The sequence below is a fragment of the Ensifer adhaerens genome, assembly GCF_001270265.1.
In the GTDB taxonomy this organism is placed as follows: Bacteria; Pseudomonadota; Alphaproteobacteria; order Rhizobiales; family Rhizobiaceae; genus Ensifer; species Ensifer adhaerens_B.
In genome coordinates this window covers 168613-226283 of the sequence record NZ_LGAP01000006.1, presented here as the reverse complement: position 1 = coordinate 226283, position 57671 = coordinate 168613, and the positions used below count along the sequence as shown (strand labels likewise).

Genomic DNA, 57671 nt, shown 5'->3' with positions numbered 1-57671 from the left:
TCTTCTACCCCGTGTTCCTGATGAAGCTCTTGTGCTTCGCGCTGTTTGCCTGCGCCTTCAACCTGCTGCTCGGTTACACCGGCCTCTTGTCCTTCGGACATGCGGCCTTCTTCGGCGGAGCCGCCTATTTCACCGCGCATGCGGTGAAGGAATGGGGGCTGCCGCCGGAACTCGGCATTCTGGTCGGCGTCGCCGGGGCTGCGTTCCTCGGCGCAATCATCGGTTATCTCGCCATCCGCAGGCAGGGCATCTATTTCGCCATGATCACGCTGGCGCTGGCGCAGATGTTCTATTTCTTCTGCCTGCAGGCCGAGTTCACCCAGGGCGAGGACGGCATCCAGTCCGTGCCGCGCGGCCATCTCTTCGGCTTCATCGATCTCAGCCAGTCGACGAACATGTATTACTTCGTGCTCGGCGTCTTCATCATCGGCGTCGCGATCATCTGGCGGATCATTCATTCGCCCTTCGGCATGATCCTGAAATCGATCCGTGAGAACGAGACGCGCGCCGTGTCGCTCGGCTACTCCGTGCGCAACTACAAGCTTGCCGCCTTCGTCATGTCGGCGGCGCTGACCGGCCTTGCCGGCGGCGTCAAGGCGCTGGTGTTCCAGTTCGCAACGCTGACCGACGTCAGCTGGCAGATGTCGGGCGAGGTCATCCTGATGACGCTGCTCGGCGGCATCGGCACGCTGATCGGTCCACTGTTCGGCGCCGGTCTCGTCGTGACCTTGCAGAATTACCTCGCGACCTCCGAATTCCCGGTCACCATCATCACCGGCCTGGTGTTCATGGTCTGCGTGCTGCTTTTCCGGCGCGGAATCGTCGGCGAGTTCTACAATTCGCGCCTCGGCCGCAAGCTCGGTTTCGAACATCGACACTAGACCGCTACCTCTCGGGCATCCCCTGGAGAAAGAGCATAGCCCGGTCCCGCTTTCGGCCGGACCGGGTATCGACAAGAAGAGAAAGCCTATGGACACGTTCGACTACATTGTCGTCGGAGCGGGTAGCGCCGGCTGCGTTCTGGCCAACCGCCTTTCCGAAAACCCGGATCACCGCGTTCTGCTGCTCGAAGCCGGCGGCAGCGACAATTATCACTGGATCCACATTCCGGTCGGCTATCTCTATTGCATCAACAACCCCCGCACCGACTGGTGTTTCACCACCGCCACTGAGGAGGGTCTGAACGGCCGCGCGCTCGGCTATCCCCGCGGCAAGGTGCTCGGCGGCTGCTCGTCGATCAACGGCATGATCTACATGCGCGGCCAGGCGCGAGACTACGATCATTGGCGCCAGTTGGGGTGCACTGGCTGGGGCTGGGATGACGTCCTGCCGCTTTTCCGCAAGTCGGAAGACCACTATCGCGGCGCCGACGACATGCATGGCGCAGGCGGCGAGTGGCGGGTGGAGAAGGCACGTGTTCGCTGGGCGGTGCTTGATGCCTTTCAGAAGGCAGCGACCGAGGCCGGCATTCCGGAAACGCCCGATTTCAACCGCGGCAACAATGAAGGGTCGGGCTATTTCGACGTCAACCAACGCTCCGGCATCAGGTGGAACACGGCAAAGGCGTTTCTGCGACCCGCGCGCAGCCGGCGTAATCTCACCATTCTGACCAAGGCGCATGTCCGGCGGCTGGTGATTGAGGAAGGTCGTATCGCCGGCGTCGAATTCCAGCACGACGGCACAGCCAAGCGTGCGCGCTGTCGCCGCGAAACCATTCTTTCTGCCGGCGCCATCGGCTCGCCGCAGATATTGGAGCTTTCCGGTATCGGTCGTGGTGATGTGCTGAGGGACAATGGTATCGAGGTCCGGCACGAGGTCGCGGGTGTCGGCGAAAATCTGCAGGATCATCTGCAATTGCGCCTCGCCTACAAGGTCACCGGGGTGCCGACACTGAACGAGAAGGCGAGCACGCTCCTTGGCAAGGCGGCGATCGGTCTCGAATATCTGGCAAGACGCTCTGGCCCAATGGCCATGGCGCCGAGCCAGCTCGGCATCTTCACCCGTTCCGGCCCCGAGAAGGAGACGCCGGATCTGCAGTATCACGTCCAGCCCGTGACGCTCGAAAAGTTCGGCGAGCCGGTCCATCCCTTCCCGGCGATTACCGCCAGCGTCTGCAATCTGCGGCCGGAAAGCCGGGGTTCGGTGCATCTCAAGGGGCCGGATTTCGCCGCAGCACCCGACATTCGCCCGCGCTATCTGACGGCTGAGGCAGACCGCGATGTCGCGGTCCGCTCCATCCGCCTGACCCGCCGCATCGTCAACCAGCCATCCTTCGCCCGCTTCAACCCGACCGAGTTCAAGCCGGGGCCGTCCTATGAGAGTGACGAGGATCTGCGCCGCGCCGCCGGTGATATCGGCACGACGATCTTCCATCCGGTCGGTACGTGCCGCATGGGCGCCGACCCCGAAAGCGTCGTCGATCCTGAATTGCGATTGCGCGGGCTGCAGGGCTTGAGGGTTGCCGATGCCTCGATCATGCCGACGATCACCTCAGGCAACACCAATTCGCCGACGATCATGATCGCCGAGAAAGCGGCGGCGATGATCCTCTCGGCCAACCGCTGATCGCCGAATCACATCGTTTCGCCGCCGGGATTACGGTAAACTGACCAAAATGCGACGCCGAAACCTTAAAATCCGAGACTGAAACCTCTATATGCAGCCATGAAGGCCCTTCGCGGGTCCAAGCACATAAAGGGGTTTGAATGGCAATGCAGCGTTTTGGACGAGCTTTGGCGATGATGGCGATCGGTCTCACCGTCGCGCTCTCGGTTGTGGATGTCGCCGAGGCCCGGCGCTCCGGCGGCGGCTTCGGTAGCCGCGGCACGCGCACCTTTTCGCAGCCGCCCGTCACCCGCACCGCGCCGACAAACGCGGCACCGATCGACCGCACGATGACGCCGCGCCAGGACGCCGGCCCGACGACGACCAATCCAGGCGCAGCCCAAACGCGCCCCAACGGCGCCAACACGCCCAATGCACGACCCGGCTTCTTCAGCGGCTTCGGCGGCTCGCTTCTCGGCGGCCTCATGGTCGGCGGCCTGATCGGCATGCTGATGGGTGGCGGCTTCGGCGGCGCTGCCGGCTTCCTCGGCCTGATCGTGCAGATGCTGCTGATCGGTGGTGTGATCATGCTGGCGATGCGCTTCTTCGGCCGCAACCGCCAGCCGGCCTATGCGCCATCGGGCATGTCGCCGCGTTCGTCGGCTCAGTCGCCGTCGGCCGGCGCTCCGTCGTTCAAGATCCCGAGCATCGGCGGTGGCCAAGCGAATGCGCGCCCGACCGTCGCGCCGACATCGGCCCCCGTCACCGATGGCCCGGCCGACGAAATCGGCGTTGGCCAGCCGGACCTCGAACAGTTCGAGAAGATGCTGAAGGACGTTCAGGCAGCCTATGCGGCCGAGGATTACGGCACCCTGCGTCGCCTGACGACACCGGAAGCCATGTCCTATCTCGCCGAAGAACTCAGCGACAACGCCACCAGCGGCGTCAAGAACGACGTCACCGACGTCCACCTCGTCCAGGGTGATGTCGCCGAAGCCTGGTCGGAAGACGGTACGGACTACGCGACCGTCGCCATGCGCTACGAGAGCATCGACGTGATGCGCGATCGGTCGACCGGCCGCGTCGTCAGCGGCGATCCGGACAATCTGACCGAGGCCGTCGAGCTCTGGACGTTCGTACGCAAGGCTGGCGGCGAGTGGCAGGTCTCGGCGATCCAGGGCGTCGGGCACGCCTGATAGCGCCAGAAAGCTAAACCTTTGAGACCCGGCCGGCCCATCCGACCGGGTCTTTTTTTGCGCTTCCGCCACCACCCGATTACACCGGCCCGACAGGGTGAAGCGCAGGTTCATTTGGCTCGCACAACGACGGAGGCGAGTGCCGCTGCGTCATCAGGCCCCAGAGCATTTCCAGGAAAAGTGCGAAGCGGTTTTCCGTCAGGGAATGCGTAAAAACAAGGAGATAGAGCGTTTCCGCGACTCCGTCTAAACCGGAAGCGCTCTAGCCGGTTCCTGATCGTTGAGAAGGCACGCGATGAGCGCCCGAAGCCAGCGATGACCCGGATCGCCTTCGCGGCGCCGGTGCCAGATCTGCTCGAAGTCGAACAGCGGAATGACAAAGGGCGGCTCGAAGACGACGAGCCCGTCGCCATCTGCCTGCGGAAGGATGCGACGCGCCACGGTCAGGACGAGATCCGTGCCGCGCACCAGGCCGGGCGCGACGCTCCAGTGCGGAACCGCAAGGCAGATGCGGCGCGTGTTTCCAGTCGCTGCCAGCGCCAGATCGATTTCGTTGCTGACATCGCCGCGCAACGACACCAGCACATGCGGCCGGGCGAGATATTCGGCAAGATCCAGGGCCGGCGATCCGCCAAGCTGCGACGCGTCTGCAAGGCAGGCAAAGCTTTCCCTGAAGAGCAGCGATGATCGGATGCCTTCGCCGTGCGTCGGGAACACGCCCAGCGCCAGATCGATCTCTCCGTCGGTCACCTGCGACGCCATGACTTCACGGCTCGCCTGGTTGACGATCAGATCGACATGCGGCGCCTCGACCCGCAGGGTCGCCATCAGCGTCGGCAGCAGCACCGCCGCACCATAGTCCGACATCGCCACTCGGAACACATGTCGCTCCGTTGCAGGGTCGAAACCTACCGGCGTTAGCAGCGACCGCATCCGACCCATTGCTTCGGCAAGCCGCGGCGCGATTTCGAGTGCCCGTATGGTCGGCTCCAACCGTCCGCCATGCCGCACCAGCAGGGGATCATTGAAGAGATCGCGCAAGCGGGCCAGCGCATGGCTGACCGCAGGCTGGCTCTTGTTCAGACGCACTGCAGCGCGCGAGACATGGCGCTCGGCCAACAGCGCATCGAGCACGACAAGCAGGTTCAGATCGATTCCAGCGAGATTATTCATCTTGCGAATATAGGTCGTGCAAACTGCGAATTTCCATTCTTGATTTGAATGATTGACCATAAGGCCGTCAAACAGATCGGAATATCGTCATGCCAAATGCTGGATCACTCCTCCTCATCCTCGCCGCGGTCTTCGCCGGGGCGTTGGTGCCGCTCCAGGCCGGCGCCAACGCCATGCTTGGCCGTCTGATCGGTCATCCCTTGTGGGCGACCGTCGCTTCGCTCGGCGTCAGCCTCGCCCTCATCATCCCCATCATGATCGCCTTTCGCGTGCCGATGCCGAGCCCCGGCGAGACACTGAAGGGTCCGTGGTGGATCTGGATCGGCGGCGCAGCCGGCGTCATCTACATCACTGCTGCCCTGCTTCTCGCCCCAAAACTCGGCGCCGCCAGTTTCATTGTTGCGGTGATCGCCGGACAGATGGCGGTCTCGATGGTCATCGATCACTTCGGCCTGATGGGCTTCGCGGAAAAGCCGGTGAGCGTCGCCCGCCTCGTCGGCGTCGCGCTGATCGTCTGCGGCATGGTGATCACCCAGATCGCAAGCACCATGCCGGCACTGGCAAGCCAGGGCCAGTGACCATGCGCACCTCCCCACCACAATTCTTGTCCCTGGTGCCGCAGGCATGGTAACAAGCATCCATGTCGACCGAACCACACCTGATGGCGTGACGAGCCCCGCAAGGCGGGGCTTGCAGCAGCGAGCCCAAAGTCGCCCGTGGTTCACGGGCTGGTCTCCATTGATTCGATTGACCTCTTTCTCCTAGGTTCGTGGCACGGCCCAATCGCAGGCCGGTGCGATGGTGGGGAACGCGAGGCAATCGACTGCCATTCGGTCTCGTCATGAAATCGCCATCCCTTTGGAAATCGGCCGCCTTCCGGCGCGTCGGATTCGCTCTTACCTTTTATTCCTTCTGCTCGTGGATGCTGGTCGCAGCACTGCCGCTTCTCGTCGCGCAGCGGTTCGGCACCGGCGCGGAACTTGTCGGCAGCCTCGCGCTGCGGCTCGCGCCGCGCATCCTGTTTGCCCCCGTGGCCGCCGGCCTGATCCGGCGCTTTGGCCCTCGGCTCCCCGTTTGCGCCGGGCTGATCGTGACGACGTTGTGCCTCGGCACGCTCCAGGTCGTGGTCCTGGCGATCGGCCTTGCAGACACCCTTGTTGTCTCGGGCCTGTTGGCGCTGCGCGCCGCCGCGGTGCCCGCTGGCCGCAACATAGAAGCCAACACGACGTTTCAGACGATCGATCGGCTTGCCAAGATCTTCGGCCCGCCGGCGGCCGGGCTGTTGCTGACCGTCACATCGGCTCCTGCTGCCTTCCTTGCGCTTGCCAGCGGCCATCTCGTGGCGGCGATCGTCCTTGGCCACGGTGTTGGGGAACCGGGGCAAACGCGGCCCAGACCGGGGCCAGCCACTAAATCCGGCCTCCTCCGCGAAACCGCAGCGACCATGCGAGAGAACCCGCTGCTGTGGGCGCTCGTCCTGCCCGCTCTCGGCTACATGATTTCGCTCGGCGCGCTGCAGCCCTTCCTGTTCTGGCTCAACCACGACCAGTTCGGGCTTGGCGCCGCGATGTGGACCATGCTGCTCGCAGCGCAAGGAACGGGCGCCGTCATCGGCGCGCTCGTGTCGAACCGCCTGGCGAAAATTTTGGTCGACGCACAGCCGCTGCTGACCGCCTATCTCGTCGCAAGCCTTTTGGAAGGCGTGACGACGCTCGCGCTGGTCTTTGCCCCGACCCACACATTGGCAACGGTGATGCTGATCATCGGCGGCATACCGGAGATGGTCGCCTTTGCCGCCTATTTCACGCTTATCCAGCAAAGGCTGAGCCTTGAACGTCAGGCTATTTTCTATGCGCTGAGCCTGCCCTTGATGGATCTGTTCATGGTGGCGGGCGTCCTGACCGGCACGCTGCACAGCGGCGGCTGGATGACGCTTCGACAGTTCTGGTTCGTTGCCAGTGCCGGCGCGATCCTTCCCGTTCTTCCGTTCCTCGCGTGGAGGCCTCTGAGCCGAAGAACGTAAGGGCCTCAGCGAAAAGCGAGATGGCCCAGAAAAAGTATGGCCGGCGGCTGGCGCGACCGCCATCGCTGGGGCCATACTCTCCCGGGCTGAAATGAGGGGACAGGCATGCGGGATAAGTTATTCATTGACGGCAAATGGGAAAACCCCCGCCGCGGCGGAACGCTCGACGTGATCGATCCGGCGACGGAGGAGGTCATCCACCGCGCACCGGCAGCCACCTATGACGATATCGATCGCGCCGTCAAAGCCGCCCGCATTGCGTTTGACAGTGGCCCGTGGCCGAAGCTCTCCGGCACCGAACGGGCCGTCTATCTCCGGGCGATTGCCGAGAAGATCGAGGAAAGGCGGCACTCGCTGGCGCGTCTCGAAGTCACCGACAACGGCAAGCCGCTGCCGGAAGCACTTTGGGATATCGACGATGCCGCCGGATGCTTTCGCTACTATGCCGGGCTTGCCGAGGAACTCGACGCCAAGCCCGAGGAAACGATCGCCGTCGGCGACAACCGCTTCACCGCCCGCGCCATTCGCGAACCGCTCGGTGTCGTCGGCGCAATCACGCCGTGGAACTATCCGCTGCTGATGGTCTCCTGGAAGGTCGCACCGGCGCTTGCCGCCGGCTGCACCATGGTGCTGAAACCGTCCGAGCTGACGCCGCTGACCGCCCTGGAACTCGGCGCAATCGCCGAGGAGATCGAGCTCCCGCCCGGCGTGCTCAACATAGTCACCGGCACCGGCCAGGATGCCGGCCAGCCATTGACCGAGCACCCGCTGGTCGACAAGCTCGCCTTTACCGGGTCGGTGCCAACCGGGCGAAAGGTGATGATGGCCGGCGCCCAGGACATCAAGAATGTCAGCCTCGAACTCGGCGGCAAGTCACCCTTCGTGGTCTTCGCCGACAGTGATATCGACAAAGCCGTCGAATGGATCATGTTCGGCATCTTCTGGAACCAGGGGCAGGTCTGCTCGGCAACCTCGCGCGTGCTCATCGAGGAGCCGATCTACGATGCCGTCGTCAAAAGGCTCTGCGAAGAAGCGGCCAAGATTACCATCGGCAACGGCCTCGACGAGGGCACGCTGCTCGGGCCGATCGTCTCCAAGGGACAATATGACAAGATCCAGACCGCGATCGACCGTGCCCGCCAGGACGGCGCGACCATCGCGGCGGGCGGCGGCAGGCCGGCCGGTTTCAACAGCGGCTATTTCATCGAGCCGACCGTGCTGACCGACATGAGCGAAGACAGCTATGTCTGGCGCGAGGAGATTTTTGGCCCCGTCGTCTGCGTCAAGCCGTTCGTGGACGAGGTCGATGCGGTGCGCATGGCCAACGACAGCCGCTTCGGGCTTGCCGCGGCGGTCATGTCCGCCGACAAGCAGCGCTGCGAGCGCGTCGCCCGCGCCTTGCGCGCCGGCATCGTCTGGGTCAACTGCTCGCAACCGACCTTCCCCGAAGCGCCCTGGGGCGGCTACAAGCAGTCGGGCATCGGCCGCGAGCTCGGTCGCTGGGGCCTTTCCAACTATCTCGAGACGAAGCAGATCACCAGCTTCGATGCCGACGAGCCTTGGGGCTGGTACATCAAGGCGTAGAGGCAGCCCAGCAAAGGCGCCGGCCGCAAAGGACGGCGTCAAATTCCTTTCATGCGGCTATGGAATAAGCCAGGTGACGGTAGCATCATGCCGCGGGGCTGCCGCATAGCGCGCTTGTGCGCTGGAGGGATGCGATGAACAGATCAAATGGCGACTTCGACGGGCAGGACTGGCTGGAGGCGGAACTCGCCGACACGCTCGACGAAGACTACGAGCTTGAGCTTTCCGAGCCGGCGCTTTCGGAAGAGATCCGCAAGATCTACCGCAAGAGCCACCCGCCGTCGCTTCCGCGCATCGACTATTTTCGCGCCCTGATCGCGCTGCAGTCCGAGTTGATCAAGCTTCAGGACTGGGTCGTCCACCACAAGGAAAAGGTCGTGGTGATCTTCGAGGGGCGCGATTCGGCCGGCAAGGGCGGCGTGATCAAACGCATCACCCAGCGTCTCAATCCGCGTGTCGTCAGGGTCGCGGCTCTGCCCGCCCCGTCGGACCGTGAAAAGACCCAATGGTATTTCCAGCGCTACGTGCCGCATCTGCCGGCCGGCGGCGAGATCGTGCTGTTCGACCGCTCCTGGTACAATCGCTCCGGCGTCGAGCGCGTCATGGGTTTTGCCAGCGAGGACCAGGTCGAGCAGTTCTTCAATGACGTGCCGGAATTCGAGCGCATGCTCGTGCGCTCCGGCATCCGGCTGGTCAAGTACTGGTTCTCGATCACCGACGAGGAACAGCAGATGCGCTTCCTGGTGCGCATCCACGATCCGCTGAAGCAGTGGAAGCTGTCGCCGATGGACCTGCAATCGCGCGTGCGCTGGGAGGCCTATACCAAGGCCAAGGAAGAGACCTTCGCCAGAACCAACATCCCCGAAGCGCCGTGGCACATCGTCGAGGGCAACGACAAGAAGCGGGCGCGGCTGAACTGTATGGATCACCTGCTGCAACAGATCCCTTATGAGGACGTGCCGCACGAGGAGATCACCCTTCCGGAACGGGTCTTCAACCCCGATTACGAGCGCAAGGTCCTGCCCCCCGAGCTCTACGTACCATCAAAGTATTGACCACGACCCTGGCACAACGGGGCGCAAGGCCGGCGCTTTCGGGCCCTGCGCTCTTGCCAAGGTGACGCGGAAATCGGACAGTCCGTGAAACGACAGTTTCATGGAATTGGCAATGAGTCCCAAAGAGCGATCCTTCCTCACCCGCGTTCGTCAGGTCCTGCCGGAGCTCCATCCGGCAGAGCGGCGCCTTGGCGACTTTCTCTGCGACTTCCCCGGCGAAGTCGCCAGCTATTCCGCCCAGGAACTGGCAGCTCTGGCGCATGTGTCGAAGGCCACCGTGTCGCGTTTTATCCAGCGGCTTGGCTATGAGAATTACGAGGAGGCGCGCCGCCATGCGCGCGCCGACAAGCAGACGGGATCGCGCCTCTTCCTGGCAACAAGCGCCGATACGGCGGGCGAGCAGTCCGTCACCGCCCATGTGGCGCAAGGGGTCGCCAATATCGAAGCGACGTTTCTTGCCATATCGGAAACCCAGATCAACACCGCGTCTGCAGCCCTGTTGAAGGCGCGCAAGGTCTGGGTCATCGGCTTTCGCGCCAGCCATTCCTTCGCCACCTATCTGCAATGGCAGTTGACCCAGGTGATCGAGAACATCTCGGCCATTCCCGGTGGCGGCCAGACGCTCGGCGAACATCTCGTCAGCTTCACGCCCGACGACGTGGTCATCGTTTTCGGTCTGCGCCGCCGCATCGCGCTGATGGACGCGCTCCTCAACCAGGTGGAAAAATCCGGCGCCCGCCTGCTCTACATCACCGACGAAGGCGTGCCTTTCCTCAGCCAGGCGGAATGGCATTTCCGGTGCCAGACGCTGGCGCCGGGGCCGCTCTTCAACCACGTCTCCGTCATGGCCCTCTGCCATCTCTTGACGACGCGTTGCATCGAAACCGCCGGTGTGAGCGGCCGCAACCGCCTGCGCGGCATCGAAGCGTTGAACGACGCGCTCGAAGAACTGTGACCGTTGTTTGGGCATCTGCCTGAAACGGCAGTGCATTATTCGATCACAAGAAATCACAGTTTCAAGCGGCGGTTACAGACCGACCTTGGCCCATATATCTGATTACAAAAGAGAAAATATGGTTTCTCTTACCTTGGCATGAAACCTGCATTCCTCAATGGCGTTGTTTCGAAGATGAATTGTACTGGGCGGCAACAGTGCCCGTCAGGCGCAAAACATTCGGTTCGCCCGGTTCAAAGCAAAATTTCAGTATGAAACTGTGATTTCTTGATGTAGCATCATGAAACTAAGTTTTCACGCCAGTTAAGCCATAAAGGGGAACAAACCATGGCAGCGGAAAATATGGTGCCGTCCGGCAAATCTTCGCCGGTCATTCGACAGTTGGAATCAGCCTTCACCAAGATCGGCGTCACCGGCGCCCACAAGCAGATCATCGCGCTCGTTCTGATCGGCTGCCTGTTCGACAGTTTCGAGCAGAACACCATCGGCGTCGCCGGCCCCATCCTGAAGGAACATTGGGGCCTGACCGGCACCGACATCGGCTTCCTCAACACCATCACCTTCGGCAGCGCCGCCATCGGCCGGTTGCTGTCGGGCATTCTCGGCGATCGCTACGGCCGCCGCGTCATGCTGACGATCAACCTTCTGCTTTTCACCATCGGTTCGGCCGCCTGCGCGCTCGCGCCGAATTTCGCGGCGCTGTGCTTTGCCCGCGCCATTGTCGGCTTCGGCGTCGGCGGTGAAATCTCCACAGCGGTGACGATGCTGTCGGAATTCTGCTCGCCGAAATTCCGCGGCACGGCGGCCGGCCTCGTCAATGTCGGCGCCGGCGGTTTCGGCAACTTCCTCGCCCCCGCCTTCGGCCTTTTGATCTTCACGCTGTTCCCGGGAGAAAACAGCTGGCGCTGGTTGTTTGCCGCATTGGCCCTGCCCGCGCTGCTCGTGGTCTTCTATCGCCGTTTCGTGCCGGAGACGCCACGATTCCTTGCCTCGCAGGGAAAGATCGATGAGGCCAACAAGGTGCTGTCGATCCTCGCGTCCGGTTCGCTGCGGCCGCGCAACCTGAAGGTCGAGGAATACCTGACCAAGGACCATCTCCAGGACGAAGCGCCTGCGAAGAGTGACTGGAAAGAGCTTTTCCGGGCACCGTTCATCGGCCGGACCATTCCCGTCGCGATCGCCATCCTGATGAGCTACGGCGCGCAGCTGTCGGTGCTGACCCTGATGCCGATCATCTTCGTGTCGATGGGCTACACGCTGCAGGGCAGCCTGCTCTACAGCATGATCATCCAGAGCGGCAGCGTGCTCGGCGCCATCGCCGCCTCGATGTTCGGTTATTATTTCCCGCGCAAGAAGGTGCTGACGCTCGGTGCGGTCTTCGCCTGCCTAGCGGCGGTTTCGATCGCCTATCTCGGCACCAACATCTACCTCGTCTTGATGTTCGGAGCGATCTTCCAGTTTTTCGTGCTCTTGCTCAACACCTCGATCTGGATCTACGCACCGGAGCTCTTCCCGACACGCATTCGTGCCTTCGGCGTCGCACTCATCCTGGCGACGGGATCGGCAGCGGGCTCCTTCGTGCCGACGATCTCCGGCATGCTGTTCGATACCTACGGCATGGTCGGCGTCTTTGGTCTCGCAGCCGGCATGTACGCGGTCTTCGCATTCTGCATCCAGCTCGGGCCTGAGACCTATGGCATGTCGATGGAAGATCTGGACCAGCCGGCGGACGCCGACCTCGCCAAGGCTGAACCGAACAAGATCAATGTCGGCGTGGAAGTCAGAACGTGACCGCACATATCCTGTTGATCAACCCGAACAGCTCGCATGCAACAAGCAGCATGATGCTCGCCATCGCTGAGCGGGCTGTAACCGGACGCTTGGCCGTGGCAATCGCCACGGCCAAGCGGAACCCGCCGATGATCGTCACGCCGGAGCAACTGACGGCTGCGGCTGACGAAGTTATCGAGATCGGCACGGCTCACGACGACGGTTGCCTCGGCATCATCGTCAGCGCCTTCGGCGACCCGGGCCTTGCCGCCCTTAAGGCGCGGGTCGACATCCCCGTCGTCGGCATCTGCGAGGCATCGATGATCGAAGCCGCACGAAACGGTCGCAAGTTCGGCGTCGCAACCACGACGCCGGATCTGATCGAGGCAATCGACGAGCGCGCCCACGACCTCGGCCTTGCCGGCCAATACACCGGCATCCGTTGCACGCCCGGTGATCCGCTCGCGCTTGCCGGCGATGAAAAGCGGCTGCGGGAACAGCTCGGCGAAGCGGTGCGGCACTGCATCGAGCTGGATGGCGCTGAAGCCGTCATCATCGGCGGCGGCCCGCTCGGCCAGGCGGCCGAACAATTGCAGCCGCATTTCACCACGCCGATTATCGCCCCCATCCCCTGCGCGGTGGAGCGCGTGCTCGACCTGATGCGGGTCAACGCCTGACCCGCAATTTCTGCGCGCTGCATCTGCCTGCAGCATCAGGCAACGCCCCCGCCGCGCCTGGGCCGTATTGACCTTGTTGACGGCAAGGACTCTGTGATATTTTCGAATGTCCTTACATGCAGAGCCGAAGCTGGGGCGGAGGTGGCGCGATGAACTGTCTTTGTGCTTCGGTCGCTGGGCTGGCGTTTTTCACCTCGGCGGCATTTGCGGGTCCCTTGCATGACGCAGCAAGAGACGGCGACATCAAGCGCGTCACACAGTTGCTGGATCAGGGAACCGACATCACCGAGCCGGATACGGCCGGCGAGCCGGCGTTGTTGGTCGCATCGCTTGCCGGACGGCCCGATGTGGTCGCCCTGCTGCTCGATCGCGGCTGCGACATCGAGATCCGCAACAAAGGCGGGCTGACCGCCCTGCACGCCGCCGCCTATGGCGGCAATCTCGACATCGTCAAGCTGCTCGTCGCCAAGGGCGCCGACGTCAACGACACCAAGAACTTCTACCATATGTCGCCTCTGCATGCCGCCGCCGAGGAGGGCCATGCCGATGTCGTGGCTCTACTGCTTACTCAAAAAGCCGAGATCGAGGCGAAGGAACGCAATGGCTACACGCCGCTGACGCAGGCAGGCTGGCGCTCGCACTGGGACGCAGCCGAGCTTCTGCTGAAGGCGGGCGCCACCTGCCAGAAGGCCGACCTTGTCGGCGACTGGCTCTATGCCGAATGCACGAAGCGGAAGTGACGCCAGAGGGCGCGCCTCCCGCATCCGGAAATCGGAGAAAAGGAATGTCCTACCATCGATACGCATGCGCCGTCGGCGTCGCGGCGACCGCCTTTCTGGCACTGTCCGCGCCGGCAATGGCCGAGGACCTCGTCAACACGGGCTATTTCGGCGATGTCGCGATCAAGGGCTACGACCCGGTCGCCTATTTCACCGAAAGCAAGGCTCTCGAAGGCTCGCCGCAATATTCCTACCGCTGGCTCGGGGCGAACTGGCAGTTTGCCAGCGCCGAGAACCGTGAGCTTTTCATCCGCGAACCCACCCGCTATGCGCCGCAATATGGCGGTTACTGCGCCGACGGCGTCTCTTTCGGAACGGTGACCACCAACATCGACCCGAAGGCCTGGCGCATCATCGAGGGCAAGTTGTTCCTGAGCTATGATCCGGGAGCCGCGGAAGGTTTTGAGAAGAACCCGAACAAGTTGGTCGATTCCAAGAAGCACTGGTCCGAAGTGGAGAACACGCTCATTTCGGAAAAGCTCGGCACCACCTGGCAGAAGGCGCGCTAAAGCATTTCCAGGAAAAGTGCGAAGCGGTTTTCCGTCAGGGAATGCGTCAAAACAAAGAGATAGAGCGTTTCTGCGCCTCCGTTTAAACCGGCAACGCCCTAAGACGCCTGGTCCTCACGGCATAGCCGTCACCGCTCGATCGAGAAGAATTTCAACGCCTGCGGCGTCACGTGGATGAAGTCGGCGCCGCGCTCGCCCTTGGCCGTATTGCGGTAGACGCAGCCGCAAACCATGCGGTCGAGAAAATAGCCGCTGAATTTCTCGCAGAGCTGGTTGCCCTTCACCTCGGCGCGGCCGGTGATGTTCGTGTTGGCGCTACGATAGGCCGTATTGCCGGCCTTGTCGAAGAACTGGACGAAGCTGGTTCCATTCTTATGCCGGCCGTTCCAGGTCTTGTCACTGGTGAGCGCGCCGAGTTCGGCAGGCCCAAGCCGGTCGGCCGCAGCCCCGACGAAACCGAAGGGCCACTCCGGAATGCCGGCCGTGCGAAGGCCGTGCAGGTGGCGGTTCAGATCCTCCTCGCGCCAGTAATCATAGAGATAGCTGTAGTAGGTAAGGTTGGTGTCGGGAAAGAGCTGAAGCAGCTTCGTGCCTTCCGCCACCGCTCGCGCCCGGTCGCCGCGCTGGGCATAGGCTGATGCCAGATACTCCCGTGCGGGTTCTGCATTGGGCAAGGCCTCGCCGGCTGCTTCGATCAGCGGGATCGCTCGGTCGTTGTCCCGTGCGGTGTAATAAACGATGCCCGCCAGCAGCCGAGAACTCGGGGATGGCGACGGATCGAGCCTCAATGCCCGTTCCAGATCGGCGATCGCCTGTTGGTGTTCACCGGTCTGCGCGAGGATCAGCGCCAGATTGGCAAAGGCCTCGGCATCGCTCGGCTGCGCTCGGACGGCCCTGGCGGCAGATTCCCGCGCCTCCGTTTCGCGGCCGTCGACGAGCTGCAGCAATGCCAGCACCGTGTGGGCGCGCGCATTGTTGCCGTCGAGCTTCAGCGCCTGGCCCGCAGCGTCATAGGCGATCTTGCGGGCCACTGCCGCCGACCAGAGATAATTGTAGTCGTTGCGCCAAACGTCGACGGCCACGCGCGCTATCCCCGCATGGGCATCGGCGAAGCGCGGGTCGAGATCGATCGCCTTTTGATAGAAGGCCAGCGTCTGGCGATAGGTATCGACGTCGCTGTAGACGAGCCCCTGCTGCTCGGCCCGCATGTAATAATCATAGGCCTCGAGGTTGTCGGTCGGGATGCGCGCCAGCTGGTCGCGCTCGCCTTCGCTGAGCTTGACCTCGAGCGCCGCGATGATCTTGCCAATGACATCGTCCTGGACCGCGAAGAGATCGGCATATTGCCGGTCGTAGCGCTCCGCCCAGAGGGACAGACCGCTCATCGCATCGATCAGCTTGACGTTGATGCGCAGGCGCTGATCGGCACGCTGCAGCGTTCCCTCGAGAATGTAGTGAACCCCGAGTTCCGCTGCCACGTCTTGGATCTTCGAGGCGTTGTCCTTCATTGCGAACACCGAGTGACGGGCGATGACGAACAGGCCGGACACTTTCGAAAGCTCGGTGATGAGGTCGTCGGTCAACCCTTCGGCCAGATGGTCGTGGTCCCGATCGCCGCTGACATTGATGAACGGAAGGACGGCGACGGAGGGCTGGTCGGGCAGCGGATAGGCAAAGCGCTCGGTCGGCGTCTCCGGCAGGATAAGCGTCCACGGCTGCCACCATGCGGCGGCAAGTGCGAGGGCCAGCATCACGGCGCCGGCAATGAGTATCCTCCTTCGCGCGGCACGCTGCTTCGCGTCCTTGGCGATCGTCTTGCCGGCATCGGTCGGATCGAGCAGCACGCGGTAGACGCGGATCGGCTCGGCCATGCCCCTGACCGTCTGCTCGCCGAGCGAGGCAAAACCGACGCCAAGCTTCCAACGGACCTGGTCATAGGCCGTGCCCGATATCGCGATGCCGCCCGGCTCGGCGAGCCCCTGCACCCGATCGGCGGTGTTGACGCCATCGCCGTGAATGTCGTCGCCTTCGACGATGATGTCGCCGAGGTTGATGCCGATGCGGAAATCGAGCCGCCGATCGGCCGCGACCTTGTCGACCTGTTCGGACTTGCGCTGCTGGATCTCCACCGCACAGCGAAGCGCGTCGACGACGCTGCGGAACTCCACCAGCAGCCCGTCGCCCATCGTCTTGACCAGCCGGCCGTGGTGTTCGGCAAACTGCGGTTCCAGAATGTCGTGCAGGTCGCTCTGGAATTTGGCGCGCGTTCCCTCCTCGTCGAGCCGGCTCAGGCGACTGTATCCGGCGACGTCGGCGATCAGGACAGCTGCTAGTCGGCGCTCCATCGACGGTCTCTCAACGTGCGATGTATTGCAGCAACGATGTTACCGCAGCTCACCAGGGGACGCCATCGCGCCGACGGTGAACGGCAACAGCGCCGTCGTAACAGTTACGTACTTGTGGTTTCCGGCTTTTCACGCACGATCGAAGAATTGCTGGCCGCAGCTTTGCGCATGCGTCGGATTGTCCGCCGGCCCGTCTGCTGAACACACGCGTTCCACCCGGAGGATTTTGCCATGCTCAGACGACGGACCCTTCTGATCTACGGCGCGCTTGCTGCCACGCTCCCCCATATGGCAAGCCTGCCCGCCATCGCAGCCGATGCCGCCCTTACATCAGATGAAGCACGGGCGATCGCCAAGGAGGCGACGATCTACGGCTTTCCGTTGGTCGACAATTATCGCGTGCAGCACTCCTATTTCGTCGATGCCGGCGGCCCGGAGTTCAAGGCGCCCTGGAACGAACTCGTCAACAATGCACGGGTCTATACGCCTGATGATAAGGCGATCCAGACGCCGAACTCCGACACGCCCTATTCCTATGTCGGCGCCGATCTCAGGGCCGAGCCGTTGGTGTTCACGGTACCGGCGATCGAGAAGGAGCGTTACTACTCGCTGCAATTCATCGACCTCTACACCTTCAACTTCGCCTATGTCGGCAGCCGCGCCACAGGCAACGAGGCAGGCAGCTACCTGCTGGCCGGGCCGAACTGGAAAGGCGAGACACCGCCCGGGATCAAATCGGTGATCCGCTCGGAAACGGAGTTCGCCTTCGTGCTTTACCGCACGCAGCTCTTCAATCCCGGCGATATCGAAAACGTCAAGAAGATCCAGGCCGGCTACAAGGTCGAGCCGTTGTCGAAGTTCCTCGGCCAACCCGCCACGGCACCCGCACCCGCCGTCGACTTCATCGCCCCCTTGAGTGCGGCCGACGAAAGAACCTCCCCCGATTTCTTCAAGGAGCTCAACTTCATTCTGCAGTTCTGCCCGACCGATCCTTCGGAAACGGAGCTGATGGCCCGCTTCGCCGAGCTGAACATCGGTGCCGGCAAGACATTCGACCTGCAGGCCTTCACGCCGGATATCCAGAAGGCAATCACCGATGGCATGGCCGATGCCTGGGCAGCCTTTAAGGAACACAAGGAAACCATGATCGATACCGGCAAGGCTTCGAGCGCCGACAGCTTCGGCACGCGGGCATTCCTGAAGAACGACTACATGCAGCGCATGTCGGGCGCGGTGCTCGGCATCTACGGCAACTCGAAGGAAGAGGCGCTCTATCCCGCCTATTTCATCGACGACCAGAAAAAGCCGCTCTCTGGCGCCGACAAATACACCCTGCGCCTCGCACCTGGACAACTACCGCCGGTCAACGCCTTCTGGTCGCTTACCCTCTACGAGCTGCCTTCCAGCCTGCTCTACGCCAATCCGCTCAACCGCTACCTCATCAACTCGCCGATGCTGCCCGACCTGAAGAAGGACGCCGACGGCGGCCTGACGCTCTATATCCAGAACGAAAGCCCCGGTCCCGACAGGGAGGCCAACTGGCTGCCGGCCCCCACGGGCCCGTTCTTCATGGCGATGCGCCTCTACTGGCCGAAACCCGATGCGCTCGACGGTAAATGGAAAGCGCCGCCACTGAAAGCCGCCATATAAGCAAAAGGATGCGCAGCATGAGCACGTTTCGAACCACCCTTCTGGCCACGATCCTTGCCGCGATCGGCACGATACCGGCCAAGGCCGCAGATCCCGTCATCGTCGGCGTCGACAATTTCATCCGCGCCGAGAGCGACATGTATGCCGCCGCGATGATCAAGGCCGGTGAACTCGGCAAACTTCTGCACCGCCGCGAACCGGCCTCGATCGACAACCAGACCGTCATCCGCCTCAACCGCGACACGCTTTATTCATCGGCGGTGTTCGACCTTGACGCCGGTCCGGTGACCATCACCATGCCGGACGCCGGAAAACGCTTCATGTCGATGCAGGTGATCAACGAGGACCACTACGTGCCGCAGGTAACCTATGATGCCGGCGAGCACACGCTGACGAAGGAGGGTGTCGGCACGCGCTACGTTGTCGTGGGTATCCGCACGCTCGTCGATCCGGCTGACGCCAAGGATATCGAAGCGGTCCACACCTTGCAGGATGCGATCAAGGTCAGCCAGAAGAGCGTTGGCAGCTTCGAGGTCCCCGCCTGGGATCCGGCGAGCCAGAAGACGGTGCGCGAAGCCCTGCTTGTCCTGAGCTCCACCATGCCGGACTTCAAGAAGGCCTTCGGCACCAAGGACGAGGTCGACCCCGTTCGCCACCTCATCGGCACGGCCTCGGCCTGGGGCGGAAATCCGGACAAGGATGCGACCTATCTCAACATCACACCGGCGAAGAACGATGGCGCGACCGTCTATAAGCTCGATGTGAAGGATGTTCCGGTCGATGCGTTCTGGTCGGTCAGCGTCTACAATGCGGCGGGATATTACGAGAAGAACCAGTACGACGCCTACACCATCAACGACATCACCGCAAAGAAGGGCGACGATGGCACGGTTTCCATCCAGTTCGGCGGTTGCGACGGCAAGATAGCCAATTGCCTGCCGACGACGAAGGGCTGGAACTACACCGTGCGCCTCTATCGGCCGCGGCAGGAAATACTGGATGGAACCTGGCAGTTTCCGGAGCCGAGCGCGGTCAACTAGCCGCCTTCGGAATCAGGAGCCGGAACAATGCCTGGCCGCGCATCGAGTGGGAAGCGCGGCAGGCAGATGATTTATCAATGCGGCTATTGATACGCTTGCCTGGCCGGCAGACCGTGCCAGCGCCTGGAGCATTTCCAGGAAAACTGCCAAGCGGTTTTCCGCCAGGAAATGCGTAAAAGGAAGATGGAGCGTTTCTGCGAGTCCGTCTAAACCGCAACCGCTCTGTGTTGGCCTATGAGCTCAGTCAGGCGCTCGTGCGCTTGCGTGCCGGCTGGCGCTTCGGCGCCGGGGCCACGGGTTCGGCGTCAGCCTCTTGCAGGAGCCGCAGAGCCTTGAGCTTCTCGGTCTTCTTCTCACGCGCGAGCTTTTCGGCCGCGACGATACCGCGGGCCGTATGATCGGTCGCGGCGGCCTTGTCGCTTGCCGACAGCCGCTCGGGCTTGAAAAGATCTTTCTTCGTCGACGTCATGCGTACCTCCTCGCTCGGGCGTGGACCGATGCCGAAATCGGCATCGGTGCCTCAGATTTAGCGGGTGCGGACGGCCTTCTTCGGCGCCGGCAGCAGGCCTTCGCGCTGAAGCTTCTTGCGCGCGAGCTTGCGCTGGCGACGAACGGCTTCGGCCTTTTCGCGAACGCGCTTTTCCGACGGCTTCTCATAGGCGCTGCGCGCCTTGAATTCGCGGAACAGTCCCTCGCGCTGCATCTTCTTCTTCAGAATGCGGAGTGCCTGGTCGACGTTGTTGTCTCTGACGAGTACCTGCAAGATGTATCCTTCCCTTTGGTTGGTGGCCGCACATCGGCGGACCGAAATTGGCTTAAGCTATCTTCCGATCCGGATGCGCGACGGTTTCAGCCAGGGCTCACCCTTGGCAATGCGCGACGGTCCCTCTTTGATGGGAGAGGCCGCCTCAGTAGTCTCGACGTCGCTTGCAACGATGCGACGTTCAAAGTTCTCGCCGTCGAAACGGACGCGATATTGGGTCTCGCCGTGGTCGGCGGGCAGAACACCGATGATCCGGCACGTCCTGACGGCGGGTGCCAGCTTGGTGAAATCGGCCCTTACGGTCACCGTGTCGCCAACGGCACAAACTCTGCGGGTCATGATGGTTTCCTTCCCCGGAATGTGCAGGGTCCGGACGCAAAAAGGCCGGGCTTCACCCGACCTCTCCCCGTCAATCAAACGTCCCCAGCCAGTACATCCGTGGTCGGGGGAGGCAGATGACGATCATTCCGCCCGGAGATTGTCGGCAGAGTTCTTGCCGGTCTTGCGGTCGCGGACGATGTCGTAGGTGACCTTCTGGCCTTCCGCGAGGGAGCCCATGCCTGCACGCTCCACAGCGGAAACATGAACGAACACGTCGGTCGTGCCGTCATCCGGCTGGATGAAGCCAAAACCCTTGGTGCCATTGAACCACTTTACGGTGCCTGAATTCATAACGATCTCCTTTCAATCGTTGATTTCGCTCGACGGGTATTCGCCGAGCCGTGTCGATGTTGAGAGGAAATCTGACAACGCTTTTCAGCGCTTTGACAAAGGTCGCAAGCAATATTCGATTGCACCCATATAATTCTTTTTTCGGGATTTTCAATGTTTCATTTGGAAAACGACCCGAAATGCAACGGCACAGCCGAAAAACAACGTTGAATCACGTTCGCTTCGATTGGAATCCTTCCGGAATTTCCATCCCATTATTTTTGAACGTCTCAAGAAATATATTGGCGACGCCGACCATAAACGACGAATACAGAGCAATAGACCAGTTCAGCGAAGCATAGAGACTCTAAGAATTTGGCAAGTGCCGGCATCAGCAACCGATCAACGCAATTTTATCTTGGCTTCAGGCAAGTGGGAAAGACGATTTCGCCCCGTAGCCGGCGTTATAACGCGTGCCGCTTCAAGGGCGACACTGACGGGCATGATTGCCCGCCAGCGCTATTGTTGGATCCCCGAGATTACTCGGCAGCCTCTGCTTCGGGCATCGGCACGTAGTTGAGGATCGGCGACAGCCAGCGCTCGACCTCGCGCACCGGCATGCGCTTACGCGCAGCATAGTCCTCCACCTGGTCCCGCTCGACCTTGGCGACACCGAAATAATAGGCCTCGGGATGGCCGATATAGAGGCCGGAGACGGACGAGCCCGGCCACATGGCATAGCTCTCGGTCAAGGTGACGCCGATCGTCTTTTCGGCGTCGAGCAACCGGAACAGCGTTTCCTTTTCCGTGTGGTCCGGCTGAGCCGGATAGCCCGGCGCCGGACGGATGCCGGCATAGGGTTCGCTGACCAGATCCTGCGGCGAGAACGTCTCGTCGGCGGCATAGCCCCAGAGCTCCTTGCGCACATATTCATGCATGCGCTCGGCGAAGGCTTCGGCAAAACGGTCGGCCAGCGCCTTGACCATGATCGACGAATAGTCGTCGTTGGCGCGCTCGAACCGCTCGGCGATCGCCACTTCCTCGATGCCGGCCGTCACGACGAAGCCACCGAGATAGTCTCGGCTGCCGCTGTCGACCGGCGCCACGAAATCGGACAGCGCCACGTTCGGGCGGCCGTCGCGCTTGCTCAGTTGCTGGCGCAGCGTGAAGAAAGTGGCAAGCGTCTCGTCGCGCGCCTCATCGGCAAACAGCCGGATGTCGTCGCCGACGGTTCCCGCCGGCCAGAAGCCGACGACCGCCTTCGGCGCGAACCACTTCTCGGCGATGATCTTGGCAAGCATGGCCTGCGCATCGTCGAACAGCTGGCGTGCGGCCGCGCCCTGCTTCTCGTCCTCGAGGATCTTGGGATAGACGCCCTTGAGCTCCCAAGTCTGGAAGAACGGCGTCCAGTCGATGTAGCGCGCCAGCTCTTCCAGCTCCCACCCCTGAAACACCCGTGTGCCGAGGAACGAAGGGGCCTTGGCCTGATAGCCGCTCCAATCGATCTTGTGGGCATTGGCGCGCGCCTGCGACAAAGGCAGGCGGCGCTTTTCCGCCTCGTTGCGGGCATGGGCGTCGGCGACCTTGCGGTATTCCGCCCGGATCGTCTCGACATAGGGTGCCTTGGCCTCCGGCGACAGCAGGCTGGAGACGACGCCGACCGCACGGCTCGCATCGGTGACATAGACCGTCTGGCCGCGGTCGTAGCGCGGATTGATCTTGACCGCCGTATGCACCCGGCTCGTCGTCGCACCGCCGATCAACAGCGGGATGTCAAAGCCTTCGCGCTCGAGTTCCGCGGCGACATGCACCATCTCGTCGAGCGACGGCGTGATCAGGCCGGACAGGCCGATGATGTCGACCTTCTGCTCCCTGGCCACCTCGAGGATCTTGGCGGACGGCACCATGACGCCGAGGTCGATGATTTCATAATTGTTGCAGGCAAGCACGACGCCGACGATGTTCTTGCCGATGTCGTGCACATCGCCCTTGACCGTCGCCATCAGGATCTTGCCGGCGCTCTGACGCTCGCCTTCGCCGCCGGCGGCCAGCCGCTCGGCTTCCATGTGCGGCAGCAGAACGGCAACCGCCTGCTTCATGACGCGCGCCGACTTCACCACCTGCGGCAGGAACATCTTGCCCGAGCCGAAAAGGTCGCCGACAACGTTCATGCCGGCCATCAGCGGGCCTTCGATCACATGCAGCGGCCGGACGCTCGAAAGCCGCGCCTCGTCGGTATCGGCCTCGATATATTCGGTGATGCCATTGACCAACGCGTGCTCGAGCCGCTTTTCGACCGTCCATTCGCGCCAGGAAAGATCCTTTTCCTTGGCCTGGGCGCCGCCCTGGCCGCGATAGCGCTCGGCGATCTCCAGCATGCGCTCGGTCGAATCGGCGCGGCGGTTCAAGACCACGTCTTCGCAGGCCTCGCGCAGTTCCGCATCGATCGTATCGTAGACAGCCAGCTGGCCGGCATTGACGATGCCCATGTCCATGCCCGCCTGGATGGCGTGGTAGAGGAACACGGCGTGCATCGCCTCGCGCACCGGCTCATTGCCGCGGAAGGAGAACGAAAGGTTGGAGACGCCGCCGGAGATATGCACATGCGGCAGCGTCGCGATGATCTCGCGGGTCGCCTCGATGAAGTCGACGCCGTAATTGTTATGCTCCTCGATCCCGGTCGCGACCGCAAAGATGTTGGGGTCGAAGATGATGTCTTCAGGCGGGAAACCGGCTTGTTCGGTCAGCAATTTGTAGGCGCGGGTGCAGATTTCGACCTTGCGCGCCTTGGTATCGGCCTGCCCGACCTCATCGAAGGCCATGATGACGACGGCGGCGCCATAGGCGCGGCAAAGCCTGGCGTGGTGAAGAAACGCCTCCTCGCCTTCCTTCATCGAGATCGAGTTGACCAGCGGCTTGCCCTGAACACATTTCAGGCCCGCCTCGATCACCTCCCACTTCGACGAATCGATCATCACGGGCACGCGGGCGATGTCAGGTTCGGAGGCGATGAGGTTGAGGAACTCGACCATCGCCTGCTTCGAATCGATCAGGCCTTCGTCCATGTTGATGTCGATGATCTGCGCGCCGTTGGCGACCTGGTCGCGGGCAACATCGAGCGCTGCCGAATAGTCGCCAGCGGTGATCAGCTTGCGGAACTTGGCCGAGCCGGTGACATTGGTGCGCTCGCCGACATTGACGAAGGGAATGTCCGACGTGAGCGTGAAGGGCTCGAGCCCGGAAAGCCGCATCAGCGGCGCGACGTCGGGGATCCGGCGCGGCGGATGCTTGGCAACCGCTTTGGCAATCGCGCTGATATGGGCGGGCGTCGAGCCACAGCAGCCGCCGACGATGTTGACGAGGCCATCGCGGGCAAAGGCTTCGACCTGGGCGGCCATCTGCTCCGGCGTCTCGTCGTACTGCCCGAATTCGTTCGGCAGGCCGGCGTTCGGATAGGCGCAGACGAAGGTATCGGCAACACCAGAGAGTTCGTCGATGTGCGAGCGCATGGCATTGGCGCCGAGCGCGCAGTTAAGCCCGATGGTGAAGGGCTCGGCATGGCGCACGGAGTACCAGAAAGCCGTCGGCGTCTGGCCCGACAGCGTGCGGCCGGAAAGATCGGTGATCGTGCCGGAGATCATCACCGGCAGTTCGATGCCCTTCTCGGCGAACACTTCCTTGGTGGCGAAGATTGCCGCCTTGGCGTTGAGCGTATCGAAGATGGTTTCGATCAGGATGATATCGGCGCCGCCGTCGATCAGCCCGCGGATCTGTTCGGCATAGGCGATCCGCAGATCGTCGAAGCTTACCGCCCGATAACCCGGATTGTTGACGTCAGGCGAAATCGACGCGGTCCTGTTTGTCGGCCCGAGCGCGCCGGCGACGAACCGCCGACGACCGTCATGCGCTTCGGCGCGCCTTGCGGCGCGGCGCGCCAGGCGGGCGCCGTCGCGGTTGAGGTCATAGACCATGTCTTCCATGCCGTAATCGGCCTGGGCGATGCGGGTCGAGGAGAACGTGTTCGTTTCCAGGATGTCGGCGCCGGCGATGGCGTAGGAATAGTGGATGTCCTCGATCGCCTTCGGCTGCGTCAGCGTCAGGAGGTCGTTGTTGCCCTGCTGGTGACAGGCGCAACCGCCGAAGCGATCGCCACGGAAATGCTGCTCGACGAAACCCAGCTGCTGGATTTCCGTGCCCATTGCACCATCCATGATCAGGATGCGCTCGCTGGCCGCCTGCTTCAGCGCCCGCATGACTTCGGAGCCATCCGGCTTGGAGGAAAGGTCGCCAAAAAGGGCGTCGATGGCGGACATGGGAAATCTCCCGTTCTGAAAACGACAAACAATTGTCAAGTCAATCACATAAAGATATCTTTATGTCAACATATCAGCGGACTTAATTTCCCTGGTACAGCCCCGGATACGGTGCGCGTGCACGACCATTTCAGTCTGCACACAGGCTTGGCCGAAAAGCGATTCCATCTTTCGGTTGAAATGCAAGCCAAAGAAAATGGCCCGTCGCGACTGCGACGAGCCATGTGATGCTTCAAGCGGAAAAACCTAGAGACGCGCGAGGCAATCCCGTGTTTCATAGATCGCGCAAAGGATGTGATAGAAGCTGCTTGCCGGCGCCGGCTCGTCGACGAACAAGCCATCGGCCTTCTGCTTGTCGCGCCACAGCCCGGCAACGGGTGCCTCCAGGAACAAGCCAAGCGCAGCCGCCGCGCGCGCGGCCGAGGCGAGATAGCGCTCGCGCTCGGCACCGTCTGTGAGGGCCGCAAACCGGACCGAGGCCTTCAGCCATTCCGTCTGCGGCCACAGCCGCGCGATCGGATCGGCAACCGAGAAATCGTCAAGCAGCGTCATGACAGCGACATTGCGGCTCGGGCAGATCCCATGCGCTTCGCCGATCTCGAAGAGCCGCCGCGCCTTGACGATGGCTTCGGCATTGCCGCGCCGCTCGGCCCAGCGCAGAAGCAGCCAGGCCCATTCGAACAGATGGCCCGGCTCGACGATGTGTCCCTTGTCGCCAGGGAAAGGCGCCCAATCGTGGTCGAAAAACTCCCGCAGCGCGCCGGTATCGCCGTCGATGAAGTGATCCATCGCCAGATGGGCGATCTCGTCGGCAAGATTGGACCAGGCGACACGGTCAAAGCCCTCGACCTCTTCGCTGGCCAGGCATGCTTCGAACAGGTGCATGTGCGGGTTGGAGCACAGCGGCAGCCGCGACGGATCATCCTCCTCGAAGCCGATGAGCGGATGCTTGCAATGGGCTTCGAGACGCCGGCGCAAACCGTTGCTGCGCTCGACCATCTCCGGCTTGCGCGCCGGGAAGACCTCGGCCAGATAGGCAAAGGCCAGCAGCGCGAAAGCCTGGTTGTAGAGGTCGAAGGACGCATCGATCAGCTTGCCGTCGGCATCCGCAAGAGCGCCGTAAAAACCTGTCGGCTGCAAATAGACACGGTCGAAATAGGCAAGCCCGCCCTCGGCGGCCCCCTTCCAGTCGCCGCTCCAGCCGCGCCTGCCGGCCTCAGCGAAACAATAGACCTGGCGCGGCTGCACCCGCGCCCGGCGGTTGGCGCGCGTCGGCTCGCCCTGCATATCGATGGTCTCGACGAAACCGCCGCCGACAGCATCGACGCCCTTTTCGCGCCAAAGCGGCAGGGCCTTTTCAGCCAGCCAAGCCGACAGGGTGGCGGATTGCGAGAAAATATCCTGCGGCAACGGTTCAGCCCTCAAGCTTCAGTTCATCATGGTTCTTGCCGAGCAGCTCGGCCAGCGCCTCGACCACCATGTTGTGGTCCTCGCGCTGCGGCAGGCCGGACACGGTCACCGCACCGATGCAGCCGGTACCCTTGACAACGATGGGGAAGCTGCCGCCATGGGCGGCATAGTCGGCATCCGTAAGCCCGAGCTTCGCCTGCAGGTTGGTCTGCTGCTTTAACAGCCCAAGGCCGGTCGAATAGCTACTCTTGAACAGGCGGAAGACGGTGTTGCGCTTGCGGCGCACCCAGTTCGGATTATCCGGCGTCGCGCCTTCGAGCGCGGCGTAGAACACCTGCATGGAAAACAGCGTGATGTCGATGACGACGCCGAGCTTGCGTTCGGCCGCCATGCGGCGCAGCGTCGAGCCGAGCTGCCATGCGGCTTCCAGGTCGAAACTGTCAAACTGCAGTTCCTGCTCCTGGTGGGCGATGCGCTTGAGATCACTGTCGATATTCATGAAGCCTCCGCTCAATCCTTCCAGAGCCAAGCTGCACCGCGCACGCCGGAGCTGTCCCCGTGCACCGCCTTGCGGATCGGCGTTTCGAAACTGTCACCAAAGAGATAGTTGACCACCAGGGGTGGGACGTCCTCATAGATCTCGTCGACATTCGACATGCCTCCGCCGAGCACGAAGACATCGGGGTCGACGATGTTGGTCAACAGCGCAAGGCTGCGCGCCAGCCGGTCGACGAAACGGTCATAGACGCCTGACGCCACCGGATCGCCCGCCCGCTTCGCTTCGATGATATCGCGCCCACGCTTTTCGACGCCGGTGGTCAGGCGATAGTCGAGCTCGACCCCGGTGCCGCAGGCATACATGTCGAGGCAGCCGTGTTTACCGCACCAGCATTTGTGGCCGGGATATTCGTCCTTGGTCATCCACGGCAGCGGATAATGGCCGATCTCGGCAGCGACGCCCTGATAGCCGGCATGCACCTTCTTGCCGATCGCAAGACCGCCGCCGTGCCCCGTGCCGACGATCACGCCGAACACGGTCTGCGCGTCCTTGCCGGCGCCGTCGACTGCCTCCGACACCGCCAGGCAATTGGCGTCGTTGGCAAGACGCACCTTGCGGCCGAGCGCCTGCTCGAGATCCCGCCCGAGCGGCTTGCCGTTGATCAACACGGCGTTGGAGTTGCGCACGATGCCGGTGCGCGGGTTGGGACTGCCGGGAATGCCGATGCCGATCGACCCCTGTTCGCCCGCCGTCCTTTCGGCGGCGGCAACGAGGTCGAGAACGGCCCGAATGCAGTCGTCATAGCCGCTGGTCGGCGTCGCGACACGGTGGCGGGCGCGCGTTTCGCCATCGCGATCGAGCGCGATGACTTCCATTTTCGTGCCGCCCCAATCAATTCCGATGAACATGTCTGGATCAGGTCTCTGGGTGAGGGTCGCATGAAGGAGCACCAACCTCCTCAAGCCGGCGCCGATCCCTGCTTAGCATTCGAAAGACTGGAAACGCCAGCCCCCGATTTCGGCACGCCGCGGCAGAGGGGGGAGCACGTCATCGGGCCGATGCGATCCGCAGCCCCGAGTATCGCCGGCACCGCGCGCCGCGCCCTATTTCACGACGGGACAGTGCAAAAACACTTGGCGAAGGCGCCTTGCTTTTGTATGGGTGCTATCCGAGTGGTCCCGTAGCTCAGCAGGATAGAGCACCAGATTCCTAATCTGGGGGTCGCGCGTTCGAATCGCGCCGGGATCACCAACGATTTCAATGATTTAACCAGAACGCCGTTCCTACACGTTCCGACAGGCGTTCCTACAGGCCTGTTTCCGATGCGTTCTTGGCATTGCGGTGCAGGACTCGAAGTTCCGCAACCCGCTCCGTTTTTTTCGAGCGTTTTCCTGTTGAAGCGCTGCGTTGTGGGTACCCGGTATCGATATAAGAAATCATGGTTCAGCTGCTTGTCACCTACATGGAAATGCGCGCTCGGCCGACCGGCGAGCCGCTGCTGCCGCCTGTCGAGGGCGCCGCGTTTGCGCCTGAGCGGTTGGAAGCCGAGCAATTCCTCTCGCTTTATCGCGCCGTCGGCGAACCCTTGCGCTGGGATCAGCGGCTGCGCATGGCCGCCGATGATCTGGAGACCTTTCTTCGCAGCCCGTCGACGGCGCTCTATATCCTGCGCCTTGAGGGCAATGTAGTCGGGCTTTGCGAGTTCGAGCGCGTCGATACTGCCGATATCGAGCTCACCCATTTCGGCTTGATCCCGGAGATGCAGGGAAGAAGGCTCGGCCCGTTTCTGCTGGATGGCGCACTGCGCGCCATCTGGGATCGGGCACCCGATCGCGTCTGGCTGCACACGGACAATTGGGATCATGCCAAGGCGCAGGACACCTACCGCCGTGCCGGCTTCGGCATTTTCGACCAGAAGCTTGAAGAGGTCAGTGTCTAGCGGCCCGATCGTGCACGCCGTGAATGTCCACGCCACCAGCGGCACAAAATCGCCCTCCCATACGAGCTGGTGCTACAGTCGATACCGGTCTTCCCGGGCATGGGACAATAGCGACCAATCCTACTACGGCGCCCGCCACGCCTGTTATTCACCCTATTGCTAGCCGGCATTACGTCCCGTCGCCCGTCTGCGCCCAGGCATAACTGTCTGGGAAACAATAGTTTTCCGTGGGCGCCTTGTAGCGGATGCCGCTGTGTTCTTGTGTAGATCAATGCGCTCCGCTTGATCGACATTGCCCCGACGCAACGCAACCATTCCTCCTCACCCATTCCCCTCGGTTCTGCCTGATCCGCGCAGCCCGCGACTGCGATCATCGCTTGGTTTTCCGACTGCAGCTTGACATCTCCGTAAGCCTGATCTTATCATTCTAATATAAAGTATCTTAATACATAACTATGTAATAAAAATAAGAGAGGAACATAAGATGAAATCAGCAAGGATCGCACGGCTTCTGGGAACGGCGCTCATCGCCTCCTCGTCATTCGCCTTCGCGCAGGAAAAAGGTGGCGTCATCAACGTCGCCACGGTCGGCGAGCCGCCGACACTCGACCCGATGGCCTCGACCGCCGACCTGGTCGGCATCGTCTCGCAGCATATGTTCGAGACGCTCTACACCTTCGACAAGGATTGGAAGCCGACACCGCTTCTGGCCGCCGCCCTGCCGGAGATCAGCGCCGACGGCAAGACCTACACCATCAAGCTGCGCTCCGGCGTCAAGTTCCATGACGGCACCGACATGGATGCGACCGATGTCGTCGCCTCGCTCGAGCGCTGGACGAAAACGGCCTCGCGCGGCAAGCAGACGGCAACGACGATCGCCGGCATCGAGGCCGTCGATCCGACCACGGTGAAAATCTCGCTCAACACGCCCTATGCGCCGCTGGTCTCGCTGCTCGCCTTCAACAATTCCGCGGCGATCGTGCTGCCTTCGGAAAAGCAGGCCGAGCCGATGGTCGATTTCGTCGGCACCGGCCCCTACCAGCTCAAGGAGCGCAAGGCCGACCAGTATATCCAGCTGACCCGTTTCGACGCCTACGTCTCGCCCGAAGGTGAAGCCAACGGCTATGGCGGCGCGCGTCACCAATATGCCGACGAGATCCGTTTCGTGCCGGTTCCCGATCCGAACACCCGTGTCGAGGCCGCCGTCTCCGGCCAGTACGACTATGTCGATTCAATTCCGGTCGAATCCTTCGAGCGGGTAAAGGGCTCGAGCGCCTCCGAGCCGGTCATGCTGCAGCCCTTCGGTTGGCCTGTCTTCGTGCTCAACTCCGGCAACGGCATGACCAAGAACCTGGAGCTGCGCAAGGCGATCCGCGCCGCGCTCAGCATGGAAGACATGATGGCGGCCGCTTTCGGCAGCACCGATTTCTACGCGCTCGATGCCGCCCTTTACCCCTCGCAATATGTCTGGCGCACCGACGCCGGCACGGAAGGCGGCTATAATATCGCCGATCCGGAAAAGGCAGGCGAACTCTTGAAGGTCGCCGGTTACAAGGGCGAGCCGCTGCGCATCCTGACAAGCCGCCAGTACGAGTTCCACTACAAGATGGCCCAGGTGGCAGCCGAATATCTGAAGCTCGCCGGCTTCACCGTCGACATGCAGGTGGTGGATTGGGCGACGCTCACCCAGCGCCGCGCCGACCCGACGCTCTGGGATATCTACATCACCCACAGCCCGTTCCTGCCCGAGCCGGCCCTGATCGGCATGATGTCGACCAAGGCGCCGGGCAACTGGGATACGCCGGCCCGCGCCAAGGCCGTCGACGCCTTCAACGCCGAATCGGATGCCGGCAAGCGCGTGACACTCTGGGCCGACGTGCAGAAGGTGATCTACGAGGAAGTGCCGTTCATCAAGATCGGCGATTTCAACGCCCTGTCGGCAAAGACCAAGACGCTTGACGGTGTCTCGCCCGCACCGTGGCCCTACTTCTGGAACGCTTCGATCAAGAAGTAAGCTTTCACCCACTTGAAGCCTTCGGCGGGCGGTCTTTCTCTTCGGGGATTGCTGCCCGCCGGATAGCCCGTCGCCGCCTTGTCGGCGCCCGTGCGGAAGAAGTTCGAGGCACCCATGATACGCTATATTCTCCAGCGCCTGTTCGGCATGATCGTGGTCATGGCGCTTGTCGTCACCATTGTCTTCGTCATCGTGCGCGTGACGCCGGGCGACCCCGCCGCCGTCATGCTCGGACCGGAAGCGATGCAGCAAGACATCGCCGAATTGCGCACCAAGCTTGGCCTCGACCAGTCGCTCGGCCTGCAATATGTCTACTATATCGGGCAGCTGCTGCAGGGCGATCTCGGCCAGTCGATCTTCCTCAACCAGCCTGTCACCTCGGCGCTTGCCGAGCGTGCCGAGCCGACCTTCTTCCTCACGCTGTTCTCGATCCTGATCGCCAGCGCCATTGCGCTGCCGATCGGCATCTACGCCGCCTACCGGCGCGGCTCGTTCGTCGACCAGGCTGCCACCACGCTGGCAATGCTCGCCGCCAGCATTCCGAGCTTCTGGCTCGGCCTGATCCTCATCCAGATTCTTGCCGTGCGCCTCGGCTGGTTCCCGGTTTCGGGTTACGGCGGACCGGGTTCATCCTTTATCGAGCGCATGTACCATCTGACCCTGCCGGCAATCGCGCTTGGGGTCGTCTCCTCGGCGCTGATCCTGCGCTTTACCCGCGCTTCGATGCTCGATGTGCTCGGCGACGACTTCATCCGCACCGCTCGCGCCAAGGGCCTGGGCGAACGCCGCGTGGTGATGAAACACGCCCTGAAGAACGCCCTCATCCCGATCCTGACGATCATCGGGCTCACCGCCGCGGTTCTGATCTCCGGCGCCGTCGTCACAGAAACCGTCTTCGGTCTGCCCGGCGTCGGCAATCTCGTCGTCTCCGCCGTGCTTCGACGCGACTATCCGGTGATCCAGGGCGCGCTTCTGGTGATCGCCGCTCTGTACGTGCTGATCAATTTCGCGATCGACATGCTCTATCTCCTCGTAGATCCAAGGGTTCGCTACTGATGACCGTCACCGTATCAACCCCTGTCGCAAGTGAACGAGCCAAGTTCCTGCGCCGCCTGCTCAAGCGCAAAACCGTGGCCTTCGGCCTCTTCGTGCTCGTCGTCTTCGTGCTCCTGGCCGTCTTCGCACCGCTGATCGCGCCCTATGCACCCGGCAAGCTGTCGATCGTCAACCGCCTGTCGCCGCCGAGCCTGCAATGGTTCTTCGGTACCGACGAATTCGGGCGCGACGTGTTTTCGCGCACGCTCTATGCCGGCCGGCTTTCGCTGCTGGTCGGCGCCGCCGTCGTCACGCTCGCAACGATCGTCGGCGTCATCATGGGCCTCGTCGCCGGCTTCTTTCCGAAGCTCGACGCGCCGATCGCCCGGCTGATCGACGCGATGATGGCCTTCCCCGACATCCTGCTGGCGATCGCGCTCGTCGCTGCCCTCGGCCCGTCGCTGACGACAGTGATCATCGCTCTCAGCGTCGTCTATGCGCCGCGGCTGGCGCGGGTGGTGCGCGCCTCGACGCTGGTGATCCGCGAACTGCCCTATGTCGAGGCGGCGCGCGCACTCGGCATTTCGACGCCGCACATCATGACACGGCATGTGCTGCGCAACCTGCTCTCGCCGATCCTGGTGCAGGGTACGTTCCTGTTTGCGCATGCGATGCTGGCCGAAGCCGGACTTTCCTTCCTCGGCGTCGGTGTCAGCCCGGAAATCCCGACCTGGGGCACGATGATCGCCTCTGGCCGGCAATATATCGGACAGGCCGATTGGGTGACGCTGTTTCCCGGCATCGCCATCGTGCTCTCGGTCCTGTCCCTGCAGATGGTTGGCGACGGTTTGCGCGACATGCTCGACCCCCGCCTCAGAAAGGACCTGTAATCCATGCCCACCGCAACCCGTAGCAACAGCCCCGTGCTGATCAGCAACGTGAAGCCCGTCGCCTTCGGCATGGCGGCGCCGGCTGAAACCGTCGATATTCTCGTCGGCGGCGACGGCATCATCGCCGGCATCGGCAGCCAGTTGGCGGCACCTGAAGGCGCCACGCGCATCAACGGCAAGGGCGCCTGGATCTCGCCCGGCTGGATCGACCTGCACGCCCATGTCTGGCACGGCGGCACCGACATCTCGGTCCGGCCGCAGCTCTGCGGCATGGAGCGCGGCGTCACCACGATCGTCGACGCCGGTTCGGCCGGCGAAGCCAATTTTCACGGCTTTCGCGAATACATCATCGAGCCGGCGCGTGAGCGCATCAAAGCCTTCCTCAATCTCGGCTCCATCGGCCTCGTCGCCTGCAACCGCGTCAGCGAACTCAGCGACATCCGCTCGATCGACATTGACCGCATCATCGCCTGCTACCAGGAAAACCGCGAGCATATCGTCGGTCTGAAAGTGCGCGCCAGCCACGTGATCACTGGCTCCTGGGGCGTGACCCCGGTCAAGCTCGGCAAGAAGATCGCCAAGATCCTCAAAATCCCGATGATGGTGCATGTCGGCGAGCCTCCGGCGCTCTACGACGAAGTGCTCGAAATCCTCGGCCCTGGCGACATCGTCACCCATTGCTTCAACGGCAAGGCCGGCTCGAGCATCATCGAGGACGAGGACCTGTTCGAACTGGCCGAGCGCTGCGCCGGCGAAGGCATCCGGCTCGACATCGGCCATGGTGGCGCGTCATTTTCGTTCCGCGTCGCGGAAGTCGCCATTGCCCGCGGCCTTTTGCCGTTCTCGATCTCCACCGACGTGCATCTGCGCAGCATGAACCAGTCGGTCTGGGACCTCGGCACCACCATGTCGAAGCTCTTGAGCGTCGGCATGCCGTTCGAGAAGGTCGTCGAGGCGGTGACCCAGGCGCCCGCCTCGGTCATTCGCCTGCCGATGGACAACCTCCTGAGCGTCGGTGCCCGTGCTGAGTTCACCCTCTTTGATCTCGTTGATTCCGAGCTGCGCGTCTTCGATTCGCTCGGAACCGAAGCCCATCTCAACCGCCTGTTCGAGCCGCGCTACGCCGTTAGGGGCACCGATGTCGTGGCGGCAAACCGATACCAGCCGCCGCATGTCGAATGCCCCGATCACAGCCACGGCTACAGCTACCGCTGAACCATCACAGACCACATAAACTGGCAGGATATCGCGTGAACAGTTTGGACCATAAGACCAAGGGCCGTGCGCCGGCTTCGCCCTACCAGAGGCTAGCAGCGCTCGGCATCGACCTGCCGCCGGCACCGCCGCCGATCGCCAACTTCGTCACCCACGTTCAGGAGGGCAACATCCTCTATCTCTCCGGACAAGGCCCGCGCGAAGTCGACGGCCACCTGCATGCCGGCAAGGTCGGTGCCGACGTCGATATCGAAAGCGCCTATGAGCACGCCCGGCTGACCGGCATCAACCTGCTGGCGGTGATGCACGATGCGCTCGGCGATCTCGGTCGCGTCAAGCGCATCGTCAAGCTGCTCGGCATGGTCAACGCCGTGCCGGAATTCTCCGATCACCCGCAGGTGATCAACGGTTGCTCGGACCTGATGATCGACGTCTTCGGCGAAGCAGGGCAGCATGCCCGCTCGGCCGTCGGTTTCGGGTCACTGCCCGGCAACATCACCGTCGAGATCGAAGCGATCGTCTCGCTTCACGAGTGACGGTCTAAGGGAGGTCGGATCAATGGCTGCGCCAGCCCATCATCTTCTCGATCCGCTCGGCGGAAACCCTCACGTGATCGGCATAGAAGTTGCGATCGTCGAGGATCTTCTGTTCGGGCAGAACGATGGAGATGGTCGCGACGCAGCTCCCCTTGTCGTCGAGGATCGGGGCGGCGACGCAGGCGACCGCATAGTCGGATTCGCCCGCCTGGATCGAAAGCTTGGCGGCCAGCGCCGTCTCGGCCTGGCTCGACAGCGCGGCCGGATCGATATCGGCCCTGCCAGTCGGCGATGTGCGGGCGCAACGGCGGAACAGTTCCAGCCGTTCGTCGGAGGGCAGATGGCCGACCAGCAATCGTCCCGATGCCGTCCAGTTGAGCGGCACGCGGGTACCGACCCTGGAGGTCACCTGGAAATGACCGGGGCCGTCGGCCATGGCGAGCACCTGCATATAGTCGCCGTCGCGACCGCAGAGCTGGATGGTTTCGGCAACCTCGCGGCCGAGATCGTGCATCTCCCGCGTCGCCACGCCGAGGAAGTCGAGCGAGCGCGCATAGGCAAGGCCGTAGTGGTAGAGCCGGTCGCCGAGCCAGACCTGGCCGTCCGCGTCGCGGCTGAGCAGGTTCTTTTCCACCATGTCGTCAACGATGACATAGGCGGTCGACAGCGGCGCCCCCACCGCCTTGGCAATGGCGTAGACGCCGCTCGGAGAGCCGGTCTCGTAGAGGAAGTCGAGCCCCTGCAGCGCCCTACCCATCCCGCTCCCGCGCGGGCGGCGGTTTTTTGCGGTCGGCTCCATGTCGTCGCCGGTCTCGGCGGCAATCGTCGTCTTGTCCAAGGGTTTGCTCCCGTGCAATTCGAAATTCGCAACAGATGGGCGGGCAGCAGCAGCTTCCCGCCTCACCCGCGACAACGGCCGGTTCGTCCATCCGAAACGGCCCGTTCATATCTCATTACTATGGTAGATATTCCGCGAAAACGGAATAGCTTACCTGTTTCGACTGCCAGAAAAACATATGGAGACCACCATGCCTGACCGCGACATCCGCGAAGCTCTCGGACTTCGCCCCGTTATCAACGTATCCGGCACGATGACCAGCCTCGGCGCATCGATCGTGGTCCCGGAGGCGATCGCCGCGATGACAGGAATACTGCCGCAATTCGTCGAGATCAACGACCTGCAGCGCAAGATCAGCCCGGTGATTGCCCGGCTGACTGGCGCCGAGGCTGGCTTCGTCACCGCCTCCTGCTCCGCGGGCATCAGCCTTGCCGTCGCCGGCACCATGACCGGCAGCGACATCGCGGCAATCGAACGTCTGCCCGACACCACCGGGTTGAAGAACGAAGTCATCATCCAGATGGGCCATGTCGTCAGCTATGGTGCGCCGGTCGACCAGGCGATCCGCATTGCCGGCGGCAAGCCGGTGCTCGTCGGCCAGGCAACGTCGGCCTATCGCTATCATATCGAAGGCGCCATCAACGAGCGCACCGCCGCCGCCGTCTATGTCGTCTCCCACCATGTGGTGCAATATGGCCTCGTCGGCCTCAGGGAATTCGCCGAAGCCTGCCATGCCAAGGGCGTGCCGGTAATCGTCGATGCCGCTTCCGAATATGATCTGAAGATCTTCCTCGAGCAGGGCGCAGATATCGTCCTCTATTCCGGCCACAAGTTCCTCGGCGGTCCGACCTCGGGCATCGTCGCCGGCGACAAGACGCTGGTGCGCAACGCCTTCCTGCAGAACCTTGGCATCGGCCGCGGCATGAAGATCGGCAAGGAAAGCATGCTCGGCGTGATGGCCGCCCTCATCGCCTGGGAGACACGCGACCACCAGGGCATCCGCGACCGCGAGACCAGCTATCTCCATCTCTGGCGCGACACGCTTGATGGCCGCCCGGGCATCAAGCCGGTGATCGAGGCCGATCCGACCGGCAATCCGCTCGACCGCCTGCGCGTCACCATCGATCCGCAGGAAGCCCATATCACCGCCTGGGATCTCGCCGATGCCCTGGCGCGTGGCGCGCCGCCGGTGATCGTGCGCGACCACGAGCTCGAGCACAATTACTTCTATCTCGACCCCTGCAATCTCCATCCCGGCCAGGAAACCATCGTGGCGAACCGGCTTTCCGAGGAACTGACAAAGGCGCGCAGCTCCAACGAGATCATCGCCACGCCGCTTCATGAACGCAACACCCGCCGCTTCGCCGGCCTGTTGCGCTGGCCCGACTGAGACCGACCCGCCACCATCTGTGCAGAACGACAAGGAATCTGAGACATGACCCGCACCGACGCTGCCACCGATCCGTCGAAACCCCCCGTACTTTCGGTCGAGAACCTGACGACCTCGTTTCTGGTCGATGGCGCCTGGAAGCCGGTGGTGCGGGACATTTCGTTCTCGGTCACGCCGGGTGAAACCGTGGCGATCGTCGGCGAATCCGGCTCAGGCAAGAGCGTGACCTCGCTGTCGATCATGCGTTTGTTGCAGAAGGACATGAGCCGGACCGAGGGGCGCGTCATGCTCGGCGGCCGCAACATCCTCGATCTGCCGGAAAGTGACATGCGCCGCGTGCGCGGCAACGACGTGGCGATGATCTTCCAGGAGCCGATGACCAGCCTCAACCCGCTGTTCACCATCGGCGACCAGATCTCCGAGGCTTTGCTTTGCCACCGGCCGATGAGCAAGGCGGAGGCGAAGGCCGAAACCATTCGCCTGCTCGACAAGGTCAGGATCCCCTCGGCGGCGTCCCGTTTCGACGAATACCCGCACCGCTTCTCCGGCGGCATGCGCCAGCGCGTCATGATCGCCATGGCGCTTGCCAGCCGTCCGAAGCTTTTGATCGCCGACGAGCCGACGACCGCCCTCGACGTGACGATCCAGGGGCAGATCCTCGACCTGATCAAGGTGCTGCAGGAGGAGGAAGGTACCTCCGTCCTGTTCATCACCCACGACATGGGCGTGGTCGCGGAGATTGCCGACCGCACCGTGGTGATGTTCCGCGGTGAAGCGGTGGAGACCGGACGGACGGACGACATCTTCCTGCGCGCGAAACATCCCTATACCCGCGCGCTTCTCTCGGCCGTGCCGATGCTCGGCTCCATGAAGGGCAAGCCGCAGCCGTTGCGTTTTCCTGTTATCGACAGCACCACCGGCCTGCCGGATACGCCCGTCGAGGAAACAAGCACGGTGGCTGAGACCCGCCCGATCCTTGAGGTAAAAAACCTCGTCAAGCGCTTCGACATCCATGCCGGCCTGCTCGGCAAGCTGCAGGGCCGCGTCCACGCCATAGAGAATGTCTCCTTCAGCCTGCAGCCCGGCGAGACGCTGTCGCTCGTCGGCGAATCCGGCTGCGGCAAGTCGACCACCGGCCGGGCGATCATGCGGCTGATCGAGCCGCAGAGCGGGTCGGTCGTTCTCAACGGTCAGGACGTGCTGGCCATGGACCGCAAGGCACTGCGCGAGATGCGCCGGACCATGCAGATGATCTTCCAGGATCCCTTCGCCAGCCTCAATCCGCGCATGACCGTGGGTGCCGCGATCGCCGAACCCTATCTCGAGCACAAGCTCGGCACCGCCAGCCAGGCCCGCGACAAGGTCGCCGACCTCTTGGAGCGCGTCGGTCTCCAGGTGGACATGGCATCGCGCTATCCGCATGAATTCTCCGGCGGACAGCGCCAGCGTGTCTGCATTGCCCGGGCGCTGGCGCTCGATCCGAAGGTCATCGTTGCCGACGAGTCGGTTTCGGCACTCGACGTCTCAATCAAGGCGCAGGTCATCAATCTCCTGCTTGACCTGCAAGCGAGCCTCGGCCTTGCCTATCTCTTCATCTCGCACGACATGGCCGTCGTCGAGCGCGTCAGCCATCGCGTCGCGGTGATGTATCTCGGTGAGATCGTCGAGATTGGCCCACGCGCCGATATCTTCGAGAACCCGCAGCACCCCTACACCCGCAAGCTGATGGCAGCCGTGCCGATCGCCGATCCGACCCGGCGGCACACCAGGCGCAATGTCGCCAGCGACGAGATCAAGAGCCCGATGCGGGCACCCGACTACGTCGTTGCCATCAGGGAATATCGCCAGATTTCGGCTGAACACTTCGTGCAGGTGTAGGAAGCCGGCGCGGAAAACGCACCGTCATTTGTCCGGCGTGCAGACCCGCAGGCGATGGCCATCCGGATCAAGGGCAACGAAGGTACGGCCGAAGACTGCGGTCATTAGTTCCTGCTCGATCGGGATCCCCGCCTTCCGCCACGCCGCGTGCAGCCGCTCGACTTCGGCATCGTCCTTGACCATGAAGGCGATCTCCATCCGGTGGCCCGAGCCGGCGGAAACGAAGTTTGCGGCCTTGGTGGACCAGAGGCTGAAGGTCAGGCCGTTTTCCAAGGCGTATGCGATGTAGGTCGGAAAGGCGGCAACCGGCTCGCGACCAAGCAGGCAGGTGTAGAAGGCGGCGCTCTTTTCAGGATCGTCCACGTAAAGCAGGATGAGGTTCGGGCTCAGCATCGTCGATCATCTCCATTGTTCGCTGGTCCCAACCTAACGCGTGCCACTGTCAGTTTTTGTCAGCATTGACCCGAACCGGGCGCAAAAAGCCGCCGCTCCGTGATCGGAGCCGGCGGCCTTGTCGAACCGTTCCAGCCGGTTGACGTCAGAGGCTGCGTCAGAAGACGGCCAGATATCTCAACAGCGAGATGATGCCGATGATGAGCACGATCACCTGCACGATCTGTTTTGCCCTGGCGTCCAGCGGCAGGCGCTGAACCAGATAAAGCACGAGCACGATGACGAGGAACGTGATCAGAATGCTGATGAGAAGCCCCATAGACAAACTCCTTTTGCAAGGCGACGCGAAGTCGTCTGGGTTGTAACTATGAGGCGAGCGGAAAAGTTCCAGTATCGGCAAATACCTATTTGGATCGAGCGGCAGTTCAAGGCGCCGGCCCGGCCGACAGGCAGGAGTTCCGCGCACCCGAAAATCAGGGTTCACCAACCCTCATGCCGCCGAGGACTGGTTCGCCCGCGTCGATTGCAAGGAACATCAGGGGGAGCGTGTCAGCCGGCCGCCTTGCAGGCGGTGCCGGCGTCATTCTCTCCCTTCGTGGCGTCGTAGAGCGTTGCCTCGTCGCCCTTCGTCCACCAGATGTACTGGCCGCCGGCATATTTGGCACCCGATGCAGAGATCACGGTGGAGGCGACGATGAAATCGCTGTCGATGGTAAAGGTCACTAATGAGACCGGGCCGGCATTGATGTATTCGGCTTCGACCGTCTTGCCGCCGCAGTCATAGCGCGCCGACTGACGGTCGACCGTCTCGGCACCCGGAATAGAGATCGTGACATCGACACTGCGCGAGTTGTCGGCCGTCATCGACGCGAGTGTCAGTGCCGGCGCACCGGTCGGCTTGGCGAGGATCAGCTTGGAGCCTTCGACCGCCCAAGAAAGCTCGGTGCGCAGCGCCTCGAAGAACTTCTGCTCCTGGTCCATCACCGCCGGCACGCACATCTTGCGTGTCGAGGCCGCTGGCCCGAAGGTGATCTTCGCGCCGGAAAGGCTGAAGGTTCCGGTAAAATGATTGCAGCCGGCCATGCCGCCATAGGTCCCGTCGTCGCGGATCTCCAGCGTCGACTGAAGATTGTCGATGACGCCGCGGCCAGCAATGTCTTCGGCGAGCCAGGTGCCGACAAGCTGCTGCGGCACGTTCTCGGCGGCGACCGTCTGCATCGAGGCCATTTCGATCAGCACGCAGGCGCAGGAAAGGGCGGTGGCGACTTTCAGCATCGGGAACTCCTTCGCGCTTCGACTCGTGAGCCGATTCTTAGCCCGATCACACGTCGGATTGAAGACCGCGCCCTTGTTGCACGTCGATTTCGGCTGTAGAGCCTAGCGCATATCCTGAAGATCGGTATCGGTTTTCGGCAAAACCTAAACGCGGCTTCCCTCTGTCGGAACGAGCGTTGGACGCCCGGCCGGGCGCTTGCGCCCCCCGCCCCGCTGGAAGGCTGGAAGAGCGAACAAGAATATGGGAATTGGCATGGCATCCCGCGAAGACGCGAAGCGCCGACTGACGATCCTGGGCGCTACCGGCTCCATCGGCACCAACACGCTCGATGTCGTCGAGCGGCTGGGTGGTCGCGACAGTTTCGAGATCGTCGCACTCACCGGCAACGGCAACATTCCGCTGCTGGCACAGCAGGCGATCACCCACGGCGCAGAGCTTGCCGTCACCGCCGACGACAACCACTACGCCAGCCTGAAGGCAGCACTCTCCGGCACCGGCATCGCCGTTGCATCAGGCAGAAGCGGCCTGATCGAGGCGGCGGAGCGCGACGCCGGCTGGGTGATGGCGGCAATCGTCGGCAATGCCGGGCTGGCCCCGACGCTGGCGGCCGCAGGCCGCGGTGCCGACATCGCCCTTGCCAACAAGGAATGCCTGGTTTCCGCCGGCAGCCTGTTCATCGAAGCGGTCAAGAAGGGTGGCGGCCGGCTGCTGCCCGTCGATAGCGAACACAACGCCATCTTCCAGGTGCTGGAAGAGCACCAGCGCCACGCCGTCGAGCGCATCATCCTGACCGCATCAGGTGGACCGTTCCGCACCAAGACGCTGGAAGAAATGCGCCATGTGACCGCCGAGGTCGCCCGCGCCCATCCGAACTGGTCGATGGGCCTGAAGATCTCGATCGACAGCGCCTCGATGTTCAACAAGGCACTGGAGATGATCGAGGCCAAGCACCTGTTCGGCCTGCGCCCGGAGCAGATCGAGGTGATCGTGCATCCGCAGTCGGTGATCCATTCCATGGTCGGCTACACCGATGGTTCGGTGCTGGCCCAGCTCGGCTGCCCCGATATGCGCACCGCCATCGGTTATGCGCTCTCCTATCCCAGCCGCTGCAACCTGCCGATCGAACGGCTCGACTTCGCCAAGCTGTCGCGCCTCGATTTCGAAGCGCCCGATGAAGTGCGGTTTCCGGCGATCCGCCTGGCGCGCCGCGCCATGGAACAGGGCGGCGTGCAGGGTGCCGTGCTGAACGGCGCCAAGGAGACGGCGCTTGAAGCCTTCATCGCCGGTCAGACCGGGTTCCTGACCATGGCCGAAATCGTCGAGCAGGTGATGGACAAGCTGTCGGACCTGCCGGCGGCCGTTACCATGGACGATGTTTTCGCCTCCGACAAAAAAGCCCGACAACTGGCTGCCGGACTCATCCGATAGTTTGCTGATTAGGCGTTCCCGCCCCTCATCCGGCCTGCCGGCCACCTTCTCCCCGCACGCGGGGCGAAGGAAATTCGCGGCATCCGTTCAAGCCCTCAACGATCGTTCGCAACGTTTCGCTCTCCGACGGATCGCGCCAGGTGACGTTATTGTCCTCGTCCCCTCTCCCCGCATGCGGGGGAGAGGGTTAGGGTGAGGGGCAGATTTCTCGAAAGATAAACGAGGGTTACGCGACGGCCCGTGCCAGCGCACAGCGCGACCACAGCGAATGCAGAGCGCCGACCAGATGGTCGATGTCGGCATCCGAATGCAGCGGCGTCGGGGTGATACGCAGGCGCTCGGTCTTCTTCGGCACCGTCGGATAGTTGATCGGCTGCACATAGACGCCGAAATGGTCGAGCAGCAGGTCGGAGATCCACTTGCACTTGGCCGCATCGCCGACCATGACCGGCACGATATGGCTCGGGTTCGGCATATGCGGGATGCCGCGCTGGTCGAGCAGCGAGCGCAGCCGACGCACGCGCTCCTGATGGGCGAAGCGTTCGACCTGGCTTTCCTTCAGATGGCGGATGGAGGCGAGCGCCCCGGCCGCAAGCGTCGGCGGCAGCGCCGTCGTGAAGATGAAGCCCGAGGCAAACGAACGGACGAAATCGCAAAGCGCCGTCGAGCCGGTGATATAGCCGCCCATGACGCCGAAGGCCTTGCCGAGCGTGCCTTCGATGACAGTCAGGCGATGCATCAGGCCTTCGCGCTCGGCAATGCCGCCGCCACGCGGACCGTACATGCCGACGGCATGCACTTCGTCGAGATAGGTCATCGCGCCGTATTTGTCGGCGAGATCGCAGAATTCCTTGATCGGGGCAATGTCGCCGTCCATCGAATAGACGGACTCAAAGGCGATGATCTTCGGCGCGCGCGGGTCGGCAGCGGCAAGCTTGGCCTCGAGGTCGGCCACCGAATTGTGCTTGAAGATGACGCGTTCGCACTTGGAATGCCGAATCCCCTCGATCATCGAAGCGTGATTCCCGGCGTCCGAAAAGACGATGACACCGGGAATCTTCGAACAGAGCGTTCCAAGCGCTGCCCAGTTGGACACGTAACCCGAGGTGAACAGAAGCGCCGATTCCTTGCCATGCAGATCTGCGAGCTCGCGCTCCAGCAGCACATGGTAGTGGTTCGTTCCGGAAATATTGCGGGTTCCACCGGCACCGGCGCCGCATTCGTCGATTGCGCGTTTCATCGCCTCGGTCACGACAGGATGCTGACCCATGCCGAGATAGTCGTTGGAACACCAGACCGTGACTTCCTGGATGCCTTCAGCCGTGTGGCGCGCGGCTTTCGGAAAGTTGCCGCGATGGCGAGCGATATCGGCGAAAACCCGGTAGCGACCTTCCTGATGCAGCCCGTCCAGCTCGGTTTTAAAGAAATTCTCGAAATCCATCATCTTCTCCAGTGCCCTGCCGCTTTTTTTGATTCAAAGCGACCGGGGGTCAACCCCGCAATGCGATGCGCCCGCCGCCTGCGGCAAAAGGCCTCTAGTTTTGAACCGTTCCAAAGAAAGCCTTAGCGCATGTAAATCCCTCCAAGCTTGATCGAAGTCAAGCTTGGACGAAAAAAGGGCGGCCGAAACCGCCCATTTTGACGCATCAGGACGGGCTCGCATTGCTCATGCCGCAGCCACCGCACGTTTTGCCATCACCTTCACCAGATTGGCGCGATAGGTGGCATCCGCATGGATATCGGAAAGCAGGTCGGAAGCATCGACCGTCACACTGGCAAGCGCATCCGGCGACCAATTCGACGAAAGCGCCGCCTCCATGTCCCTGTGCCGGAAGACGCCGTTCGATCCTGCCCCCGTCACCGCGACGCGAACATCGCCATTGTCCCGCCTTGCCACGAAGACGCCGGCCATGGCGTAGCGTGAGGCCGGGTTGGCGAACTTCTGATAGGCCGCCTTCGCCGGCGCTTCGAAGGTGATCGCGGTCACCAGTTCGCCGTCTTCGAGCGCAGTCTCGAAAAGGCCGGTGAAGAAATCGCCGGCGGCAATCTCCCGCCGGTCGGTCACAATGGTCGCGTCGAGCGCCAGCATGGCCGAGGGATAGTCGGCCGCCGGATCGTTGTTGGCGATCGAGCCGCCGATCGTACCCATATGGCGCACATGCGGGTCGCCGATATGGCTGGCGAGACCGCAGATCGCCGGACACACGGCCGCAAGCTCGGCGGATGACGCCACCTCGGAATGGGTCGTCGCGGCGCCGATCCTCACGGTTTTCCCCGTCACCTTGATGCCCCTCATTTCGGCGACATGCCTGAGATCGACGAGATCGGTCGGTGCGGCAAGCCGTTGTTTCATCGTCGGTATCAGCGTCATCCCGCCAGCGAGATATTTGCCCTCCTCCGCGGCCTGCTTGAGCTTGACGGCATCCTGAATGGAGGACGCCCGGTGATAATGGGTCTCGTACATGACACGTCCTCCCGCTCAGTTTGCGGCATGGGCGGCGGCCCACACCTTTTGCGGCGTCGCCGGCATGGTCAGCCGGTTGTTGCCGATGGCGTCGGTGATGGCGTTGATCAGCGCCGGCGGCGAACCGATGGCGCCGGCCTCGCCGCAACCCTTGATCCCGAGCGGATTGTTCGGGCAGGGCGTGTTCGACGTCGACACCGTGAACGACGGCAGGTCGTCGGCCCGCGGCATGGCGTAGTCCATGTAGCTTGCTGTCAGCAGCTGGCCGTTCGCCGGATCGTAGTGAACGCCTTCGAGCAGCGCCTGGCCGATGCCCTGCGCCAGGCCGCCATGCACCTGACCCTCGACGATCATCGGGTTGATGATATTGCCGAAGTCGTCGGCGGCAACGAACTGGATGATCTTGGTGACGCCGGTCTCCGGATCGACCTCGACTTCGCAGATGTAGCAGCCGGCCGGGAAGGTGAAGTTGGCCGGATCGTAGAAGGCACCCTCCTTCAGTCCCGGCTCCATGCCGGGCGGCAGGTTGTGGGCGGTATAGGCGGCAAGCGCCATCTGGAACCACGGCACCGTCTTGTCGGTACCGGCGACCTTGAGCTCGCCGTTCTCGATGACGATGTCGCTTTCATCCGCCTCCATCAGGTGGGCGGCGATCTTCTTCGCCTTGGCTTCGACCTTGTCGAGCGCCTTGACGACGGCCGACATGCCGACCGCGCCTGAGCGCGAGCCGTAGGTGCCCATGCCCATCTGCACCTTGTCGGTATCGCCGTGCACGATGTTGACGCTGTCGATCGGCACGCCGAAACGATCGGCGACCAGCTGGGCGAAGGTGGTTTCATGCCCCTGGCCGTGGCTGTGCGACCCGGTCAAAACCTCGATCGTGCCGACGGCATTGACGCGGACCTCCGCCGATTCCCAGAGGCCGACGCCGGCACCGAGCGAGCCGACCGCCGCCGACGGCGCGATGCCGCAGGCCTCGATATAGCAGCTCATGCCGATGCCGCGCTTCATCCCGCGTTTGGCCGCTTCCGCCTTGCGGGCGGCAAAGCCGTTCCAGTCGGAGGCCTGCATCGCAGCATCGAGCGACGCTTCGTAGTCGCCGGCATCATAGTTCATGATCACAGGCGTCTGATGCGGGAACGAGCGGATGAAGTTCACCCGCCGGAGTTCCGCCGGCGAAACCCCGAGTTCGCGCGCCGCCGTCTCCATGGTGCGCTCCAAGAGATAGGTCGCTTCCGGCCGGCCGGCACCGCGATAGGCATCGACCGGGGCGGTGTTGGTGTAGACCGTGCGCACATTGGCGTGGATCGCCGGGATGTCGTACTGGCCGGACAAAAGCGTCGCATAGAGATAGGTCGGCACCGCCGAGGAGAACAGCGACATGTAGGCGCCGAGATTGGCTGTTGTGTCGACCTTGAGCCCGATGATCCGGTTGTCGGCATCGAAGGCCATCTTCACCGTCGAAAGGTGGTCGCGGCCATGCGCATCGGTCAGGAAGGCTTCCGTCCGGTCGGACGTCCATTTCACCGGCACACCGGTGCGTTTGGAGGCCCAGAGACAGACGATCTCTTCGGGATAGATGTAGATCTTCGAGCCGAAGCCGCCGCCGACATCGGGCGCGATGACGCGCAGCTTGTTCTCCGGCGCAACATTGTAGAAGGCGCTCATCACCAGCCGCGCCACATGCGGGTTCTGGCTGGTGGTGTAGCAGGTGTAGTGGTCGTCGCCGCCGTCATAGATCCCGAGCGTGGCACGCGGCTCCATCGGGTTCGGCGACAGGCGGTTGTTGTGGATGGTGATCTCGGTCACATGCGCCGCCGAGGCGATCGCCTTGTCGGTGGCCGCGGGGTCGCCGATCTGCCAGTCGAAAATAAGATTGTTTGGCGCTTCCGGGTGAAGCTGCGGCTGGCCCGGTTCCAGCGCCTTCGTCGCATCGGTGACGACGGGCAGTTCCTGATAGTCGACAACGACGGCTTCCGCCGCATCCTTCGCCTCGGCGATGCTGTCGGCAACGACGATCGCGACGGCATCGCCGACATACCGCACCGTTTCATGCGCGAGAGGCCTCCAGGCGCCCATCTTCATCGGCGATCCGTCCTTGGAATGGATCATCCAGCCGCAGATGAGATTGCCGATACCATCGGCGAGCAGCTGCTTGCCGTCCAGCACGTCGATCACCCCGGGCATGGCCCTGGCCGCCGCCGCGTCGATCGACCTGATTTTTGCATGCGCATAGGGACTGCGCACGAAGATCGCATATTTCATGCCCGGCACCGACATGTCGTCGGTATAGCGCCCCTTGCCGGTCAGGAACCTCTTGTCTTCCTTGCGCGCCACCCGCGCGCCAATACCTTCAACGCCCATTGCCGATCTCCTCCCGAGATATCCAGCGAAAGTCCTGCGGTGAAATGTGATCGCGGCGAGAAGTCATCGCCGCGGGCCGGATGTCATTCGGCGGCGACGCGGGCGCCACCCATCTCGACTGCTGCCGCAAGGATCGCCTTGACGATGTTGTGGTAGCCGGTGCAACGACAGATATTGCCTTCGAGCTCGGCGCGCACGGTCGCCTCGTCGAGTTGCCCGCCATGCCGGCGGATCATGTCGACAGCCGTCATCACCATGCCGGGAGTACAGAAGCCGCATTGCAGGCCGTGGTTGGCCTTGAAAGCAGCCTGCACCGGATGCAGCTCGCCGTTCGCGGCCAGCCCTTCGATGGTGGTGATTTCCGAGCCCGCCGCCTGCGCGGCGAGGGTGGAACAGCTCTTGACCGACATTCCGTCCATATGGACGACGCAGGCGCCGCATTGTGACGTGTCGCAGCCGACATGGGTGCCGGTCAGTCCGAGGTTCTCGCGAATGAAATGCACCAGCAACGTCCGGTCATCGCACTGACCGCTCACCTGACGGCCGTTGACCGTCATTGTAATTTTCGCCATTTCGCTCCTCCGGGTGGGTCAATGCCAACACGAGCGCGAACGGTAAGCCGGGTGATGATCTGTTCACGCGACTTTTAGAAACGCGCCAACTGCTATCGATGCCCTTCGCCTCGAGACCCGCTCCTCCGCGTACTCGTGGCTTGTCTGTATCATTGTCTTTTTTTGGAATGTCGCAACCGCCCGAGGGCTAGGTGCGATAAAAAATTTGCGTGAAGGTTGTGTTCGCCGGAATGACGCCTTCATGTCCCGTTCAGGAACGATATCATTATGTTGGCGGCGAAGAGAATCCGCCGGACCTCCTGTAGACTTTCACAGCGGCGGGTTTATTTTCTGCAATTGCAAGTTCAAGTGGAGAAAGACATCCGTCTTTCCGCCAATCACGTAAGGGACGGACGAGGCGACAGGCTGAGATCCGTAGAGATCGGAGAGAACAATGAAGAAAGCCATCGCACTTGTGCTGGTTGCCTTGTCGGTTGCGAGCTGCACCCAGACTGAAAAGGGTGCCGGCATCGGCGCCGTCTCGGGCGCGATCATCGGCGGCGCGATCACCGGCGACGTCCGTGGTGCGGCCGTCGGTGCGGCCATCGGCGGCGTTTCGGGCGCGGTCATCGGCAATGTCAGCGAACAGCCGGGCCAGTGCTACTACCGCGACCGCTACGGCCGCCGCTACATCGACTCCTGCCCGCGCTAAGCCGCAAGCACAGTCGATAACATCGACATGACGTCCGACGTCGAGTAACGGACCGGACGAGACATCACCCCTCATGGCCACCTGCCATGAGGGGTTTTTCGTTTTCCTGATCCTCTCGGCCCTCTGCCGATCAAATTCTGGATCCAGCAGTCACACCGAACGCGATGGCGCAGGAACCGGGTGGCTCGTGGTAGCGCAATCCTGTCAGGTGCCTCGAAACCGCTTGATCGAGGACCCGTCCATGCCGAAACCGCCTGCCGCCGCCCTGCCACCAGCTTTCAAACGCATCGGCTGGTCCAATCTGTTTGCCCAGTTTTCCGAGCAGATCGCGTTGGCCGGAGCACCGCTCGCAGCCGTTCTCATGCTTTCGGCCGGGCCCGCCGAAACCGGCTGGCTGCAGATGGCCCAGACGCTGCCGTTTCTGCTGCTGTCCATTCCGGCTGGCCTGCTTGTCGATCGCGCCTCGCGGCGAACCCTCATGGTCTTCTCCGAAGTGCTGCGCGCCCTGTCGCTAGTCGCCACCCTGGTGCTGATGGCAGCCGGCCTGCTCACCCTGCCGCTTCTGGCGATCATGGGCTTTGTCGGGGCGATCGGAACGGTTTGCTACAATGTCGCCGCACCGGCACTGATCCCGGCCATCGTTCCGCGCGCCCAACTCGCCGATGCCAATCGCTGGCTGGAACTTGCCCGCAGCCTCGCCTATTCCGCCGGGCCGGCGATCGGCGGGGCGATCGTTGCGTGGACCGGCGCCTCGCTCGCCTATGTCGCGGCCACCACACTTTTCCTTCTCGCCGTCGCCTTGCTCTCCGGCCTGCGCGAACAGGAGCAGTCGGCCCGGCCACAACGCAAACTGCTGCACGATCTGATCGAAGGCGCGCGGTTCCTGGCCGGCCATCCGCTCCTGCGGCCGATACTCGTCACCGCGATCGTGTTCAACACATCCTGGTTTGTGCTGCAGGCGGTCTATGTCGCCTACGCCGTCCAGACGCTCGGGCTGACGGCAACGGGGGTTGGCATCACGCTCGGCATCTACGGAGCCGGGATGATGATCGGAGCCTATGCCGCGCCTGCCCTTGCGCGCCGCGTTCCCTTCGGCGTCATGATCGCGCTCGGTCCGCTCGGTGGTCTGCTGGCGGCCGTCGTGATGCTGCTGACGATCTGGCTTCCCCTTGGCACCCTGGCCGGATTGAGCTTCTTCCTCTTCGGCGCGGGGCCGGTTCTTTGGTCGATCGCGACCCTCACGCTCCGGCAGGCCATCACCCCGAACGCGATGCTGGGGCGGGTTTCGGCCTTCATCACCACGGCCACGTTCGGCGCAAGGCCGATTGGCGCGGTGATCGGCGCCATCGTCGCCACCCACTTCGGCGTCAAGGCTTGCCTCCTGGTCGCGACAGTCGGTTTCCTCCTTCAGTTTCTGGTGATCCTCGCCTCCCAGGTTCCCAGGCTGCGGGCCTTGCCCGAGGCGGCCTGACCGCGTTCAGTTGCGTCGACGTGACCACCCAACGCGCTGCAAACGCCGACCGCGAGCCGTACGCCGCCACCGACATCTTGGCCGAAGCGCCCGGATTTTGTGCTGCGCTGACAACATTCCGGATCTTTTTCAAAGGAATCGACGCGGAATCGGGGCCTTAGGGGTGGATGCGGGCGGCCGTCATCGTTAACAGATGGAAAACCTTAGGCATGCAATAGTGACCCCGCCGCATAGAAGGCAGTTTGTATTGGGTCGCCTTAAGACGGGATGCGGAAGCGAATGTCCCCACCACGGTCGAGTATTGCGTACTGGAAGGCAGCGACTGCGCTCGCGGTTGCCGCCTCGTGCGCGCTCGGCCCCATGTCCGCGACCAAGGCCTATGCGTTCAAGATCTTCGGCATGACGTTTTTCGAGGGCGACGAGGACGAAGCCCAGGTCATCGACCCGGTCAACTACACCCTCACCTTCGAGGCCGGCACGGACGACAAGGAACTCAAAGAGGCGCTTGAAAACAGCTCGCAGTTGGTCCAGGGCCAGGAAAAACCGGTTTCCGGCGACCTCGGCCTTGCGATCCGCGCCCGCGACGACCGCGACCGCCTGCTGGCCGCACTCTATGAAAAGGCGCGCTACGGCGGCACGGTCGCAATAAGGATCAACGGCCAGGACATCGACAGTCTGCCACCCGATCCGGCCTTCCCGGACGGCCAGGCCATACCCGTCACCGTCAGCGTGACGCCGGGTCCGGTGTTTTCACTTGGCTCGGTCAAGTTCGAAGGCGATGCCGCCGGCCTCAATCCCGCCGACTATGATCTCGCGCTCGGAACAAGGGCGGATTCGACGCGGATCATCAAGGCCGGCGAAAAGGTCGTCGACGATCTGCGCGAGCAGGGACGGCCGCTTGCCAAGCTGACCGAACGCAGCGTCGTTGCCGATCACGCGGATTCGACCGTCGACGTGGTGATATCAGCCGAAAGCGGGCCGGTGGCGCCCGTCGGCGAGGTCAGCGTTTCCGGAACCAAGACGGTCGATCCGGGTTTCGTTCGCGATTATTCCAGGCTCAACGAAGGCCGCCCCTATTCGCCCGAGGACATCCGCAGGGCCTCCGAGCGGCTGCGCCAGCTCGGCGTGTTCTCGAGCGTCACCATCAAGGAAGCCGACACGCTTTCGCCCGATGGCTCCATTCCGATGAAGATCGAGGTATCCGAGGGCAAGCACCGCTATTTCGGCTTCGGCGCCCAGGTCTCGACGACGGACGGCCTCGGGCTTTCCGGCTATTGGGGTCACCGCAACCTGTTCGGTCGGGCGGAATCGCTGCGCATCGAGGGCTCGATCGACCGTATCGGCGAGACCCAGGAGATCGACAAGCTCGACTATTCTGCCGGCATTCTCTTTGCCAAGCCCGGCGCCTTCGGTCCGGCCTCGACCTTTACTGCAAGCCTCAAAGCCAACATCCAGGACCCGGATGCCTATCGCGCCAAGATCCTGACCGGTGCGGCCGGCGCCACATTCGAACTATCGCCGACAGACACCGTTTCGGGTGGCGGCGAGCTGAGTTGGGCGGATGTCGACGACGCCTTCGGCTCGAACTCCTACCTTACCGCCGCCATTCCGCTCGAATATGTCCGCGACACCCGCGACGACAAACTGAACGCGACCGAGGGTTACCGCGCACTCATCAACGCCAAGCCGAGCTACGAAATCAAGGGCCAGACCTTCTTCTCGTCCTTCGAGGCGTCCGCTTCGGGCTATCACGCCCTTGGTGACGAGAAGCGGTTCGTCCTTGCCGGCAAGATCGGTGCAGGCGTGCTGGTCGGCGGCGATGGCCTTGCCGACATTCCGGCCAATCGCCGCTTCTATCTCGGCGGCGGCGGCTCGGTGCGCGGCTATTCCTACCAGGAGATCAGCCCGCGCAATGCCGACAACGAGGAGACCGGCGGGCGCTCTTATGTCAACGCCTCGCTCGAAGCCCGCATCGCCATCACCGACACGATCGGCATCGTTCCCTTCATCGACGCCGGCACGGTGTCCGCAAGCACGACGCCTGATTTCTCCGACATTCGCGCCGGCGCCGGCATCGGCCTTCGCTATCAGACGCCGTTTGGGCCGATCCGTCTCGATGTGGCCATGCCGCTCAACAAATATCCGGGCGGCACCAGCTACGGCATCTATGCCGGTATCGGCCAATCCTTCTGATCAGTACTGGTGTCGGCCGATTTCTGCGTCGCAGCCGGTAAATTTCACCCAAGCTCCGTAGTTTCGCTCACCAAAGATACCGCAGCGGCGCAAGTTGCGTTATGGATAGATCATGAATCACGTCGTCCGCTTTCTTCGCGCGACGCTGCGCTATTGCCTTTATGTGCTAAGCGTATTTGCGGTCGCTGCTCTTCTTCTCGTCGCCTTCGTGGGCTTCACAACACCCGGCGCCCGCCTTGTCGCCTGGGCGATCGAGAAATATGCGGCGACCCCGGACCAGATCGTGCGGATTGTCGACCCGAGCCCGTTGTTGACCGGCCAGTTTACCGCCGGCAGCGTGACACTGTTCGATGGTGAGGGCATCTATGCGGAGGTTCGCGACCTCTCGCTCAACTGGTCGCCCGCGGCCCTCCTCTCCTTCCGCTTCGACGCCGCGGCGATTTCGGCCGGCTCCGTCCGCGTCGAGCGCCTGCCGGTGCCCTCGACGGAAACCAAGGAAGTGCGTTCGACCTTCGCGCTGCCGGTCGACGTCAAGATCGACGCGATCGATCTCAAGGAAATTGTCATCGGCAAGGCAATTGCCGGCGAGGACCAGTTCCTGACCGCGAGCGGCAAGGTCAACGCCACCAACGAGAGCATCGCACTCGCCATAACTGCAGCGCAGCGCGACCGGCCCGAAGCCCGCGCCGTTGCCGACATCGTCTTCAATCCCGCCGGCAACGAGCTGAAACTCGAAGCCGTTGTCGACGAGCCTGCGAACGGCGTGCTCGCGAAACTTCTGCGCCTGCCGAACGAACCCGCCGTCAGCATCAAGCTGACTGGCGAAGGACCGCTGTCCGACTGGGCCGGAACCGGAACGGCAGCGCTCGACGGCACCGAGATCCTCAAGCTCGACGGCCGTCATGTCCAGACACCTGACGGCATGCATCGGCTGACGGTCAACGGCGGCGGTGGCTTTGGTTCCCTGATGCCGCCGGCGCTGCGTCCGATGTTCGAAGGTCAGACCGGCATCGACGTCGCTGCCGCCTTCGACGGCAAGGGCATGGTGCGGGTCGACAAGGGCCAGGTGACGACCGGCGCACTCACCTTCGGCGCCTTCGGCACCTTCGACAGCAAGGGCGAGAACAATCTGCAAGCGAGGCTTGCCGGCACCAATGGCGCGATCGATTTCCGCTGGCCGCTGGAAAAGGGCGAAGCCCGCGTCCTGATCAACACTGTCAATCTGTCGCTGCTCGGCGATGCCCAATCGGCAATCCTCGACGTTGCGGCGGATGTCGCCTCCGTCGCACTGCCGGACGTGGCGCTCGGCGCGGTCAAGCTGTCGGCTGAGAGCGATGGCTTCAACCTGGCGACACAGTCGGGCCCGATCAAGACGACGGTCGAGGTCGGCCAGGCCGGCTTCGACAACGCCGATCTTGCCCGGTTGGTCCAGGCGCCGATGAAGATCGTCGGCGACATCTCCGTCGCCAAGGACAGCATCGCCTTTGCCCCGGTGACGCTCGAAAGCCCCGGCATCGGCGGCACGGTCGAAGGCGCCTTCTCGCGCGAAGACAACACGGTTGCCGCGACCTTCAAGCTCTTTACCGTCCCGGGCGTCCTGCCGCCGGCTGCCGCAGCAAAGTTCGACGACACCATCGCGCTTGCGGGAAGCCTCAAGACCGGCTCCGATGGCAGCGTCACCGTCGAGAACATCGATCTCAAATCTGGGACGATCGAGGCAGCCGGCTCGGTCGCGCTCGCCGACGGTAATCTGACCGCGGACCTCAAGGGTGTTCTGCCGGATCTCGGCAAGCTCCTGGCCGACGCCAAGGGCAAGGCCGACTTCACCGCCGCCGTCACCGGGCCGCTCACCGAACTCGCCATCAAGGCGGAACTGTCCTCAAGCGGCGCGACGCTCGCCGGCCGCACGCTCAGCGACCTGACGATCAACGCCGACGCGACCGCGAACCAGAGCAGCCCACAGGCCAAGCTGACGGCAACCGGTGCGCTCGACGGCCAGCCGATCGACGTGCGTGCCGACGTCGTCTCCAGGGGTGGACGCACATCGATCCCGGTGCTTGAAGCCAGGATCGGTGAGAACACGCTGACCGGGGCGATCAACTTCACCCCTGACTTCAAGCCGGACGGCACCGTCGATTTCAAGCTTCCGGACCTTGGACTGCTTGCCGCCATGGCCGGCCAGAAGGCCTCCGGCGACCTCGCCGGATCGGCAGCGATCCGGACAACCAACGGCATCACCTCCATCGTTCTCAAAGCCGGCGGCAGCGGCATCAAGCGCGACGACCTGACGATCGCCAAGCCGACGGCCGACATCACCATTGCCGACCTTTCGGCGCTGGCGATCAAGGGCAGTGTGCGGGCGGAGACAATTGCCCAGGGCGCCAACCGGGTCTCCGGGTTGAGCCTCAATTTCACCCAGCAGGCGGGCAAGACAGGCTTTGCCATCGACGGCAAGTATGACGGCGGGCCCTTGACGGCCAAGGGCGATCTGACGAGTTCGGGCGGCCGTACGGAAATCCGTCTTTCCTCCTTCGGCGCCACGCCGAAGCGGATTGCGCTGAAGCTTGCGGCACCGACCGTGATCGCGATCGAGAAAGGCACCGTGCGCCTCAACGGCCTGACCATCCAGGCATCGAAGGGCACGATCGCAGTGAGCGGCACCGCCGGTGAAAAGCTTGATATCACCGCAAAGCTCAACGCCCTGCCTGCAGCCCTCATCAACGCCTTCGCCCCGGGTCTCGGTGCGGAAGGGGCGATCGGCGGCACTGTCGACGTCGACGGAACGGCGGCAGCACCGGTCGTCGTCTATAACCTCAAATGGTCCGGCGCCTCGCTCGCAGCAGCGCGCACCGCCGGCGTCGGCGCCTTCGACATTTCGGCAAACGGCAAGTTCGTCAACAACCGTGTGACGCTCGACACCACGCTTTCCGGCGCCGGTGGCCTTGCCTTCAAGGGCGGCGGCAATGTCGATATCGGCGGCAACATGCCGATCTCCATGAAGTTCAACGGCAATGTACCCTTCGCGCTGATTGCCAATCTGATGGCACAGCAGGGCTTCACCCTCACCGGTCAGGCCGCAGTCGATCTTTCGATTTCCGGCTCGGCCAAGGCGCCGCAGATTGCCGGCACGATCACCACATCAGGCGGACGCCTCGTCGACGTCCGGCGCAACCTCGCGCTCAACAACCTGACGGCCAATGTCGCGCTCGACGGCAAGCAGGCGACGATCTCCAAGCTTTCCGCCAACCTTGCAACTGGCGGCTCGGTCGAGGTCACCGGCACGGTCGGCACCGTTCCCGGCTCCGGTTTTCCGGCCAACCTGGCGATCCGGCTGAACAACGCGACCTATGTCGACGGCACGCTGTTCAACGCCCAGCTCGCCGGCGAGATGACCTTGACCGGTCAGCTGGCGGCCACGCCGACACTCGGCGGCAAGGTGACGATCCGCAAGGCGGCGATTACCATTCCCGAGAAGCTGCCGACCTCGCTTTCGGCCATCGACATCAAACACAAGAACGCGCCGGCCAAGGTGCAGCAGATGGCCAAGGACCTGCGCAAGGACGAGAAGCCGGCGGGCGCCAATGCCAGCGGCGTCATCGCCTTCGATCTCGGCGTCACCGCCAATCAGGTCTTCGTGCGCGGGCGCGGCATCGATGCCGAGCTCGGCGGCAACCTGACGATCCGCGGCACGGCGGTGCAGCCGACCATCTCCGGCGGTTTCGAGATGCGCCGCGGTCGTCTGGAAATCCTCGGCAAGCGCCTGACCTTTACCGATGGCACCATCGGTTTTGGCGGCGACCTGATCCCGACGCTTGATCTCAAGGCGACATCGACCGCCGGCGCGACGACCATCACCGTCAACGTCGCCGGTCTTGCCAACAACCCGCAGATCACCTTCTCGTCGTCGCCCGCCCTGCCCCAGGACGAAATTTTGGCGCAGCTGATCTTCAACCGCTCGCTGTCCAACCTCTCGGCCTTCCAGATTGCCCAGCTTGCCTCCGCCGTCAGCCAGCTGGCGGGCGGTGGCTCGACCTCGCTGCTCGACGGCCTGCGCAACAAGCTCGGCGTCGACGATCTCGACGTTACCACCGACGAGAACGGCGGCGCCTCGGTGCGCGCCGGCAAGTATCTCAACGACCGCACCTATATCGAACTGCAGCAAGGCGCCGATTCAGGCTCCAGCAAGGCCGTGATCAATCTCGATGTCGGCAAGGGCGTCAAGCTGAAGGGCTCTGCCGCCGGCGACGGCTCGGCGTCGGGCGGCATCTTCTTCGAAAAGGAATATTGAGCGGGCTGTCGCCAATGCCACCTCGGCTGTAGGCTCGCCTGCTTTCGCGAAAACCAACAAGTCCGCGGATCGATCGCGATCAGCGGGCTTGTTCATTCCTGAGCGCGGTCCCATCAGCGACTCTGGCAGTCCCCTGGTCATAGCCCAGGACGAAAATAGATCCCGCTGAACTTGCCATCGGCAGCGAGCGTGAAGCCGCATTCCAACGTGCCGTTTTCGAAGCGGGCGTCGTAGACGTCCCAGCCACCGTCCTGCATTACCCCCTTGAATGTGAGCGACCGCAGCGGCCCCAAACGGTCGAACTCTGCCTTGATCATCTTGATTTGCTGCTGCGCCAGGGCGGCGAGCGGCGCGATCATCGCTTCGTAGTCGGGCATCCCACGCTGATGCTCGGCAATGATGCGGCGAAGCAAGGTCTCACTGTTTGGAAACGGGATCTTCTCCTTCACGCGCTTTTCCAGCCCGTCGGCCAGCGCCCGCGCCGTTGTTTCCTCGATGCGCTTGGCCGTCAGCGCGTGCCCGTGCTGATGCAGGACTACACGCACAGGGCGGCCGCTCTCATCGCGCTCGAAGGTAAGCTGTGCGGTGACCACGCGGTAGAAGAAGGCGTCGTCTGCCTCCGGGTAAATGTCGACAGCGCTTTGTCCCGCCAGTTGCGCCGACAGACCATTCTCGCGAAGCCTTATCGTTAGCACATCGCCATTGTCGAGTTGGAAGTCACCGACAAGGGCGCCGTGTTTTTCAGGATCGAAAGGAACTTCTCGCCGCGGGCGCGACTGTTCGTAACGTCGCCATTCGACGGCATCGGGCGATAGATCGGTCATCCTGGTCTCCTTGGCTAGCGTTGTGAGTTCGTTGATCGAGACGGCTTCACCACTGCCGATCTTCTCGAGGGCCGCGCCGATCAGCGACAGGCTGTGTTCGACCCGGTCGCGCAAATCGATGAGCGCGGATTGCTGGATCGTCAGTGTCTGGCCGAGGTCCGGTGCCGCGCCGGCAAGCAAGACGGTGATCCGGGTCAAGCTGAGGCCGAGACGCTTCAAGGCGAGGATCTCGGTCAGCCGGGCGATTTCCGCGCCGCCATAGAGTCGCCAGTTCTTTTCCGTCCGGCGCGGCGCGATAAGCCCGCGATCCTCGTAGACGCGCAGCGCCCGCACGGTAAGGCCAAGACGATCGGCGCATTCGGCAGCGGACAAAAGGTGATCAGGGTTTCGCTTGTCGCTCATGGAAGCCTCCCGGAACTATCTTCTAAGGTATGACCTTAGGTTCGGCTCAAGGGGTATTTTGCGTGGGTCGCATCAAGATTTCGCGGAGACCGGTCGTGCTTGACTCATTGCCGACATGGATTTTGCCCAATGCCATCCTTACATGCCCTCTCGCGCACAAGGTGCATTTTGACGATAACTCATATTTTCAGGTGGCTTTTTGTCTCTCCAGTCTCCCGATATCAACCTTCCGCCCGCTCTGGCACCGCTGCTCAAAGGCTATGACTGGCGAAAAGATAGCCTTGGCCAATCGGAATCCAGCGTCTTCCTGTTTCACGCCGAAGACCGGCCGCCCCTGGTTCTCAAGGTCGAAGAGACCGGCCCGTTTAACGAGCTCGTCGATGAGGCCGAACGGATCAAATGGCTGGCCAAGCAAGGCATGCCCAGCCCGCGCATCATCGCCCATGAAGCGTACGCGCAACAGAACTGGTTGCTGATGGAGGCTGTCGACGGTGTTGATCTTGCCTCCAGCACCCTTCCCGCTTCGGACCAGGTCATCCTCATTGCCGAAGCGTTGCGCCGCATGCATGCGCTCGATGTCGACGCCTGTCCGTTTGACCACCGGATCGGCGCGCGTATCGCCATCGCCAAGCTG

Annotated in this window: 48 protein-coding genes, 1 tRNA gene and 1 pseudogene (2 of these 50 only partly in view); 30 read left to right on the top strand and 20 right to left on the bottom strand. The window is 62.8% G+C overall.

Translation table 11 applies throughout. From position 1 onward, the window contains the following. From AC244_RS13495 to AC244_RS13485, 3 genes are all read left to right on the top strand, one after another. A protein-coding gene (locus AC244_RS13495; RefSeq protein ID WP_152975938.1) for a branched-chain amino acid ABC transporter permease crosses the window boundary here: on the top strand, positions 1–881 show its 3' portion. The gene continues 106 nt to the left of window position 1, outside the view; only the last 881 of its 987 coding nucleotides appear in the window; its start codon lies beyond the left edge, outside the window; its stop codon occupies positions 879–881. Positions 882–969: 88 nt separating this feature from the next. Continuing rightward, positions 970–2565 carry a GMC family oxidoreductase gene (locus tag AC244_RS13490; protein ID WP_053249332.1) on the top strand — a complete coding sequence of 532 codons (1596 nt, stop codon included), beginning with the start codon at positions 970–972 and terminating at the stop codon, positions 2563–2565. 140 nt (positions 2566–2705) lie between these two features. Next, entirely contained in the window at positions 2706–3740 is a 1035-nt protein-coding gene (locus AC244_RS13485) for a Tim44 domain-containing protein (RefSeq protein ID WP_053249331.1), read from the top strand. 246 nt (positions 3741–3986) lie between these two features. Here the strand turns inward: AC244_RS13485 and AC244_RS13480 are convergent, their stop codons facing one another. After that, positions 3987–4913, bottom strand: a complete 927-nt coding sequence (locus AC244_RS13480; RefSeq protein WP_053249356.1) for a LysR family transcriptional regulator — start codon at positions 4911–4913, stop codon at positions 3987–3989. Between the two features lie 89 nt (positions 4914–5002). Here AC244_RS13480 and AC244_RS13475 point away from each other — a divergent pair, with 89 nt between their 5' ends. From AC244_RS13475 to AC244_RS13435, 9 genes are all read left to right on the top strand, one after another. Beyond that, positions 5003–5491: a DMT family transporter gene (locus AC244_RS13475; protein WP_053249330.1), complete on the top strand. Its 489-nt coding sequence runs from the start codon at positions 5003–5005 to the stop codon at positions 5489–5491. A gap of 263 nt (positions 5492–5754) precedes the next feature. Then, positions 5755–6936, top strand: a complete 1182-nt coding sequence (locus tag AC244_RS13470; protein ID WP_053249329.1) for an MFS transporter — start codon at positions 5755–5757, stop codon at positions 6934–6936. 105 nt (positions 6937–7041) lie between these two features. Further along, positions 7042–8520: an aldehyde dehydrogenase family protein gene (locus AC244_RS13465; protein ID WP_053249328.1), complete on the top strand. Its 1479-nt coding sequence runs from the start codon at positions 7042–7044 to the stop codon at positions 8518–8520. Positions 8521–8654: 134 nt separating this feature from the next. Next, complete coding sequence (ppk2, locus tag AC244_RS13460; protein ID WP_053249327.1) at positions 8655–9575, top strand: polyphosphate kinase 2; 921 nt, start codon at positions 8655–8657, stop codon at positions 9573–9575. 112 nt (positions 9576–9687) lie between these two features. Next, complete coding sequence (locus tag AC244_RS13455) at positions 9688–10530, top strand: MurR/RpiR family transcriptional regulator (RefSeq protein WP_053249355.1); 843 nt, start codon at positions 9688–9690, stop codon at positions 10528–10530. 327 nt (positions 10531–10857) lie between these two features. Next, entirely contained in the window at positions 10858–12321 is a 1464-nt protein-coding gene (locus AC244_RS13450) for an MFS transporter (RefSeq protein WP_053249326.1), read from the top strand. After that, on the top strand, positions 12318–12977 hold the full coding sequence (locus AC244_RS13445; RefSeq protein ID WP_053249325.1) for an aspartate/glutamate racemase family protein: 660 nt from the start codon (positions 12318–12320) through the stop codon (positions 12975–12977). The genes AC244_RS13450 and AC244_RS13445 overlap by 4 nt, the downstream gene beginning before the upstream one ends. Positions 12978–13126: 149 nt before the next feature. Next, positions 13127–13717 (top strand): ankyrin repeat domain-containing protein, encoded by a 591-nt coding sequence (locus AC244_RS13440; protein WP_053249324.1) that lies wholly within the window; start codon positions 13127–13129, stop codon positions 13715–13717. Positions 13718–13761: 44 nt separating this feature from the next. Next, entirely contained in the window at positions 13762–14265 is a 504-nt protein-coding gene (locus AC244_RS13435; protein ID WP_053249323.1) for a YHS domain-containing (seleno)protein, read from the top strand. 128 nt (positions 14266–14393) lie between these two features. Here AC244_RS13435 and AC244_RS13430 read toward each other — a convergent pair whose 3' ends face one another. Further along, complete coding sequence (locus AC244_RS13430; protein WP_053249322.1) at positions 14394–16610, bottom strand: adenylate/guanylate cyclase domain-containing protein; 2217 nt, start codon at positions 16608–16610, stop codon at positions 14394–14396. Between the two features lie 231 nt (positions 16611–16841). Between AC244_RS13430 and AC244_RS13425 the strand changes: the two genes are divergently transcribed. Together AC244_RS13425 and AC244_RS13420 are read left to right on the top strand one after the other, a co-directional pair. Beyond that, positions 16842–18260, top strand: a complete 1419-nt coding sequence (locus AC244_RS13425) for a DUF1254 domain-containing protein (RefSeq protein WP_082366839.1) — start codon at positions 16842–16844, stop codon at positions 18258–18260. Positions 18261–18277: 17 nt separating this feature from the next. Continuing rightward, a complete protein-coding gene (locus AC244_RS13420) occupies positions 18278–19300 on the top strand; it encodes a DUF1254 domain-containing protein (RefSeq protein ID WP_202596072.1) in 1023 nt (340 codons plus the stop codon). A 244-nt stretch (positions 19301–19544) separates the two neighbouring features. Here the strand turns inward: AC244_RS13420 and AC244_RS13415 are convergent, their stop codons facing one another. The 8 genes from AC244_RS13415 to AC244_RS13380 form a co-directional block, all read right to left on the bottom strand. Then, entirely contained in the window at positions 19545–19769 is a 225-nt protein-coding gene (locus tag AC244_RS13415; RefSeq protein ID WP_053249320.1) for a hypothetical protein, read from the bottom strand. Positions 19770–19826: 57 nt separating this feature from the next. Continuing rightward, positions 19827–20063, bottom strand: coding sequence for a 30S ribosomal protein S21 (rpsU, locus tag AC244_RS13410; RefSeq protein ID WP_025424996.1), 237 nt, complete (start codon positions 20061–20063; stop codon positions 19827–19829). Between the two features lie 57 nt (positions 20064–20120). After that, positions 20121–20402 (bottom strand): hypothetical protein, encoded by a 282-nt coding sequence (locus tag AC244_RS13405; protein ID WP_053249319.1) that lies wholly within the window; start codon positions 20400–20402, stop codon positions 20121–20123. A 123-nt stretch (positions 20403–20525) separates the two neighbouring features. After that, entirely contained in the window at positions 20526–20735 is a 210-nt protein-coding gene (locus AC244_RS13400) for a cold-shock protein (protein ID WP_025424998.1), read from the bottom strand. A 518-nt stretch (positions 20736–21253) separates the two neighbouring features. Further along, the gene (gene metH, locus AC244_RS13395; protein ID WP_053249318.1) at positions 21254–25027 is read right to left on the bottom strand and encodes a methionine synthase; all 3774 of its coding nucleotides are present in this window, start codon (positions 25025–25027) and stop codon (positions 21254–21256) included. A gap of 246 nt (positions 25028–25273) precedes the next feature. Further along, positions 25274–26437 (bottom strand): mannose-6-phosphate isomerase Pmi, encoded by a 1164-nt coding sequence (pmi, locus tag AC244_RS13390; protein ID WP_053249317.1) that lies wholly within the window; start codon positions 26435–26437, stop codon positions 25274–25276. 4 nt (positions 26438–26441) lie between these two features. After that, positions 26442–26936 (bottom strand): heme-degrading domain-containing protein, encoded by a 495-nt coding sequence (locus AC244_RS13385; RefSeq protein WP_053249316.1) that lies wholly within the window; start codon positions 26934–26936, stop codon positions 26442–26444. An 11-nt stretch (positions 26937–26947) separates the two neighbouring features. Continuing rightward, positions 26948–27844 carry an ROK family protein gene (locus AC244_RS13380; protein WP_053249315.1) on the bottom strand — a complete coding sequence of 299 codons (897 nt, stop codon included), beginning with the start codon at positions 27842–27844 and terminating at the stop codon, positions 26948–26950. Between the two features lie 266 nt (positions 27845–28110). On the opposite strand from AC244_RS13380, the gene AC244_RS13375 reads away from it, so the two are divergent. The 4 genes and pseudogenes from AC244_RS13375 (at position 28111) to AC244_RS13365 (ending at position 30889) form a co-directional block, all read left to right on the top strand. After that, positions 28111–28187 (top strand) — tRNA-Arg (locus AC244_RS13375). 187 nt (positions 28188–28374) lie between these two features. Next, a complete protein-coding gene (locus AC244_RS13370; protein ID WP_053249314.1) occupies positions 28375–28875 on the top strand; it encodes a GNAT family N-acetyltransferase in 501 nt (166 codons plus the stop codon). 55 nt (positions 28876–28930) lie between these two features. Next, positions 28931–29038: pseudogene (locus AC244_RS38030) on the top strand (BA14K family protein); the annotation flags it as partial. 321 nt (positions 29039–29359) lie between these two features. Beyond that, positions 29360–30889 carry an ABC transporter substrate-binding protein gene (locus AC244_RS13365; RefSeq protein WP_053249313.1) on the top strand — a complete coding sequence of 510 codons (1530 nt, stop codon included), beginning with the start codon at positions 29360–29362 and terminating at the stop codon, positions 30887–30889. Here AC244_RS13365 and AC244_RS37130 read toward each other — a convergent pair. Then, positions 30859–31005 carry a hypothetical protein gene (locus AC244_RS37130; protein WP_161807861.1) on the bottom strand — a complete coding sequence of 49 codons (147 nt, stop codon included), beginning with the start codon at positions 31003–31005 and terminating at the stop codon, positions 30859–30861. The two genes, AC244_RS13365 and AC244_RS37130, sit on opposite strands and share 31 nt — an antisense overlap. Between AC244_RS37130 and AC244_RS13360 the strand changes: the two genes are divergently transcribed. Genes AC244_RS13360 through AC244_RS13345 form a run of 4 tightly spaced genes read left to right on the top strand, consistent with a single transcriptional unit; the run spans position 31004 to position 34565 of the window. Further along, positions 31004–31945 (top strand): ABC transporter permease, encoded by a 942-nt coding sequence (locus AC244_RS13360; RefSeq protein WP_053249312.1) that lies wholly within the window; start codon positions 31004–31006, stop codon positions 31943–31945. The genes AC244_RS37130 and AC244_RS13360 overlap by 2 nt on opposite strands. Next, entirely contained in the window at positions 31945–32814 is an 870-nt protein-coding gene (locus AC244_RS13355) for an ABC transporter permease (protein WP_053249311.1), read from the top strand. Before AC244_RS13360 ends, AC244_RS13355 begins: the two co-directional genes overlap by 1 nt. Positions 32815–32817: 3 nt before the next feature. After that, positions 32818–34029, top strand: coding sequence for an amidohydrolase/deacetylase family metallohydrolase (locus AC244_RS13350; RefSeq protein WP_053249310.1), 1212 nt, complete (start codon positions 32818–32820; stop codon positions 34027–34029). 44 nt (positions 34030–34073) lie between these two features. Beyond that, on the top strand, positions 34074–34565 hold the full coding sequence (locus AC244_RS13345) for a RidA family protein (protein ID WP_053249309.1): 492 nt from the start codon (positions 34074–34076) through the stop codon (positions 34563–34565). Positions 34566–34584: 19 nt separating this feature from the next. Here the strand turns inward: AC244_RS13345 and AC244_RS13340 are convergent, their stop codons facing one another. Continuing rightward, positions 34585–35364 (bottom strand): IclR family transcriptional regulator, encoded by a 780-nt coding sequence (locus AC244_RS13340; RefSeq protein WP_053249353.1) that lies wholly within the window; start codon positions 35362–35364, stop codon positions 34585–34587. 229 nt (positions 35365–35593) lie between these two features. Here AC244_RS13340 and AC244_RS13335 point away from each other — a divergent pair, with 229 nt between their 5' ends. Both AC244_RS13335 and AC244_RS13330 read left to right on the top strand, forming a co-directional pair. Then, positions 35594–36793 carry an aminotransferase class V-fold PLP-dependent enzyme gene (locus AC244_RS13335; protein WP_053249352.1) on the top strand — a complete coding sequence of 400 codons (1200 nt, stop codon included), beginning with the start codon at positions 35594–35596 and terminating at the stop codon, positions 36791–36793. A gap of 45 nt (positions 36794–36838) precedes the next feature. Continuing rightward, positions 36839–38671: an ABC transporter ATP-binding protein gene (locus AC244_RS13330; protein WP_053249308.1), complete on the top strand. Its 1833-nt coding sequence runs from the start codon at positions 36839–36841 to the stop codon at positions 38669–38671. A gap of 24 nt (positions 38672–38695) precedes the next feature. On the opposite strand, the gene AC244_RS13325 is transcribed toward AC244_RS13330, so the two are convergent. From AC244_RS13325 to AC244_RS13320, 3 genes are all read right to left on the bottom strand, one after another. Then, positions 38696–39064, bottom strand: a complete 369-nt coding sequence (locus tag AC244_RS13325; protein ID WP_053249307.1) for a VOC family protein — start codon at positions 39062–39064, stop codon at positions 38696–38698. A 157-nt stretch (positions 39065–39221) separates the two neighbouring features. Further along, positions 39222–39383 (bottom strand): Thivi_2564 family membrane protein, encoded by a 162-nt coding sequence (locus tag AC244_RS37500; protein WP_152975937.1) that lies wholly within the window; start codon positions 39381–39383, stop codon positions 39222–39224. A 230-nt stretch (positions 39384–39613) separates the two neighbouring features. Next, positions 39614–40339, bottom strand: coding sequence for an META domain-containing protein (locus tag AC244_RS13320; RefSeq protein WP_053249306.1), 726 nt, complete (start codon positions 40337–40339; stop codon positions 39614–39616). Between the two features lie 253 nt (positions 40340–40592). On the opposite strand from AC244_RS13320, the gene dxr reads away from it, so the two are divergent. Beyond that, the gene (gene dxr / locus AC244_RS13315) at positions 40593–41768 is read left to right on the top strand and encodes a 1-deoxy-D-xylulose-5-phosphate reductoisomerase (protein WP_053249351.1); all 1176 of its coding nucleotides are present in this window, start codon (positions 40593–40595) and stop codon (positions 41766–41768) included. Between the two features lie 226 nt (positions 41769–41994). Here the strand turns inward: dxr and hemA are convergent, their stop codons facing one another. The 4 genes from hemA to AC244_RS13295 form a co-directional block, all read right to left on the bottom strand. Continuing rightward, positions 41995–43209, bottom strand: coding sequence for a 5-aminolevulinate synthase (gene hemA / locus AC244_RS13310; RefSeq protein WP_053249305.1), 1215 nt, complete (start codon positions 43207–43209; stop codon positions 41995–41997). Positions 43210–43434: 225 nt separating this feature from the next. Then, complete coding sequence (locus AC244_RS13305) at positions 43435–44232, bottom strand: FAD binding domain-containing protein (protein WP_053249304.1); 798 nt, start codon at positions 44230–44232, stop codon at positions 43435–43437. Between the two features lie 15 nt (positions 44233–44247). After that, positions 44248–46596, bottom strand: a complete 2349-nt coding sequence (locus AC244_RS13300) for a xanthine dehydrogenase family protein molybdopterin-binding subunit (RefSeq protein WP_053249303.1) — start codon at positions 46594–46596, stop codon at positions 44248–44250. Positions 46597–46679: 83 nt separating this feature from the next. Next, positions 46680–47168 (bottom strand): (2Fe-2S)-binding protein, encoded by a 489-nt coding sequence (locus AC244_RS13295; protein ID WP_053249302.1) that lies wholly within the window; start codon positions 47166–47168, stop codon positions 46680–46682. A 433-nt stretch (positions 47169–47601) separates the two neighbouring features. Between AC244_RS13295 and AC244_RS13290 the strand changes: the two genes are divergently transcribed. The 4 genes from AC244_RS13290 (at position 47602) to AC244_RS13275 (ending at position 55811) form a co-directional block, all read left to right on the top strand. Next, positions 47602–47859, top strand: a complete 258-nt coding sequence (locus AC244_RS13290) for a YMGG-like glycine zipper-containing protein (RefSeq protein ID WP_053249301.1) — start codon at positions 47602–47604, stop codon at positions 47857–47859. A 241-nt stretch (positions 47860–48100) separates the two neighbouring features. Next, on the top strand, positions 48101–49330 hold the full coding sequence (locus AC244_RS13285; RefSeq protein ID WP_053249300.1) for an MFS transporter: 1230 nt from the start codon (positions 48101–48103) through the stop codon (positions 49328–49330). Positions 49331–49609: 279 nt separating this feature from the next. Further along, a complete protein-coding gene (locus AC244_RS13280; protein WP_053249299.1) occupies positions 49610–51523 on the top strand; it encodes an autotransporter assembly complex protein TamA in 1914 nt (637 codons plus the stop codon). Positions 51524–51635: 112 nt separating this feature from the next. Continuing rightward, entirely contained in the window at positions 51636–55811 is a 4176-nt protein-coding gene (locus tag AC244_RS13275) for a translocation/assembly module TamB domain-containing protein (RefSeq protein WP_053249298.1), read from the top strand. Positions 55812–55948: 137 nt separating this feature from the next. On the opposite strand, the gene AC244_RS13270 is transcribed toward AC244_RS13275, so the two are convergent. After that, a complete protein-coding gene (locus AC244_RS13270; protein WP_053249297.1) occupies positions 55949–57037 on the bottom strand; it encodes a MerR family transcriptional regulator in 1089 nt (362 codons plus the stop codon). A gap of 199 nt (positions 57038–57236) precedes the next feature. Here AC244_RS13270 and AC244_RS13265 point away from each other — a divergent pair, with 199 nt between their 5' ends. After that, positions 57237–57671 carry the 5' portion of an APH(3') family aminoglycoside O-phosphotransferase gene (locus AC244_RS13265; protein WP_053249296.1) on the top strand. 357 nt of this gene lie beyond the right edge of the window, so 435 of the gene's 792 nt are visible here — the first part of the coding sequence; the start codon lies at positions 57237–57239; the stop codon falls past the right edge of the window.

What these genes read in the sequence shown, in the direction of transcription:
- AC244_RS13425 (WP_082366839.1), top strand. Translation starts at nt 16,842, where the DNA reads ATGCTCAGACGACGGACCCTTCTGATCTACGGCGCGCTTGCTGCCACG.
- AC244_RS13275 (WP_053249298.1), top strand. Translation starts at nt 51,636, where the DNA reads ATGAATCACGTCGTCCGCTTTCTTCGCGCGACGCTGCGCTATTGCCTT.
- AC244_RS13435 (WP_053249323.1), top strand. Translation starts at nt 13,762, where the DNA reads ATGTCCTACCATCGATACGCATGCGCCGTCGGCGTCGCGGCGACCGCC.
- AC244_RS13330 (WP_053249308.1), top strand. Translation starts at nt 36,839, where the DNA reads ATGACCCGCACCGACGCTGCCACCGATCCGTCGAAACCCCCCGTACTT.
- AC244_RS13325 (WP_053249307.1), bottom strand. Translation starts at nt 39,064, where the DNA reads ATGCTGAGCCCGAACCTCATCCTGCTTTACGTGGACGATCCTGAAAAG.
- AC244_RS13355 (WP_053249311.1), top strand. Translation starts at nt 31,945, where the DNA reads ATGACCGTCACCGTATCAACCCCTGTCGCAAGTGAACGAGCCAAGTTC.
- AC244_RS13475 (WP_053249330.1), top strand. Translation starts at nt 5,003, where the DNA reads ATGCCAAATGCTGGATCACTCCTCCTCATCCTCGCCGCGGTCTTCGCC.
- AC244_RS13365 (WP_053249313.1), top strand. Translation starts at nt 29,360, where the DNA reads ATGAAATCAGCAAGGATCGCACGGCTTCTGGGAACGGCGCTCATCGCC.
- AC244_RS13385 (WP_053249316.1), bottom strand. Translation starts at nt 26,936, where the DNA reads ATGAATATCGACAGTGATCTCAAGCGCATCGCCCACCAGGAGCAGGAA.
- AC244_RS13405 (WP_053249319.1), bottom strand. Translation starts at nt 20,402, where the DNA reads ATGACCCGCAGAGTTTGTGCCGTTGGCGACACGGTGACCGTAAGGGCC.
- AC244_RS13300 (WP_053249303.1), bottom strand. Translation starts at nt 46,596, where the DNA reads ATGGGCGTTGAAGGTATTGGCGCGCGGGTGGCGCGCAAGGAAGACAAG.
- AC244_RS13485 (WP_053249331.1), top strand. Translation starts at nt 2,706, where the DNA reads ATGGCAATGCAGCGTTTTGGACGAGCTTTGGCGATGATGGCGATCGGT.
- AC244_RS13490 (WP_053249332.1), top strand. Translation starts at nt 970, where the DNA reads ATGGACACGTTCGACTACATTGTCGTCGGAGCGGGTAGCGCCGGCTGC.
- AC244_RS13470 (WP_053249329.1), top strand. Translation starts at nt 5,755, where the DNA reads ATGAAATCGCCATCCCTTTGGAAATCGGCCGCCTTCCGGCGCGTCGGA.
- ppk2 (WP_053249327.1), top strand. Translation starts at nt 8,655, where the DNA reads ATGAACAGATCAAATGGCGACTTCGACGGGCAGGACTGGCTGGAGGCG.
- AC244_RS13340 (WP_053249353.1), bottom strand. Translation starts at nt 35,364, where the DNA reads ATGGAGCCGACCGCAAAAAACCGCCGCCCGCGCGGGAGCGGGATGGGT.
- AC244_RS13400 (WP_025424998.1), bottom strand. Translation starts at nt 20,735, where the DNA reads ATGAATTCAGGCACCGTAAAGTGGTTCAATGGCACCAAGGGTTTTGGC.
- AC244_RS13290 (WP_053249301.1), top strand. Translation starts at nt 47,602, where the DNA reads ATGAAGAAAGCCATCGCACTTGTGCTGGTTGCCTTGTCGGTTGCGAGC.
- AC244_RS13370 (WP_053249314.1), top strand. Translation starts at nt 28,375, where the DNA reads ATGGTTCAGCTGCTTGTCACCTACATGGAAATGCGCGCTCGGCCGACC.
- AC244_RS13280 (WP_053249299.1), top strand. Translation starts at nt 49,610, where the DNA reads ATGTCCCCACCACGGTCGAGTATTGCGTACTGGAAGGCAGCGACTGCG.
- AC244_RS13430 (WP_053249322.1), bottom strand. Translation starts at nt 16,610, where the DNA reads ATGGAGCGCCGACTAGCAGCTGTCCTGATCGCCGACGTCGCCGGATAC.
- AC244_RS37130 (WP_161807861.1), bottom strand. Translation starts at nt 31,005, where the DNA reads ATGGGTGCCTCGAACTTCTTCCGCACGGGCGCCGACAAGGCGGCGACG.
- AC244_RS13420 (WP_202596072.1), top strand. Translation starts at nt 18,278, where the DNA reads ATGAGCACGTTTCGAACCACCCTTCTGGCCACGATCCTTGCCGCGATC.
- AC244_RS37500 (WP_152975937.1), bottom strand. Translation starts at nt 39,383, where the DNA reads ATGGGGCTTCTCATCAGCATTCTGATCACGTTCCTCGTCATCGTGCTC.
- AC244_RS13350 (WP_053249310.1), top strand. Translation starts at nt 32,818, where the DNA reads ATGCCCACCGCAACCCGTAGCAACAGCCCCGTGCTGATCAGCAACGTG.
- dxr (WP_053249351.1), top strand. Translation starts at nt 40,593, where the DNA reads ATGGCATCCCGCGAAGACGCGAAGCGCCGACTGACGATCCTGGGCGCT.
- AC244_RS13335 (WP_053249352.1), top strand. Translation starts at nt 35,594, where the DNA reads ATGCCTGACCGCGACATCCGCGAAGCTCTCGGACTTCGCCCCGTTATC.
- AC244_RS13440 (WP_053249324.1), top strand. Translation starts at nt 13,127, where the DNA reads ATGAACTGTCTTTGTGCTTCGGTCGCTGGGCTGGCGTTTTTCACCTCG.
- AC244_RS13320 (WP_053249306.1), bottom strand. Translation starts at nt 40,339, where the DNA reads ATGCTGAAAGTCGCCACCGCCCTTTCCTGCGCCTGCGTGCTGATCGAA.
- AC244_RS13285 (WP_053249300.1), top strand. Translation starts at nt 48,101, where the DNA reads ATGCCGAAACCGCCTGCCGCCGCCCTGCCACCAGCTTTCAAACGCATC.
- metH (WP_053249318.1), bottom strand. Translation starts at nt 25,027, where the DNA reads ATGTCCGCCATCGACGCCCTTTTTGGCGACCTTTCCTCCAAGCCGGAT.
- AC244_RS13465 (WP_053249328.1), top strand. Translation starts at nt 7,042, where the DNA reads ATGCGGGATAAGTTATTCATTGACGGCAAATGGGAAAACCCCCGCCGC.
- AC244_RS13380 (WP_053249315.1), bottom strand. Translation starts at nt 27,844, where the DNA reads ATGTTCATCGGAATTGATTGGGGCGGCACGAAAATGGAAGTCATCGCG.
- hemA (WP_053249305.1), bottom strand. Translation starts at nt 43,209, where the DNA reads ATGGATTTCGAGAATTTCTTTAAAACCGAGCTGGACGGGCTGCATCAG.
- AC244_RS13455 (WP_053249355.1), top strand. Translation starts at nt 9,688, where the DNA reads ATGAGTCCCAAAGAGCGATCCTTCCTCACCCGCGTTCGTCAGGTCCTG.
- AC244_RS13360 (WP_053249312.1), top strand. Translation starts at nt 31,004, where the DNA reads ATGATACGCTATATTCTCCAGCGCCTGTTCGGCATGATCGTGGTCATG.
- AC244_RS13415 (WP_053249320.1), bottom strand. Translation starts at nt 19,769, where the DNA reads ATGACGTCGACGAAGAAAGATCTTTTCAAGCCCGAGCGGCTGTCGGCA.
- AC244_RS13480 (WP_053249356.1), bottom strand. Translation starts at nt 4,913, where the DNA reads ATGAATAATCTCGCTGGAATCGATCTGAACCTGCTTGTCGTGCTCGAT.
- AC244_RS13450 (WP_053249326.1), top strand. Translation starts at nt 10,858, where the DNA reads ATGGCAGCGGAAAATATGGTGCCGTCCGGCAAATCTTCGCCGGTCATT.
- AC244_RS13270 (WP_053249297.1), bottom strand. Translation starts at nt 57,037, where the DNA reads ATGAGCGACAAGCGAAACCCTGATCACCTTTTGTCCGCTGCCGAATGC.
- AC244_RS13295 (WP_053249302.1), bottom strand. Translation starts at nt 47,168, where the DNA reads ATGGCGAAAATTACAATGACGGTCAACGGCCGTCAGGTGAGCGGTCAG.
- AC244_RS13305 (WP_053249304.1), bottom strand. Translation starts at nt 44,232, where the DNA reads ATGTACGAGACCCATTATCACCGGGCGTCCTCCATTCAGGATGCCGTC.